Origin of the sequence: Micromonospora solifontis (assembly GCF_003725545.1) — a bacterium.
GTDB lineage: Bacteria > Actinomycetota > Actinomycetes > Mycobacteriales > Micromonosporaceae > Micromonospora > Micromonospora solifontis.
The window spans coordinates 1-57,671 of the sequence record NZ_RJLN01000024.1; the positions used below are offsets into that span (position 1 = coordinate 1).

45 protein-coding genes and 1 pseudogene (1 of these 46 running past the window's edge) are annotated in these 57,671 nt (G+C 74.5%); 25 read left to right on the top strand and 21 right to left on the bottom strand.

The genetic code is table 11. From position 1 onward, the window contains the following. The 5 genes from EFE23_RS11060 to EFE23_RS11080 all read left to right on the top strand — a co-directional run. Nucleotides 1-2,653, top strand: a 2,653-nt coding sequence (locus EFE23_RS11060; protein ID WP_233600946.1) for an ATP-binding protein, incomplete at its 5' end; no start/stop codon positions are given. A gap of 1 nt (nucleotide 2,654) precedes the next feature. Next, a complete protein-coding gene (locus EFE23_RS11065; RefSeq protein WP_123240811.1) occupies nucleotides 2,655-4,583 on the top strand; it encodes an MraY family glycosyltransferase in 1,929 nt (642 codons plus the stop codon). 6 nt (nucleotides 4,584-4,589) lie between these two features. Then, nucleotides 4,590-5,141 carry a hypothetical protein gene (locus EFE23_RS11070; RefSeq protein ID WP_123240812.1) on the top strand — a complete coding sequence of 184 codons (552 nt, stop codon included), beginning with the start codon at nucleotides 4,590-4,592 and terminating at the stop codon, nucleotides 5,139-5,141. Next, a complete protein-coding gene (locus EFE23_RS11075) occupies nucleotides 5,138-6,307 on the top strand; it encodes a M23 family metallopeptidase (RefSeq protein ID WP_123240813.1) in 1,170 nt (389 codons plus the stop codon). Before EFE23_RS11070 ends, EFE23_RS11075 begins: the two co-directional genes overlap by 4 nt. 13 nt (nucleotides 6,308-6,320) lie before the next feature. Next, complete coding sequence (locus tag EFE23_RS11080; protein WP_123240814.1) at nucleotides 6,321-6,920, top strand: hypothetical protein; 600 nt, start codon at nucleotides 6,321-6,323, stop codon at nucleotides 6,918-6,920. Between the two features lie 7 nt (nucleotides 6,921-6,927). Here the strand turns inward: EFE23_RS11080 and EFE23_RS11085 are convergent, their stop codons facing one another. After that, nucleotides 6,928-7,485, bottom strand: a complete 558-nt coding sequence (locus EFE23_RS11085) for a hypothetical protein (RefSeq protein ID WP_123240815.1) — start codon at nucleotides 7,483-7,485, stop codon at nucleotides 6,928-6,930. 197 nt (nucleotides 7,486-7,682) lie between these two features. After that, nucleotides 7,683-11,378, bottom strand: a complete 3,696-nt coding sequence (locus EFE23_RS11090; RefSeq protein WP_123240816.1) for a S8 family serine peptidase — start codon at nucleotides 11,376-11,378, stop codon at nucleotides 7,683-7,685. A gap of 142 nt (nucleotides 11,379-11,520) precedes the next feature. Between EFE23_RS11090 and EFE23_RS11095 the strand changes: the two genes are divergently transcribed. The 3 genes from EFE23_RS11095 (at nucleotide 11,521) to EFE23_RS11105 (ending at nucleotide 15,881) form a co-directional block, all read left to right on the top strand. Further along, nucleotides 11,521-12,519, top strand: coding sequence for a TrmB family transcriptional regulator (locus EFE23_RS11095; RefSeq protein ID WP_123240817.1), 999 nt, complete (start codon nucleotides 11,521-11,523; stop codon nucleotides 12,517-12,519). A gap of 93 nt (nucleotides 12,520-12,612) precedes the next feature. After that, a complete protein-coding gene (locus EFE23_RS11100; protein WP_199737013.1) occupies nucleotides 12,613-15,183 on the top strand; it encodes an FtsK/SpoIIIE domain-containing protein in 2,571 nt (856 codons plus the stop codon). 44 nt (nucleotides 15,184-15,227) lie between these two features. Further along, a complete protein-coding gene (locus tag EFE23_RS11105) occupies nucleotides 15,228-15,881 on the top strand; it encodes a hypothetical protein (protein WP_204334780.1) in 654 nt (217 codons plus the stop codon). 30 nt (nucleotides 15,882-15,911) lie between these two features. Here the strand turns inward: EFE23_RS11105 and folE are convergent, their stop codons facing one another. From folE to EFE23_RS28010, 4 genes are all read right to left on the bottom strand, one after another. Beyond that, complete coding sequence (gene folE, locus EFE23_RS11110; RefSeq protein ID WP_123240819.1) at nucleotides 15,912-16,574, bottom strand: GTP cyclohydrolase I FolE; 663 nt, start codon at nucleotides 16,572-16,574, stop codon at nucleotides 15,912-15,914. Nucleotides 16,575-16,612: 38 nt separating this feature from the next. Further along, the gene (gene ftsH, locus EFE23_RS11115; protein WP_123240820.1) at nucleotides 16,613-18,625 is read right to left on the bottom strand and encodes an ATP-dependent zinc metalloprotease FtsH; all 2,013 of its coding nucleotides are present in this window, start codon (nucleotides 18,623-18,625) and stop codon (nucleotides 16,613-16,615) included. Nucleotides 18,626-18,999: 374 nt separating this feature from the next. Further along, nucleotides 19,000-19,575 (bottom strand): hypoxanthine phosphoribosyltransferase, encoded by a 576-nt coding sequence (gene hpt / locus EFE23_RS11120; protein ID WP_091070183.1) that lies wholly within the window; start codon nucleotides 19,573-19,575, stop codon nucleotides 19,000-19,002. Nucleotides 19,576-19,674: 99 nt separating this feature from the next. Next, the gene (locus EFE23_RS28010) at nucleotides 19,675-19,863 is read right to left on the bottom strand and encodes a hypothetical protein (RefSeq protein WP_148058430.1); all 189 of its coding nucleotides are present in this window, start codon (nucleotides 19,861-19,863) and stop codon (nucleotides 19,675-19,677) included. A 99-nt stretch (nucleotides 19,864-19,962) separates the two neighbouring features. Between EFE23_RS28010 and EFE23_RS11125 the strand changes: the two genes are divergently transcribed. Beyond that, entirely contained in the window at nucleotides 19,963-20,922 is a 960-nt protein-coding gene (locus EFE23_RS11125; protein ID WP_123240821.1) for a GlxA family transcriptional regulator, read from the top strand. A 156-nt stretch (nucleotides 20,923-21,078) separates the two neighbouring features. Here the strand turns inward: EFE23_RS11125 and tilS are convergent, their stop codons facing one another. The 3 genes from tilS to dacB are packed head-to-tail and all read right to left on the bottom strand — an operon-like array spanning nucleotide 21,079 to nucleotide 24,604. Beyond that, complete coding sequence (gene tilS / locus EFE23_RS11130; protein WP_123240822.1) at nucleotides 21,079-22,059, bottom strand: tRNA lysidine(34) synthetase TilS; 981 nt, start codon at nucleotides 22,057-22,059, stop codon at nucleotides 21,079-21,081. A gap of 4 nt (nucleotides 22,060-22,063) precedes the next feature. Further along, a complete protein-coding gene (locus tag EFE23_RS11135) occupies nucleotides 22,064-23,131 on the bottom strand; it encodes a zinc-dependent metalloprotease (protein WP_123240859.1) in 1,068 nt (355 codons plus the stop codon). Between the two features lie 57 nt (nucleotides 23,132-23,188). Continuing rightward, nucleotides 23,189-24,604 (bottom strand): D-alanyl-D-alanine carboxypeptidase/D-alanyl-D-alanine endopeptidase, encoded by a 1,416-nt coding sequence (dacB, locus tag EFE23_RS11140; RefSeq protein WP_309226201.1) that lies wholly within the window; start codon nucleotides 24,602-24,604, stop codon nucleotides 23,189-23,191. Between the two features lie 479 nt (nucleotides 24,605-25,083). On the opposite strand from dacB, the gene EFE23_RS11145 reads away from it, so the two are divergent. After that, the gene (locus tag EFE23_RS11145; RefSeq protein ID WP_123240824.1) at nucleotides 25,084-25,590 is read left to right on the top strand and encodes an inorganic diphosphatase; all 507 of its coding nucleotides are present in this window, start codon (nucleotides 25,084-25,086) and stop codon (nucleotides 25,588-25,590) included. Between the two features lie 58 nt (nucleotides 25,591-25,648). On the opposite strand, the gene eccD is transcribed toward EFE23_RS11145, so the two are convergent. Beyond that, entirely contained in the window at nucleotides 25,649-27,049 is a 1,401-nt protein-coding gene (gene eccD, locus EFE23_RS11150; RefSeq protein WP_123240825.1) for a type VII secretion integral membrane protein EccD, read from the bottom strand. Between the two features lie 100 nt (nucleotides 27,050-27,149). Between eccD and eccCa the strand changes: the two genes are divergently transcribed. From eccCa to EFE23_RS11170, 4 genes are all read left to right on the top strand, one after another. Further along, nucleotides 27,150-31,103, top strand: coding sequence for a type VII secretion protein EccCa (gene eccCa / locus EFE23_RS11155; protein WP_123240826.1), 3,954 nt, complete (start codon nucleotides 27,150-27,152; stop codon nucleotides 31,101-31,103). 87 nt (nucleotides 31,104-31,190) lie between these two features. Then, on the top strand, nucleotides 31,191-32,501 hold the full coding sequence (gene mycP, locus EFE23_RS11160) for a type VII secretion-associated serine protease mycosin (protein WP_123240827.1): 1,311 nt from the start codon (nucleotides 31,191-31,193) through the stop codon (nucleotides 32,499-32,501). 44 nt (nucleotides 32,502-32,545) lie between these two features. After that, nucleotides 32,546-33,331 carry a phosphatase PAP2 family protein gene (locus EFE23_RS11165; protein WP_123240828.1) on the top strand — a complete coding sequence of 262 codons (786 nt, stop codon included), beginning with the start codon at nucleotides 32,546-32,548 and terminating at the stop codon, nucleotides 33,329-33,331. Nucleotides 33,332-33,361: 30 nt separating this feature from the next. Beyond that, nucleotides 33,362-34,084, top strand: a complete 723-nt coding sequence (locus EFE23_RS11170; protein WP_123240829.1) for a phosphatase PAP2 family protein — start codon at nucleotides 33,362-33,364, stop codon at nucleotides 34,082-34,084. Between the two features lie 55 nt (nucleotides 34,085-34,139). On the opposite strand, the gene EFE23_RS11175 is transcribed toward EFE23_RS11170, so the two are convergent. The 6 genes from EFE23_RS11175 to EFE23_RS11200 all read right to left on the bottom strand — a co-directional run bounded on the left by EFE23_RS11175 (nucleotide 34,140) and on the right by EFE23_RS11200 (nucleotide 39,456). Continuing rightward, a complete protein-coding gene (locus tag EFE23_RS11175; protein WP_123240830.1) occupies nucleotides 34,140-35,318 on the bottom strand; it encodes a MarP family serine protease in 1,179 nt (392 codons plus the stop codon). Between the two features lie 87 nt (nucleotides 35,319-35,405). Beyond that, a complete protein-coding gene (locus EFE23_RS11180) occupies nucleotides 35,406-36,098 on the bottom strand; it encodes an NUDIX hydrolase (protein WP_123240831.1) in 693 nt (230 codons plus the stop codon). Further along, nucleotides 36,095-36,706 carry a TlpA family protein disulfide reductase gene (locus EFE23_RS11185; RefSeq protein WP_123240832.1) on the bottom strand — a complete coding sequence of 204 codons (612 nt, stop codon included), beginning with the start codon at nucleotides 36,704-36,706 and terminating at the stop codon, nucleotides 36,095-36,097. Before EFE23_RS11185 ends, EFE23_RS11180 begins: the two co-directional genes overlap by 4 nt. Next, entirely contained in the window at nucleotides 36,703-37,482 is a 780-nt protein-coding gene (nth, locus tag EFE23_RS11190; protein ID WP_123240833.1) for an endonuclease III, read from the bottom strand. Before nth ends, EFE23_RS11185 begins: the two co-directional genes overlap by 4 nt. 61 nt (nucleotides 37,483-37,543) lie before the next feature. Continuing rightward, nucleotides 37,544-38,713, bottom strand: a complete 1,170-nt coding sequence (locus tag EFE23_RS11195; protein ID WP_123240834.1) for a CapA family protein — start codon at nucleotides 38,711-38,713, stop codon at nucleotides 37,544-37,546. A gap of 80 nt (nucleotides 38,714-38,793) precedes the next feature. Further along, a complete protein-coding gene (locus EFE23_RS11200; protein WP_123240835.1) occupies nucleotides 38,794-39,456 on the bottom strand; it encodes an adenosylcobinamide amidohydrolase in 663 nt (220 codons plus the stop codon). Between the two features lie 131 nt (nucleotides 39,457-39,587). On the opposite strand from EFE23_RS11200, the gene EFE23_RS11205 reads away from it, so the two are divergent. The 10 genes from EFE23_RS11205 (at nucleotide 39,588) to EFE23_RS11250 (ending at nucleotide 51,582) form a co-directional block, all read left to right on the top strand. Then, nucleotides 39,588-40,265 (top strand): Crp/Fnr family transcriptional regulator, encoded by a 678-nt coding sequence (locus EFE23_RS11205; RefSeq protein WP_007073398.1) that lies wholly within the window; start codon nucleotides 39,588-39,590, stop codon nucleotides 40,263-40,265. Nucleotides 40,266-40,395: 130 nt separating this feature from the next. Then, nucleotides 40,396-41,139, top strand: coding sequence for a metallophosphoesterase family protein (locus EFE23_RS11210; RefSeq protein ID WP_123240836.1), 744 nt, complete (start codon nucleotides 40,396-40,398; stop codon nucleotides 41,137-41,139). A 164-nt stretch (nucleotides 41,140-41,303) separates the two neighbouring features. Continuing rightward, a complete protein-coding gene (locus tag EFE23_RS11215) occupies nucleotides 41,304-41,945 on the top strand; it encodes a TetR/AcrR family transcriptional regulator (RefSeq protein WP_123240837.1) in 642 nt (213 codons plus the stop codon). 15 nt (nucleotides 41,946-41,960) lie between these two features. Continuing rightward, nucleotides 41,961-42,809: a TIGR03084 family metal-binding protein gene (locus tag EFE23_RS11220; protein ID WP_123240838.1), complete on the top strand. Its 849-nt coding sequence runs from the start codon at nucleotides 41,961-41,963 to the stop codon at nucleotides 42,807-42,809. A 62-nt stretch (nucleotides 42,810-42,871) separates the two neighbouring features. Beyond that, a complete protein-coding gene (locus EFE23_RS11225) occupies nucleotides 42,872-44,503 on the top strand; it encodes an acyclic terpene utilization AtuA family protein (RefSeq protein ID WP_373683996.1) in 1,632 nt (543 codons plus the stop codon). After that, the gene (locus EFE23_RS11230; protein WP_123240840.1) at nucleotides 44,500-45,639 is read left to right on the top strand and encodes an acyl-CoA dehydrogenase family protein; all 1,140 of its coding nucleotides are present in this window, start codon (nucleotides 44,500-44,502) and stop codon (nucleotides 45,637-45,639) included. The genes EFE23_RS11225 and EFE23_RS11230 overlap by 4 nt, the downstream gene beginning before the upstream one ends. After that, complete coding sequence (locus EFE23_RS11235; RefSeq protein WP_123240841.1) at nucleotides 45,636-47,237, top strand: acyl-CoA carboxylase subunit beta; 1,602 nt, start codon at nucleotides 45,636-45,638, stop codon at nucleotides 47,235-47,237. Before EFE23_RS11230 ends, EFE23_RS11235 begins: the two co-directional genes overlap by 4 nt. Before the next feature lie 68 nt (nucleotides 47,238-47,305). Beyond that, nucleotides 47,306-49,336 (top strand): acetyl/propionyl/methylcrotonyl-CoA carboxylase subunit alpha, encoded by a 2,031-nt coding sequence (locus EFE23_RS11240; protein ID WP_123240842.1) that lies wholly within the window; start codon nucleotides 47,306-47,308, stop codon nucleotides 49,334-49,336. Continuing rightward, on the top strand, nucleotides 49,333-50,496 hold the full coding sequence (locus EFE23_RS11245; protein WP_123240843.1) for an acyl-CoA dehydrogenase family protein: 1,164 nt from the start codon (nucleotides 49,333-49,335) through the stop codon (nucleotides 50,494-50,496). The genes EFE23_RS11240 and EFE23_RS11245 overlap by 4 nt, the downstream gene beginning before the upstream one ends. Before the next feature lie 96 nt (nucleotides 50,497-50,592). Continuing rightward, entirely contained in the window at nucleotides 50,593-51,582 is a 990-nt protein-coding gene (locus tag EFE23_RS11250) for a hypothetical protein (protein WP_148058431.1), read from the top strand. Between the two features lie 55 nt (nucleotides 51,583-51,637). Here EFE23_RS11250 and EFE23_RS11255 read toward each other — a convergent pair whose 3' ends face one another. Then, the gene (locus EFE23_RS11255) at nucleotides 51,638-53,419 is read right to left on the bottom strand and encodes an alpha/beta hydrolase (RefSeq protein WP_123240845.1); all 1,782 of its coding nucleotides are present in this window, start codon (nucleotides 53,417-53,419) and stop codon (nucleotides 51,638-51,640) included. A gap of 246 nt (nucleotides 53,420-53,665) precedes the next feature. On the opposite strand from EFE23_RS11255, the gene EFE23_RS11260 reads away from it, so the two are divergent. Next, on the top strand, nucleotides 53,666-54,049 hold the full coding sequence (locus tag EFE23_RS11260) for a hypothetical protein (RefSeq protein ID WP_123240846.1): 384 nt from the start codon (nucleotides 53,666-53,668) through the stop codon (nucleotides 54,047-54,049). On the opposite strand, the gene EFE23_RS29745 is transcribed toward EFE23_RS11260, so the two are convergent. The 4 genes and pseudogenes from EFE23_RS29745 to EFE23_RS11275 all read right to left on the bottom strand — a co-directional run. After that, nucleotides 54,036-54,482 (bottom strand): hypothetical protein, encoded by a 447-nt coding sequence (locus EFE23_RS29745; RefSeq protein ID WP_239559243.1) that lies wholly within the window; start codon nucleotides 54,480-54,482, stop codon nucleotides 54,036-54,038. The genes EFE23_RS11260 and EFE23_RS29745 overlap by 14 nt on opposite strands. Nucleotides 54,483-54,651: 169 nt before the next feature. Beyond that, nucleotides 54,652-55,462: pseudogene (locus EFE23_RS29750) on the bottom strand (serine/threonine-protein kinase); the annotation flags it as partial. Between the two features lie 30 nt (nucleotides 55,463-55,492). Continuing rightward, a complete protein-coding gene (locus EFE23_RS11270; RefSeq protein ID WP_123240847.1) occupies nucleotides 55,493-55,963 on the bottom strand; it encodes a hypothetical protein in 471 nt (156 codons plus the stop codon). A gap of 227 nt (nucleotides 55,964-56,190) precedes the next feature. Then, nucleotides 56,191-57,671: the 3' end of an adenylate/guanylate cyclase domain-containing protein gene (locus EFE23_RS11275; protein ID WP_123240848.1), read on the bottom strand. Its footprint extends 2,101 nt past the window's final position; 1,481 of the gene's 3,582 nt are visible here — the last part of the coding sequence; its start codon lies beyond the right edge, outside the window; its stop codon occupies nucleotides 56,191-56,193.

The window sequence follows — 57,671 nt, forward strand, 5'->3', positions numbered from 1 at the left end:
GGTGGCCACCACGCCCGGCCGCGACGTGACCCCGCCCCGGCAGCGGGCCCCGGAGCGGGCCGGGCGGCCCGTCAAGCCGGCCCGCCCCCCGAAGATCAAGTTCGGTGACCGCGACCCCGCCGTCGAGCTGGCGATCACCGAGATCGCCGGTCACCTGACCTTCACCCCCAACACCGTCACCGCCTGGTACTGGCTGCCCGAGGTGCGCTGGGCGTTCCGCCCGGACGCCGAACGGGAGGCGCTGCTCTCCGCCATCTCCGAGCAGTACGCCGGCCTGGCCGGCTTCCGGCTGCACCTGCGGCGGACCACCCGGCCGTTCCCGGCCGACGAGTGGGCCCGCACCGTCGACGCGCACACCGCCGCGCCGCTCCCCGACGTGCCCGACACGCCCGGCTGGGCCGACCACCTGGTGGCCGCCCAGCGGCACCTGATGGCGGTCAACCACGCCGAGGGGCAGACCTACCTGGGGGTCACCTTCGCCCGCCGCTCGCTCGGCGACTCGCTCACCGAGCGGCTGCTGCGCGCGTTCGGCCGGGGCACCGCCGACGGCGAGCGCCGCAGGCTGGGCCGCACCGTCGAGCAGTTCGACGAGGTGCTCGGCGCGTTCGGCATGCGCGGCCGCCGGGTCACCGCCCAGGAGCTGGAGTGGTTGCTCTACCGCTCGGTCGCGCTCTGCATGGCGCCGCCGGGCGCCCTCTCGCCGGTCACCGACGGCCGGTGGGAGCGCGGTGACCTGCTCGCCCTCACCGAGCAGGTGGAGCGCTACCGCACCCCGTACGGCTCGACGGTGAAGCTGGTCAACCGGATGACCGGCGAGGAACGGCACGTGGCCGTGCTCGCGGTGGGCCGGATGGAGCCGCTGGAGATCCCCGAGCGGCACGAGCCCTGGCTGCACTTCCACGAGCGGCTGCCGTGGCCGATGGAGCTCTCCACCCGGGTGGACATCCTCGGCCCGGGCGACTCCTTCCGTAATCTGGAGCACCGGCTCCGGATGATCCGGTCCCAGCAGCTCGACTACGCCGAGCACGGCATCGACGCCCCGCCCGAGCTGGAGCGGCTCGCCAAGCGGGCCCTGGTGATCGGCGACGAGATGACCACCGGCCTGCCGGTCGACTCGGCGCGCGCGCACGGCTGGCACCGGATCGCGGTGGGCGGCCGGACCCGCGAGGAGTGCCTGGAGCGGGCCCGCCGGCTCATCCAGCTCTACTCGCGAGAGCTGCGGATCTCGCTGCAGCACCCGAAGAACCAGGACTGGTTGGCCCGCGAGTTCATCCCCGGTGAGCCGATCGCCAACACCGGATACGTCCGGCGGATGCCGGTCAACCTGCTCGCCGCGGCGCTGCCGCAGGCCGCGTCCACCGTCGGCGACCGGCGCGGCGACCTGATCGGCCGGACCGCCGGCACCTGCCGCCGGCCGGTCTTCCTCGACCTGCACTTCCCGATGGAGGTACGCGAGCGCTCCGGCCTCGCCGTCTTCGTCGCCGAGCCGGGCGGTGGCAAGTCCACCCTGCTCGGCGCGCTCGGCTACCTCGCCGCCCGGCGCGGCGTGCAGGTGACCCTGCTCGACCCGTCCGGCCCGCTGGCCCGGCTCTGCGCGATGCCCGAGCTGGCTCCGTACTCACGGGTGCTCAACCTGACCGGCTCCGAGCAGGGCACCCTGGCCCCGTACGCGCTGATCCCGACGCCGCTGCGCAGCGAGTTCGGCACCGGTGCGGCCGGCGACCGGGAGTTCGAGATCGCGGTCTCCAACGCCCGCGCCGAGCGGCGCATGCTGGTGCAGGACATCTGCATGATGCTGGTGCCACCGCAGGTGGCCCGGGAGGCGTCCACCGCCACCCTGTTCCGGCACGCCGTACGCCAGGTGCCGGCGGAGGAGACGTCCACCCTGGACGACGTGGTGACGACCCTGCAAGGGCTGGACGACGACGCCGGCCGGGAGCTGGCGCACCTGCTGCTGGACACCGCCGAGATGCCGCTCGCCATGCTCTTCTTCGGCCGGCCGCCGGAGGGGCTGCTCGGCGCCGACGCGGCACTCACCGTGATCACCATGGCCGGGCTCCGGCTTCCCGACCTCAAGATCGAGCGCGAGTACTGGTCGGCCGAGGAGGCCCTGGCCCTGCCGATGCTGCACACCGCGCACCGGCTCGCCGTACGTCGCTGCTACGGCGGCTCGATGTCCTCCCGGAAGCTGGTCGGCCTGGACGAGGCGCACTTCATGGAAGGCTGGCGCTCCGGCCGGTCGTTCCTGGTCCGACTCGCCCGCGACTCCCGCAAGTGGAACCTCGCCGCCCTGGTCGCCTCGCAGAACCCGAAGGACATCCTCGGCCTCGACGTGCAGAACCTGGTCTCCACCGTCTTCGTCGGCCGGATCGCCGAGGACTCCGAGATCGCCTCCGAGGCGCTGCGGCTGCTCCGGGTGCCGGTCAACGACGGGTACGAGGCCACCCTCGCCTCGCTGTCCCAGGCCGACAGCGGTTCCGCCGCCCGGCTCGGCTTCCGTGAGTTCGTCATGCGCGACGTCGACGGGCGCGTGCAGAAGGTCCGGGTCGACGTGTCGTACGTCGACGGGCTGCTGGAGCACCTGGACACCACCCCCGCCGCGGTCGCCCGGGCCGCCGGGCAACTGCCGACCCTGGCTGATCTGGAGGCGTGACATGGCGCGGGCCCGGGCACGGATCGCGGCGCTCCTCCTCGCGCTCGGCGTACTCGCCGGGGCCACCATCGGCTGGCCGCTGGTCGGAGCGACACCCGCGTACGCCGCCGAACCCACGCCAGCACCGGCCGAGCTCTGCAGCACCAAGCAGTGGCAGGCCGACTTCCGCGCCTGCGTCGCCAAGTTGCAGGCGGTGACCGATGATCAGGTCACCTGCCGTAACGCACCCGTCCCCAGCGCGCCGGACTCGGGGCTCGCCGGCTGGTTCGCCTCCCGGCCGGACTCCGCCAAGCTCCCCGGCCCCAAGGGCCTCTACAGCGACTACGGCTACGCCGGATACAGCTACACCACGTACGACATCGACACCGGCTGCGCCACCTCCGTGCTCCATCCCGACTACCGGTTCACGACGATGGTCGCCAACGGCGAGTTCATGTTCGCCAACGCGGTCATCGGGGCGTCGAACGCGCTGCGCGAACGGGCCTGGGATCCCCGGTCGATGTGGAGCTGGGCGGACCCGCTGGTGGAGCAGGCCACCAAGGCCGTCTACCAGAAGGTGTTCAGCGTCTTCGGCATCATCACACTCTGCGTGGTCGGTCTCTACCTGCTCTGGCGGTCACGCCAGTCGGACATGAGCAACGCCATGACCACGGCCGGCTGGGCGGTGCTGGTGATGGTGGCGGTGACCGCCCTGGCCGCCTGGCCGGTGAAGTCGGCCAGCATCGCCGACAACACCTTGATCACCTCACTCGGCGTCGTGCACGACGCGGTCGGTCCGGCGTCCAAGGACATACCGTCGGACAAGTGCGTCCTACCGAACCCGGACGCGTGCGTGGACAAGCGTCCCCCGGCGGTGCGGGCCAGCGACACCGCCACCGAGACCATGCTCTACCGGAACTGGCTGCGCGGCGTGCTCGGCTCGGCCGACAGCGAGACCGCCAAGAAGTACGGTCCGGCGCTATACGACGCCAGGTCGCTGAGCTGGGACGAAGCGGAGTCGATCCGCGCCAACCCGAAGACTCGGGACGTCGTGATCAAGGGTAAGCAGCAGCAGTGGGCCCGGGTTGCCGAGCAGATCAAGACCGAGGATCCCGAGGCGTACGAATACCTCCAGGGCAAGCGCGACATGGACCGGATCGGGGCGGGTTTCATCGCGGTGCTCGCCTCGCTGCTCTTCGCGATGTTCGACCTGACCGCGTCGCTGCTGGTGCTGCTCGGCTTCCTGATCTTCCGGTGGGCGGTGATCGCCGCGCCGATCCTCGGCACCGTCGGCCTGATGCGACCGGCGAGCGCCGGCCTGCGCCGGCTGGCGAACGCCGTCGTCGCGGCGGTCTTCAACATCGCCATCTTCGGCACCGGCGCGGCCGTCTATCTGTTCGCGGTCGACCTCATCATGAACACGCCCACGCTGCCCGGCTGGCTCCAGGTGGTCCTGGTCTGGCTCTGCGGCGTGGTGGGCTGGCTGCTGCTCCGCCCGTACCGGCGGATCACCCAGCTCGGCGGCAAGGACAGCAGCGAGGCGGTCAGCTCGGCCGGGTCGTGGCACCGCCGGTTCTTCCGGGACATGCGGGTGGCCGCCCGACTGGATGTGGTCGAGCCGGGCGGCACCGCCGAACCGGCGGTCGGCCGTCGGCGCGGCGTCTCGCTCGACCAGCGCAGCCTGCGGCCCGAGGCGCGGCACGAGGACCCGTCGCACGTCGCCGCGATCGAACGCCGGCGACCGGACGGGCGGGAAGGGTCCGACGGAGCCCCGGCGCCCGAGCGGTCGGACGGGCGTCGCGCCACCGCGCCCCGGCCCCGCCGGGAGCCGGCCTGGACGGAGCCGGACGTGCCCGAGGAGGCGCCCTCCTTCGCCGTCTACCGGCCGGACTCGGCCGACCGGGCTCAGCCGGCCCGGCCGGCTCCCCGCGTGCGGTCCGAGGCCCGGTGAGTCCCGATGCGTCGCGCGCTGGAATTCCTGGTCACCCGGGTTCCGCGGTCCCGGCTCGGAGTCGCCCTGGTGATCGCCGTCCTGATCTTCGGCGTGATCGGGGCGGCCCGGCTGGTCTCCGGGCCGGTCGATCCGACCGCCGGCCTCAGCAACCGACCCCGGGAACCGATCAGCACGGTCGACCCGGAGGCCGGTGACGACGGACTGCTGTCCAGCCCGACCTCGGCTGCCTCGCCGAGGACGCGTCCCGGCGAGCCGACCCCGGAACAGACGGCCGCCCGGTTCACCACCGCCTGGTTGAGCGGCCCGGGCAGCAGCGGGGCGGACTGGCTGGCCCGGCTGAAGCCCTTCTCCACCCCGGCACTCACCGAGAAGCTGGACGGCGCGGACCCGGAGCGGGTCCCCGCGCGGCGGGTGAACGGTCAGGTGACGCTGCGACCCCGGACGGAGTCCTTCGTGGAGGCCCTGATTCCCCTCGACAACGGTCAGCTCCGGCTCGACCTGGTGGCCCCGGACGGCCGGTGGCTGGTGGACGCGGTTGACTGGGAGCGGCAGTGAACGCCCCGCCGGACAGCACGCCGCGCCGGAAGCTGCGGCTCGGCGTCCTGGCCACCGCTCTCACCGCGGTGCTGGCGCTGCTCTGCTGCGTCGGTGGCGCGGGGGCCTTCTTCCTCACCGAGCTGGGCAACGAGGAGAAGGACGGGGCGGCCCTCGACAGTGGCTGCAACCTCGGCCGGCGGGTGAACATCACCGGGGAGATGCCCCGCTTCGCGGAGTACGGCGAGGGACAGCTGCGTAACGCCGCGGTCATCATCAAGGTGGGCCAGGACCGGAAGGTGCCGGCCCGGGGCTGGGTCATCGCGCTGGCCACCGCCATGCAGGAGTCCGCACTGCGGAACCTCGCCAACAGCACGGTGCCGGCCTCGCTCGGGCTGCCGCACGAGGGGGTCGGCTCGGACCACGACTCGCTGGGCCTCTTCCAGCAGCGGCCGGGCTGGGGCAGCGTCGAGGAGCGGATGACGCCCTCGTACGCGGCCGGGAAGTTCTACGACAAGATGATCAAGGTGCCGGACTGGGAACAGCGGCCGCTGACCGTGGTGGCTCAGCGGGTCCAGGTCAGCGCCTTCCCCGACGCGTACGCGAAGCACGAGGAGCTGGCCGGGCGGATCGTCGACGCGCTCGCCGGCGGCGCGGCCCGTACCGTGCAGATCGCCGGCAGGGCGGTCTGCGACGCCGCCCGGGGGGCCAGGATCGCCGCCTCGGGCTGGACCGCTCCGCTGGCCGGCGGGATCGTCTCCGGCTTCCGCACCGCCGAACGCCCCAGTCACAACGGCGTCGACCTCGCCGCGGGCAAGCGCACCCCGATCCACGCCGCCTCGGCGGGACGGGTGCTGGTGGCCCGCTGCGACCCCGACCACTCCGGCCGGCGCGACTGCGACCGCGACGGCTGGCCGGGCAAGGGTGGCTGCGGCTGGTTCGTGGACATCCTGCACGCCGGCGGCTACATCACCCGGTACTGCCACATGATCGAGCGGCCGCACGTGGTGCCAGGGCAGATGGTGACGGCCGGCCAGGTGATCGGCCTCTCCGGGACCAGCGGGAACTCCTCCGGACCGCACCTGCACTTCGAGGTGCACGTGGACAGCGACCGGTCCAGCCGGGGCGCGATCAACCCGGTGCAGTTCATGCGGGAACGCGGCGCGGCGATCTCCGGTTCCGAGTGAGGCCCGCCGACCCATGAGCAACCCGCTGCCCGACCCCTTCGCGGACCAACCCGACTGGGCGCCGCTCCCGCCGCGACCGATCGAGGTCGTCCCCGCCACCGGCCGGGTCGAGCTGCGTGGCCGGCGGGTGCTGGTCGGCCTGCCCGGGCTCGGCTGGCGCGGTGACCTGCGCGCCGACGAGCGCGTGGTGCAGGGCAGCCGCACCTACGTGCCGGTCATCCCGGAACACGAGTGGTACCGGGCCGAGTCGGAGCAGGTCGAGGTCTTCGCTCCGCTGATGCCGGTGGAGCGCGTCTGGGTGGAGACCATCGGCCAGCACCGGCCGTCGGGCCGGCCACCCGAGGCGGGTATCCGGCTGGTCTCCCTCGACGCGCCGGCGCGTCGCCCGCCCACCCCGGTCTTCGAGGCGGACTCCGTCACCGGCCGGCGCGTGGTGCAGATGACCGGTACGACCGAGCAGCGAGACCTCCGCGCGGTGACCGAGACCTACTCCGGCGCGGACGGGGACATCTGCGTCCGGGTGGCCCCGGAGCTGGAGTGGTACCGATGGGCCTGGCGTGGACAGGCACCGAGCACCCTGGAGGTGCCGGTCCACCTGCTCTGGCTCGAATGACACGATCTCAGCCAGCGGGCTGGGCTTTGCAAACCCCCCAACCGTCGCCCCGTCGCGTTTCGAACCGCCAGCCCTGCCGATCACTCTGCGAGATCCCATCGATGAATGCCGCAATAACGAGATCGACCTCGACTACGGCGTCCTCTCCTGACTGTTGAACGTTCAGCGGGCCCCAGCTCACCGAGATGGTCGTGTCAAACTTCTTCTCACGCGCCGCGAGGTCATCACGAAGTGCTCGCAGGCCATTCAGATCAGTCGTGCCCTCGCAGGTCAGTTGCTTCGCCTTCGTGTCGTCGCGCTCCACGAGGAATGCCTGGATGTAACTGGCCACCACGACGTCCGGACTGCTGCGGTCGGGGGCGGTCGCCCGGTCGTACAGGACGAAACCGACCACCGCGCCGGTGCCGCAGAGCAGCGCCACCACCCCGGCGACGATCGCCAGAACCGTCCGCAGCCGCCGGCGCGGACGCTCGGGCGCCGGAGCCGGCGCGGGGGGCGCCAACTGCTCGGGCGGGGTCCGCTGGGCCGGTACGCGGGAGACCTGGGAACCGGCGGGGGGCTGCACTGATTCCACCTCCTGAGGCTATCGGCTGCGGCCCGCGTACCCAATGCCTCGGATCTGGCGGATCGTGGCCATAGTTCGTCCTCCGCGCCACCGGCGGCGCTCTGTCCGGGTGAAGGTCGTGGCGAACCGCCGGAACGGACGCCGCCCGGCACGGCCCTGGTCGGGTCCGTGCCGGGCGTTCGTGCCGCGCCCGGCGGTCAGGCCAGCCGGTACGCCCGGATGATCTCCTGCGCCACGGTGTTGCCGGCGTCGTCCCGGGCGGTCGCCTTCAGTGAGACGAACCCGGTGCTGGACGGGTACCGGAGGGTGGCTTTCCAGCTGCCGCCACCGGCCGCCGTGAGGCTCACCGGCTGCCAGGTCGCCCCGTCGTCGTAGGAGACGCTGAGCGTGGCCCCGGTGACCGGGCCGGCGCCCGCCGCCCCGTCCACGTGGGACGCGGCGAGGCCGATCTTCTGCTGGCTGCCGGCCCGCACCGCCCCGGTCAGGTCGGTGTCGATCCGGTAGTCGAGCTGCAGGAGCGGCAGCAGCGCCCGGTCGGCCGGCCGCGCCGAGTGGAAGGCCCAGACCGTCCGGGTACGGGTGGAGGTCACCCACGGGTCGGCGGGCCGGGTGGTGTCCTGCTCGAAGCGGTACTCGGCGGTGCCGTCCGTCGGCGGCACCTCCTCCTGGACGGCCTGGTACGGCTGCTCCCGGCCGACCAGCGTCCCGTTCTGGTAGAGCCGGGACGTCACGGTGCTCACCCCGTCGTCGACCGAGCCGGTGATGCCGCCGTCACCACCGGCCGGCGGCACGTTGACGGCGAAGAAGTCGCCGTCCCGGTACGGGTACCAGTAGCCGGGGCCGAGTCGCGGCCGGGTGACCGGGCTGAACCAGCTGCGGGTGACGTGCTCGCCGGGCCGGTACGTGACCTGGTCGTGCCGCTGCTCCCAGCCGGGCATGAGCTGGACCTCCTGGTACCAGCTGGTGCCGTCCCGGGTGGACAGGTAGTCGACCCGGGTCGACGGCGCGGCGACCGGCTGGTAGATGCCCAGGCACGGCGGCCAGTGGTAGGACCGGCAGTCGGCCCGCAGGTCGAAGGCGAGCGACGGGCTGCCGGCGTGGAAGCTCTGGTCCACCCGGGCCAGTTCCTTCTCGGTCGGCGCGTACGTCGGGTCGGCCGGCACCTCGCCGGGCCACGCCCGGACCAGGTCGTAGGTGTACGGGCTGAAGGCGACGGCGTTGCCACGCAGGCGCAGGGTGCCGGCACGGGCAGCGGGGAGGACCCGCTCGCCCTCGGCCCGGGTGAGCGACACCACCGGCAGGTCGGTGCCGCCGGCGAAGGTGTAGTACGGGCCGGGCCGGTCGTTGACCAGCACGAGCAGGGCGGCCCCGGCCGCCTCGGCGGCGGCGGCGACCTCACCGGGGAACACCGTGTCGTCCCGGGTCACCAGGACGGCCTTGCCCTTGACGTCGCGGCCCTGGAAGTCGGCGGCGGTGCCGCTGCCGACGTACGTCGCGGCGAGGTCGACCTTGCCGTCGAGCCGGGCCGAACCGGCCTGGTAGCGCGGGTCGAGCGGGACGGCGGACGGGGTGTGGCCGGCCAGCGTGAGGTGGTCCACCTCCCGGCTCCACCGGGCGGCGAACTCGTAGCTGCCGCCGGTGACCTGCCCGGTCGGCGCGACGTAGACGTCGTCCACGTCCGGCGGGACGGTGTAGACGTTGGTGAAGGCGGCGTACGGGCCGCCGATGCCGGAGTCCCGGAAGTACTGCACCCGCCGGTAGCTGTCCTCGCTCGGCCGGGGCGTGGTCACGGTCACCTTGTGCGCCTGCCGGGCGTCCAGCTCCACGGACCGGTCGGCGTCGAGCTTCAGGCTCGGCGTGCCCAGCAGGGCGACACCCACCGAGTCGGGTCCGTCGCCGGCCACCGTCAGCCAGGTGGTGACGTTGTACTCGCCCGGCGGCAGGCGCAGCGGCCCGACGGTCCCGGTCTCCGGGTCGAGGGCCACCGTGCGGACGAAGAAGTCGCCGTACCGGTAGACGGTCACGTAGCCGCCGGCCGGCTTGCCGTCGCGGCCCACGGCATGCACCTTCAGGTCGTACCGTTCGTCCTCCTTGACCAGGCCCAGGGCGGTGTGCGCGCGAACCTTGCCGGTGCCGTCGGTGGCGACCAGCGCGCCGGTGTACCGGCCGGTGCCGGCGACGTCGTCCGGGTCGGCGGTGACGGTGGCGGTCGCGGTGCCGCCGGCGGGCACGGTGACCCGTCCCGGGGAGACCGCGCCGAGGCCGGCCGGCTTGCCGTCCGGCCCGGTCAGGGCCAGCGCCAGGACGAGGGTGACGGCCTCGGTGCCGCTGTTGGCGTACGTGACGGTGCGGCTGACCGGCTGGTCGCCGTCGTGCGGCCAGGTGAAGAAGCCGAGGTCGGCGGAGCCGGTGGCCTGGATGTCACCGAGGGCGGCCGGCACGTCCAGCCGGCCGGCGCCCACCTGGTACGGGGTGGTGTCGGCGAGCTGCTTCGACGCCGACATGAGGGCGTCCTTGAGCCGGGCCGCCGGCCAGTCCGGGTGCTTGGCGGCGACGATGGCGGCGGCGCCGGCCACGTGCGGGGTGGCCATCGAGGTGCCGCTCATCTCGACATAGCTGCCCGTGCCCGGGCTCTGGGTGGCGCGGGCGGCCAGGATCTGCACGCCGGGCGCGGAGATGTCCGGCTTCAGGCCGTTGTCCCCGTACCGGGGGCCCTGGCTGGAAAAATCGGCGCGGACGTCCGCGCCGTCCACGGCGGCGACGGTCAGCGCCGCGTCGGCCGCGGCAGGGCTGCCGATGGTCGACTCGTCGTAGCTGTTGCCGGCGGCGATCACGAAGAGGGTGCCGGTCTCGGCGGTGAGCCGCTCGACCGCCTGCGCCATCGGGTCGGTCCCGTCGCTCGGCTCCGGGGAGCCGAGGCTCATGTTGACCACCTTGGCGTGGTGCGCGGCCCACTCCATGCCGGCGATGATCCAGGAGTCCTGGCCGAAGCCGCCGTCGTCGAGCACCTTGCCGACCACGAGGTCGGCGCCCGGGGCGACGCCCTTCTCGGCGCCACCCGACGCGGCCCCGCTGCCGGCCACTGTGGAGGCCACGTGGGTGCCGTGCCCGTCCCGGTCGACGGTGTCCACGCCGGGTACGAAGGAGACCGCCTCCTTGACCTTCCCGGCGAGGTCGGGGTGGGTGGCGTCGACGCCGGTGTCCAGGACGGCCACCGTGGTGCCCTTGCCGTCGTACCCGGCGGACCACGCCTGCGGCGCGCCCACCTGGGCGACGCTGTCGGCGAGGTCCACCCGCACCCGGCCGTCGAGCCAGAGCTTGCCGACGCCACCGGCGAACCGGGTGGACCCGCCGGCCGGGGCCAGGGCCCGCCAGAAGGACGCCGCGTCCTTCTTCGCGGTGCTGAGCGCCATGCCGTTGATGCTGCGCAGGTCACGGACCTTGCGGGCCTTGGCGGGCGCGGTCCGGGCGGCGGCCCGGGCGGTGCCGCCGCCCGGGTACGTGGCGATCAGCGGCAGCTCGCTGGCGTGCGTGTCGTCGAAGCCGTCCTCGATCAGGTCGGTGACGTTGAACAGCTCCCGGTCGAGCCGGTTCGCGGCGAGGTGCGGCAGCGCCTCGTCGGGGATCACGTACAGGTCCTGGCCGACCATCTCGGTGTGCACGCCGCCGGTGGAGCCGTTGCTCCGGTCGACGGTGACCACGTCCGGTCCGCTGGCCGGGTGGGTCACCCGGACGACGTCACCGGTGACGAGGGTGACGGTGTCGCTGGTCTCGGCGGCGCCGGGGGCGGCCGGCGGCGACGGCTGGCTGCCGGCGACGGCCGGGGTTCCAGGCGCGGCCGCGAGCGCCGCCGCGACGGTGACGGCGAGCAGCCGACGGGTACTTCGTGGCATCGAATGACCTCTCCCTGAAGACCGTGGATGCGCTGACCCTCCGACGCCGCCATCGGGTCGGGCAACGGATCGGCCACGGCGGCTTCCTTCCTTGACGCAAAACCGCCACACTTGATCAGCATCAAGGCGGCGGAGGCGTGACATGGTGCTGGATGTGCTGGGGCTGAGCAGCGAGGAGTCCACGGCGTACCGGGCTCTGGTGTCGATGGCGTCGGCCGCGCCCGCCGAATTGGCCAGCCAGGTCGGCGGCGACGAGGGCGAGGCGGCCCGGCTCCTGGGGGTGCTGGAACGCAAAGGGCTGGCCGCGCGCAGCGTCGGTGACATCGCCCGGTTCGTGGCCTCCCCGCCGGCCACCGCGTTCGGCGCGCTGCTGCTGCAACGGCAGAACGAGCTGCGCCTTGCCGAACTGGAGCTGGGCTCGCTGACCGAGCTGTACCGCGCGGCCAGCGCCGGCCGGGGCGTCGCCGAGGTGGTCGACGTGATCATCGGGGCGGCGGCGCTGCGGCAGCGGCTGGAACAGCTCCAGCTCGGTGCCCGGTCCGAGGTGATGACCTTCGTCAAGGCGCCCGTGGCGATCATCAGCGGCGCGGAGAACACCGCGGAGGACGCCGCGGTGGCCCGGGGGGTGCGCTACCGGGTGCTGCTGGAGCGGACGATGCTCGACGAGGACGTCGACATCGACGGCATCGTCGCCGCCCGCGCGGCCGGCGAGGAGATCCGGATCGCGGAGAGCCTGCCGCTGAAGCTGTTCATCGTGGACCGGGAGATCGCCATCGTCCCGCTGATCAGCTCGACGGACGTGGCCACCACCGGGGCGCTGCTGGTGCACCAGAGCGGCCTGCTGGACGCCCTCGTCGCGCTCTTCGAGCTGGAGTGGACGGCGGCCACCGAGGTCACCGTCTCGGCGGACGGCTTTCCCGACACCGGCGTGGACGACCTGGACGTGCAGATCCTGACCCTGCTGCTCACCGGGTTGACCGATCAGGCGGTGGCCGGTCACCTGCGGACGTCGCTGCGGACCGTGCAACGCCGGGTCCGCCGGCTGATGGACCTGGCCCGGGTGCAGACCCGGATGCAACTCGGCTACCAGGCGGCCCGGCTCGGATGGCTGCCGGGTGAGCCGGCTCACCGCCGCGGGTAAAGACCGGCGCAGCGCCGACCGACATCCCCGAGGTCGGGCCCCGGCTGGGATACCGTCACAGCTCGGGAGGGCAGGTCGGCCTCGGGGAGAGAGGTGGACGCGATGGCGAGTCCGAAGGCGCGAGCCGGTCGGGCCGCCGTCCTGCACCGCCGCGCGGAGGCGGCCGCGCGGGCCGCCGCCGGCATCCTCGACGAGATCCGGCCCGCCCCCGCCGACCACCACCGGCAGTACGAGTTGGCCGAGCGGCTGCGTACGGCGGCGGCCCTGGCCGCGCCCGGTTGGGCGGGCGCCGCGCTGGACGGCCTGGCCGTGACCAGCCCACCCGGCGACGGCCCGCCGCCCCTGGTCCGGGTCGGCACCGCCGCCCCGCTGGACGACGCCCGGTTCCCCGCGCTGGTGCCCTTGCTCGGCAGCGGGCACCTGACCGTCGACACCGACGCCGCCGACCCCCGGGTGGCCGGACTGCTCCGGGCCCTCCTGCTGCGCCTGTTCGCCGCCACCCCGGCCGGGGCCCTGCTGGCCCGGGCGGTCGACGGCACCGGGGCGGGCACCTTCGCGGGCTTCGCGCCGCTGGCCGACGCGGGCCTGCTGCCGCCGCCCGCGACCGACCTGGCCGGGCTGCGGGCCGTCCTGACCGAGGCGGAGGGGTGGGTGGCCGCGGGCAGCGCCCGGCAGCGGCCACTGCGACAACTCCAGCCCGGTGCGGCCGACGCCGCGCCGCGAGCCGGCGGTGTCGACCGCACGCTGCTCGTGGTGGTGGCCGCCCTGCCGGACGGCACCGCCCGGTCCGACCTGGACCGGATCGAGGACCTGGCCGCCCGGGGGCACCGGGCCGGGCTGCACCTGGTGGTGGCGGGGTGGCCGGGCGACGTGTCGCTGCCGCAGGCCACCGCCGTCGCGGCGCGCACCGCGTACGCGCTGGTCGGTGATCCGCCCGGCGACGCCCTCGGCAGTCCCGGGGCGGAGCCACCGGGCGGCTTGAACTCCCCGGTCTTCTTCGACGAGGACCCGCCGGCCGAGCTGGTCACCGGGGTCTGCCGCCGGCTGGCCCGGCAGATCGAGGACGGCTCCCGGCTCACCCTGACCGACCTGCTGCCGCCCGGCGACCTGTGGTCGGAGAGTTCCGCCGACGGGCTCGCCACGACGGTCGGCGACGCCGCCGGCCGGCCGGTCAGCCTCGGCTTCACCGAACTGACCCCGCACTGGCTGGTCAGTGGCCGTTCCGGGGCGGGCCGCTCGGCGTTCCTCACCGACGTGCTGTTCGGGTTGGCCACCCGGTACGGCCCCGATGAGCTGGTGGTCCACCTCGCCGACCCGGCCGACGGCGAGTCCTTCGTCGAGTTCCTCCAGACCGAGCGGGACCGCTCCTGGGTGCCGCAGGTCCGGACCGCCGGGATCGCCGCCGACCGCGAGTACGTGGCGGACCTGCTCGGCGAGCTGGAGGCGGAGCTGCGCCGCCGCGAGGAGGCGGGCCGGCGGGCCGGCGGCCAGCGGTACGCGGAGCTGCGCCAGCACCAGCTGCTGCCCCGGATCGTCTGCGTGATCGACAACTTCCCGCTGCTGCTGCGCGAGCGGGACCGGCTCGCCACCGACCTGCTGGCCCGGCTGGACGGGCTGGCCCGCACCGCCCGGGCGTACGGGATCCACCTGGTCCTGGCCGGCGAGGGTGACCTCGGCATCGGCGGCCCGCGCGACCCGCTGCTCGGCCAGTTCCCGGTCCGGGTGGCGTTGCCCGGCGGCGCGGCGGTGCTGGAGCCGACGAACGACGCGGCGGCCGGGTTGCCGGTGGGCAGCGCGGTGGTGAACACCGCCGGCGGGCTGGGCGGGCCGCGCGGGGCGACCCGCGGCCACGAGCGGATGATCCGGTTCCCGGACCCGCACGACGACCCGGACCTCCTCGCCGAGCTGCGGCACCGCCTCTGGTCGGCCCGTCCGGAGGGGGCCGCCGCGCCGGTGGTCTTCGCCGGGTACGCGCGACCGCTGCTCGCCAACGACCCGCGCCACCGGGCCGCGCTGGCCGGTCGGGCGCACACCCCGGCCGCCCTGCTCGGCCGGGCGGTGGACGTGCACCGATCCACGGTGGCCGTACCGCTCGGCCCGGCGGCCGGCCGGAACCTGGCGGTGCTGGGCCGGGACGACGAGGCGGAACGCCTGCTGGTCACGGCGGCCCGGAGCACGGCGGTGCAGCACGGGCCGACCCGGTTCGTGCTGGCGCCGCTGGCCAACGGCTCGGCCGGGCCGGCGGCGGCGCTCGCCACCGAGCTGGCCGAGCGGCACGAGGTGGAGACGGTGGACGTGGCCGGGCTGCGCGGCGCCCTGGCCACGGACGAGCCGGGCTACCTGGTGGTGTTCGGGCTGGACGTGCCGGACGCCACGGAACTGCCGCCCGAGCTGTTGCGGGCGCTGCTGCTGGAGGGCCCGCCGGCCGGGCGGCACCTGCTCGGCTGGTGGCGGTCGGTCGCACCGCTGGCCGGCCTGCTCGGCCCCGACGGCGAGGTGGACAAGCTGACCGCCGTGGTGGTGACGGACGTCCCGGGCGGCCGGCTGGAGCAGCTCTTCGACCGGCCCGTGACCTGGCGGCCGCGACCCGGCCGGGCGGTGCTCTGGGACGGCCCGGGCGAGCAGGGCACCGTCCTGGTGCCGTTCGGGGAGGAGGCGGCGTGAGTGAGACCGGCACGGCCGTGCCCGCGCCCCGCGCGGGCGGGTCCATGGGCGGCGCCGACCCGGTGGAGACGGCCTGGGCCGACTACGTCGCGGCCGCCCGGCAGCTCGACGGGGTACGCCGGGCCGCGGCGACCGCGGCGACCGAGCAGGCCCGGTCGGTGGCGGCGGCCCGGGAGGAGCTGACCGTCGTGCGGGAGTGGCTCGCCCCGCAGCAGTCCCGGCTGCGGGAGCTGGGCGTACCGGCGATCTCGCTGGTGCCGACGCCGCCCGAGGTGACCGAGTCGGCGCGGTCGATGGCGGGCGGGCCGGCGGCCGTGCTGGCGGCCCTGCGCGCCGCCCGGGGCTGGGCGGAGTCGGCGGACGACACGCTCGCCGCCCGGGGTCTGCCCCGGCTGGCCCGCTGGCCGGCCCGCCCCCGCAACCTGCTGGTGTACGGGCCGGTGGCGCTGCTGGTCCCGCTGGTCCAACTGCTGCTCTTCGCCGTCACCGGCACGGGTCCGGTGAGCATCGCGGCGCTGGTGGTGGGGCTGCCGATGCCGGCGGTCGCGTTCATGGTGGGCTGGCTGGCGGTGGGGCGGCTGTTCCGGCCCCGCCCGGCGGACCGGGTGGACCGGACGCCCCGCTTCGGCGCGCTGGTCTGCCTGGTCCCGGCGGTGCTGGCCACCGCCGGCCTGGTCCTGGCGATGTTCCCGGGCTGAGTGCGCGGCGGCCGGGCCCTTCCCCACCCCTCAGCGCGGGATGATCAGGGACATCGCCTCGGCCCGCGACTTGGCGTCGTGCTGGAAGGTGCCCCGGACCGCGGAGGTGATCGTCTTCGCGCCGGACTTCTGGATGCCGCGCATCGCCATGCACATGTGCTCGCACTCGAGCACCACCACGACGCCGCGCGGGGCCAGCCTGCTCATCAGCAGGTCGGCGATCTGCGAGGTGAGCCGTTCCTGCACCTGCGGCCGGCGGGCGAAGACCTCGACCAGCCGGGCCAGCTTGGACAGCCCGGTGATCCGGCCGTCCGGCCCGGGGATGTAGCCGATGTGCGCGCTGCCCCGGAACGGCAGCAGGTGGTGCTCGCAGAGACTGGTCACGTCGATGTCCCGGACCAGCACCAGTTCCTCGTGGTTGGCCTCGAAGGTGGTGCTGAGCACCTGCGCCGGGTCGACCCGCAGGCCGGCGAAGAGCTCGGCGTACGCGCGGGCGACCCGGGCCGGGGTCTGCTGGAGGCCGTCCCGGTCCGGGTCCTCACCGACGGCGATGAGGATCTCCCGCACCGCCTTCTCGATCCGGGCCAGGTCGACGGTCTCCTCCACCGGGCGCCCGGTCAGCCTGCCGCTGATCAGGCGCGCGGCGACGAAGTCGAGGCCGTCCTCGTCGGGCTCGGTCGCGGAGACGGCCAGCTCCCGGTCGGGGAAGCTGGCCGTCGGGTCCGTGCTGCTCAGTGGGTACCGTCCGAGTTGTTCGAGGGGGCGGCCCCGCCGACCGAGGCGCCGTCGGCCTGGGCCTGCGCCTTCAGGGCCTCCTTCTCGGCGGGGGTGAGCACGGGCGGCTCGGTGGACGGCTGGCGCTTGCCGAAGCCGTGGTACGGGGCCATCGGCGGGCGCTTCGCCACCCGGGCGCAGATCCGGGCCATGTCGGCGGTGGAGAGGGTCTCCTTCTCCATCAGCTCGAGCACGATGTTGTCCAGGACGTCCCGGTATTCCACCAGGATCTCCCAGGCCTCGTCGTGGGCCAGTTCGATCAGCGCCCGCATCTCGCCGTCGATCTCGGCGGCCACCGCGTCCGAGTAGTCCCGCTCGTGGCCCATGTTGCGACCGAGGAACGGCTCGTCACCGCTGGTGCCGTACTTGATCGCACCGAGCTTGGAGCTCATGCCGTACTGGGTGATCATCGCGCGGGCCAGCCCGGTGGCCTTCTCGATGTCGTTGCCGGCGCCGGTGGTCGGCTCGTGGAAGACGAGCTCCTCGGCGGCCCGGCCACCCAGCGCGTACGCCAGGGTGTCGATCATCTCGGCGCGGGTCTGGGTGTACTTGTCCTCGGTCGGCAGGACCAGGGTGTGGCCCAGCGACCGGCCGCGGGACAGGATCGTCACCTTGTGCACCGGCGCGGCGTGCGGCAGCGCCCAGGCGACCAGTGCGTGTCCACCCTCGTGGTACGCGGTGATCTTCTTCTCCTGGTCGCTCATCACCCGGGTCCGGCGCTGCGGACCGGCGATCACCCGGTCGATCGACTCCTCCAGGGAGTCGTTGGTGATCGCCCGCTGGTCCTTGCGGGCGGTGAGCAGCGCTGCCTCGTTGATCACGTTGGCCAGGTCGGCGCCGCTGAAGCCCGGGGTACGCCGGGCGACCGAGTCGAGGTCGACGTCGGGCGTGAACGGCTTGCCCTTGGCGTGCACCCGCAGGATGGCCTTGCGGCCCTCCATGTCGGGGGCGTCGACCGGGATCTGCCGGTCGAACCGGCCCGGCCGCAGCAGCGCCGGGTCGAGGATGTCCGGCCGGTTGGTGGCGGCGATCAGGATGACGCCGCCCTTGGTGTCGAAGCCGTCCATCTCGACCAGGAGCTGGTTGAGGGTCTGCTCCCGCTCGTCGTGGCCGCCGCCCATGCCGGCGCCACGGTGCCGGCCGACGGCGTCGATCTCGTCGACGAAGACGATCGCCGGCGCGTTCGACTTGGCCTGCTCGAAGAGGTCGCGGACCCGGCTGGCGCCGACACCGACGAACATCTCGACGAAGTCCGAGCCGGAGATGGAGTAGAAGGGCACCCCGGCCTCGCCGGCGACGGCGCGGGCGAGCAGGGTCTTACCGGTGCCGGGCGGGCCGAAGAGCAGCACGCCCTTCGGGATCTTGGCGCCCAGCGCCTGGTACTTCGCCGGGTTCTGCAGGAAGTCCTTGATCTCGTGCAGTTCCTCGACGGCCTCGTCCGCCCCGGCCACGTCCGCGAAGGTGGTCTTCGGCGTGTCCTTGGTGATCATCTTGGCCTTGGACTTGCCGAAGTTGAGCACCCGCGAGCCGCCGCCCTGCATCTGCGACATGAAGAACAGCAGCAGGAGCACCAGCAGCGCGATCGGGAGAAGGTTGACCAGCAGGCTCACCCAGATGCTGTCCGACGACACCTTGGTGTCGACCGGGCCGCTGATCCGGTTGGCCCCCTTGGCCTCCTGGACCTGGTTCCAGACCTGGCCGCCGACCTCGTAGGGGAACTGCGCCTCGATCTTGTCGGTGGTGGTGTCGTCGAACTTGGCCTTGTCCTTCAGGTCGAGCTGGAGCGTCTGCTCCTTGTCCTGGAAGACGACCTTCTCGATGCCACCCTTGTTCAGCTGGTCGAGCGCAACGGAAGTGTCCACCCGGTGGTAGCTGGGACCAGCGGTGAACAGCTGACTGAGCACAACGGCGCCGAGGATGACCAGGATGATCCAGACCACCGGTCGGCGGAAGAAACGCGTACGTTCCATGCTGTCGTCGGGCGCCGAGACGCCCGCATCCTCCTGATCGACGTCCTGACCGTCTGAATGGTGTCGCCGCCTCGGGCGGCGGCCGCAGCCGCCGTGCGGGCCGGCCCCGACCCCGGGACGCGCCTACTGCCGCGCCGCGGTCATTCGACGGTACACCGTTCGTGCCAGATGTGAGCTTGCGAGCCCGGCACTTACGCGTACGGCGAACCGAGGTTTGAGCCGGCGTGCCGGGAGCTCCCCACCCGACCCGCCCGACCGCCCGGTCACGCGGACGAGGGGTCGGGCGTGGAGAGTGCCTCCACGTCACCGGCCTCTACCGTAGTCCGAAAGGCTGAGAGTCCGCTGAACGTCCGCTTGACGCGGCCCCCGACCGATCAGGCGCGGGCGTAGACCTCGGGCTTGAGGACGCCGACGTAGGGCAGCTCGCGGTAGCGCTCGCCGAAGTCGAGGCCGTACCCGACGACGAACTCGGTCGGGATGTCGAAGCCGACGTACTTCACCGGGACCTGCACCTTCACCGCGTCCGGCTTGCGGAACAGGGCGACCACCTCGACGCTGGCCGCGGAGCGCGACTCCAGGTAGCGCAGCAGCCAGGAGAGGGTGAGGCCGGAGTCGACGATGTCCTCGACGACCACCACGTGCCGGCCGGCGATGTCCCGGTCCAGGTCCTTCAGGATACGGACGACGCCCGAGGAGGTGGTGCCCTGGCCGTACGAGGAGACGGCCATGAACTCGAGTTCGGCGGGCGGGCCCTGCCGGCCCAGCGCCCGGGCGAAGTCGGCCATGAACATGACCGCACCCTTGAGCACGCAGACGAGCAGGAGTCCGTCCTCGACGTGCGCGTAGTCCGCCGAGACCTGCTTGGCCAGTTCCGCGGTCTTCTCGCGGATCTGCGCCTCGGAAATGATCACGTGGTCGATGTCGGCGTCGTACCAGGAGCCGTCAGCCATGCTCCTAGCCTGCCGTACGCCCGCCGGCCTCCGTCGGCGGGGCCGCCCCTTTTGGCGCGGTCCCGCCGGGGATTTTCGGCGCGCAAGGAGCAAATCACCTCAGCAGGTACGAGAGCGCCAACGATGCCCGTCATCGGTCGGCTTCCAGTCGGCCGAGTCCCGGCTGTCGGCGGTCAGCCCGAGGCCGCTCGCGGCACCCAGGAGCAGCAGGAGGAGGACAAGCAGCAGGACGATCATGGCGGCGCTCGCTTTCACATGGTTGATGTCGGTTTCGCCGCCGGTGCGCACCGGACTGAACCCAGTCTGCGGGCCGCCGCCCGGACCGAACAGTGGCAGGAATGCCGGCGGGCATCGATTTCCTGCCACCTCTGGGGTTACCCTCGTCACATGCTCAGAGCCGTGGCCGTGGTGGCGCTGGACGACGTCGCCGCGTTCGAACTCGGCGTGCTCGCCGAGGTCTTCGGCACCGACCGCACCGCCGACGGCTTCCCCGGCTACCGGTTCGACGTCTGCACCGCCGACGGCGGCCCGATCCGCAGCCGTTCCGGTTTCCTGCTCACCCCGACCGCCGACCTGGCCCCGATCGAGGACGCCGACCTGGTGGCCGTGCCGGCACACGCCGACGGGACGCCGGTGCCCGAACCGGTGCTGGCGGCGCTGCGCCGGGCCGCCGAGCGGGGTGCCTGGCTGCTCAGCGTCTGCGCCGGCGCGTTCGTCCTCGGCGAGGCGGGGCTGCTCGACGGGCGGGAGTGCACCACCCACTGGCGGCACGTCGACGAGCTGCAACAGCGGTTCCCGGCCGCCCGGGTGCGGTGCAACTCGCTCTACGTCCAGGACGGCCGGTTGCTCACCAGCGCCGGCACCGCCGCCGGGATCGACGCCTGCCTGCACCTGGTCCGCCAGGAGCACGGCTCGGCCGTCGCCACCCGGCTGGCCCGGCGGATGGTCGTGCCACCGCACCGCGACGGCGGCCAGTCCCAGTACGTCGAGGCGCCGATCGCCAAGGCGCCGGAGGCGCCCACCCTGGAGCCGGTGCTGGAGTGGTTGATGGGCCACCTGGACCGGACGGTGACCGTGGACGAGCTGGCCGCCCGGGCCGGGATGGCCCCGCGGACCTTCGCCCGCCGGTTCCGCGCCGAGACCGGCACCACCCCGCACGACTGGCTGACCAACCAGCGGGTGCTGCTGGCCCGGCGGCTGCTGGAGGAGACCCGGCTGAGCGTGGAGAGCGTCGCCGACCGGGCCGGCTTCGGTGACGCGGCCGCGCTGCGGCACCACTTCACCCGCCGGCTGGGCACCACCCCGCTCGCCTACCGGAGCACCTTCCGGGAGCGGGTCGAGACCTGATCACCAGCCGGCCATCACCCCGTCGACACCGGCCGCCGCCCGGACCCGGCCGTCGACCCTCGACTTGCCGCGAACCGCGCTATCCAGCGCGACCATTACCCCGGTTCGCCGCATCCCGAGTCGATCAAGTGGCCAGGCAGCGGGGCCGGGCGCGGGTCAGGTGGTCAGGCGGCCGGCGCGGCGGGCGACCGGGATGCCGCCGGGCAGGTGGACCGGTCCCTGGCCGTGCCAGGCGGTGACCAGGGCGTCCAGGGCGGCGACGTGCCGGTGGGACAGGGCGGCCGGCGAGGCGCCCAGCTCCCGCGCCCAGGCGTGCAGCACCCGGGTGCGTACCGCCGTGGGGAGGGCGGCCAGCGCGGACACCGACAACCCGCCCTCGACGGTGCGGGCGTCGGCGAGCGCGGCGGCGGCCAGGGCGTCGAGGGCGGCGGTGTCGGCGGCGAGCAGCCGGGCGGTCCGGGCCAGGTTGTCCACCACGCCGGGGCCCAGCGCGTCCACCAGCGCCGGCAGCAGGTCGGCGCGCACCCGGGAGCGGGCGTACGCGGGGTCGGCGTTGTGCGGGTCCTCCCACGGGGTGAGGCCGAGCGCGGCGCACGCCTTGCGGGTGTCCTCCCGGCCGACGTCGAGCAGCGGGCGCAGCAGCGGCACCCCGGCCCACTCCCGCCGCTCCGGCATGCCGGCCAACCCGCGCGGGCCGCCGCCCCGGGCGAGCGCGAGCAGCACGGTCTCGGCCTGGTCGTCCCGGGTGTGGCCGAGCAGCACCGCGGCGGCGTCGTGCCGGCGGGCGGCGGCGAGCAGCGCCTCGTACCGGGCCTCCCGGGCGGCCGCCTCCGGGCCACCGGGCCGCCCGGCGACCCGTACCCGCACCGCCTCCACCGGGTCCAACCCCAGCTCGCGGGCCCAGGCGGCGACCACGGCCGCGCGTTCGGCGGAACCGGGTTGCAGACCATGGTCGACGGTCACCAGGCCGGCGCGCCGGCCGAGCCGGGGCGCCACGAAGGCGGTGGCCGCCGCCAGCGCCAGCGAATCGGCGCCACCGGAGCAGGCCACCAGCACCGGACCGGCGCCGGGCAGGCCGGTCAACGCCCGGCGTACGGCGGACCGGACGGCGGCGACCGGCGGAGCGAGCGCGGCCACGGGCTCAGCCGGCGGTCGGCGTGGCCCCGGTCGGCCCGTGCACCCGGGCCACCCAGGCGTCCGGGTCGCCCAGCTCCTCGAGCCGGGGCAGGGTCAGCGGGGAGGAGAAGATCCGGTTGAAGCCGGCCATGCCGACCCGGTCGACCACGCCGTGCACGAACTTGCGACCCTCGGCGTACTGCCGCATCTTGACCTCGATGCCGAGCAGCCGGCGGATCGCCTTCTCCAGCGGATTGCCGGCCTCGCGGCGCCGGTTGAACGACGCCCGGATCGACTCGACGCTCGGGATCACCTGCGGTCCGACGCCGTCCATGACGAACTCGGCGTGCCCCTCCAGCAGCGTCATCAGCGCGGTGAGCCGGTCGAGCACCGCCCGCTGGGCCGGGGTCTGCACGATGTCCAGCACGCTGGCCCGGCTCTCCGGGTCCCGCACCGCATCGGAGAGGGTGGCCACGCCCCGGCGCAGCCGTTCGAGCAGGTGCTCGCCGGCCTGTGCGGCGTCCACGAACGCCTGCACCTCGCCGAGGAAGTACGCGCGCATCCACGGCACGGCGGTGAACTGCGTCCGGTGGGTCACCTCGTGCAGGCAGACCCAGAGCCGGAAGTCCCGGGGGTCGGCGCCCAGCTTGCGTTCCACCTCGACGATGTTCGGCGCGACCAGCAGCAGCTGACCGGGGTCGCCGGCGAAGACCTCGTACTGGCCGAGCACCCGGCCGGAGAGGTACGCCAGGACGGTGCCGGCCTGCACCCCGGTGAGCCGGGACCCGACCGCCTCGGTCAGCGGCCCGGGCCGCTTGTCACCGGAGAGACGGCTCACCAGCGGGCTGATCACCTCGCGCAGCCCGGCGATGTTCGCCGCCGCCCAGTCCCGCCGGTCCACCACCCGTACCGGCGGATGGGCGACCTGGGACCGCAGGCCGGTGTAGTCGGCGACGTGCCCGGCCGCCTCCTCGGTCAGCCGTCGCAGCTCGCCGACCACGTCGGTGGCCTCGGCGTACGACACCCGGGGGCCCGACTTGCCCAACGCCCCCGCGGTGGCGGCGGCCAGATCCCAGTCCACGAACTGCGCCATGAACCCACCGTACCCGCGCCGCGACACCCGAACCGGGGATCGACGGCTGTCGCAGCCTCAGCGGCAGCCGCAGCCGGCCAGCGCGGAGCTGATCCGATCGAGGGCCTCGCGCGTCGCGTCGAGGGTGCCCGCCGGGGCCCGGTCGGTCAGCACGGCGAAGGTGAGCAGCCGGCCGTCGGCCGTGGTGACCAGGCCGGCGATGGCGTTGACCCCGGTCAGCGTCCCGGTCTTGGCCCGCACCACGCCGGCCCCGGCCCGGGTGGCCGACTCCTGGTAGCGGTCGCCGAGGGTGCCGGACCAGCCGCCGACCGGCAGGCCGCCGAAGATCGCCGCCAGCTCCGGGTGGCTGCCGTTGCCGGCGAGGGTGATCAGGTCGGTGAGCAGGGACGGGCTGATCCGGTTGGTCCGGGACAACCCGCTGCCGTCGGCCAGGTCGATCTCGCCGGCCGGCAGGCCCAGCTCGCCGAGCACCTCGTCGGTGGCGGCCGCGCCGCCCGCGAAGGAGGCGGGCTTGCCCTTGGCGAGCGCCACCTGCCGGGCCAGGTACTCGGCGATCACGTTGTCACTGTCGCTGATCATGATGTCGACCAGCCGGACCATCGGCAGCGACTCGACCCGGCCCAGCTCGGCGCCGGGCGCCGGCGCCGCCCCGCCGGAGGCCGTGGGCGCGCTGCCCCGCTTCACCCCGGCGGCGTCGCCGGAAAGCCCGAGCAGCTTCGCGAACTGCCGGCCGGCGGTCAGGTCCGGCTGGGGCACCCGCTCGGCGGCGCCGTGGGCGTCGTCGAACGTCTTCCGGGCCGCCTCCGGGTCGCGGCGGGCGCCGTCGGTGGTCAGCGCGGTGATCGCCGCACCGAAGCCGCCGGTGGGGATGTCGTCGTCCCAGCCCGGGCCGTACACCTGCCCGCTGAACAGGGACGAGTCGACGATGACCTTGGTCGGCGCCTGGCCGCCGAGCGCCGTGCGCACCTGCCCGGCGAGGTCGTCCAGCCGGGCCGCGCCCGGGTAGAAGCCGTTCTTGTCCACGGCGAGGGTCGGGTCACCGCCGCCGACCAGCACCACCTCGCCCGGGTTCGGGCCGGCCACCGCCCGGGTGGGGATCCGGTACGCCGGCCCCCGGGCGGCCAGCACGGCCACCCCGGTGGCCAGCTTGGTCACCGAGGCGGGAACGGTCGGGGTGTCCTGCCCACGGCCGTAGAGCGCCGTGCCGGTGGCCACGTCGGCCACCGAGACGTTCACCCGCTCGCCGAGCGCGGCGGCGCCGATCAGGGGTTCGAGCGCGGCCCGGACCCCGTCGGGGGTCGGCGTCGCGGCGTTGGGGTCCGCGCCGGCGAGCACCTCCGCCGGGGCGGGCTCGGCGGTCCGGCCGCCGGCGGTCGGCGCGGCGCTCCCGCCGAGCCAGCCGGCCAGCGGTCCGGGGCGGAGCACGGCCAGCCCGGCACCGGCCACCACGATCACCAGCACGGCGGCCAGCACCCCGAGCAGCCGACCGCGGCTGCGGCGGGGGTACGGCGGCGGGGGTGGGGCGGCACCGGCCGGTGGGACCGGCGGGCTCACCGGGATTCCGGCGGATGTGTCGGCCCCCGGCCAGCTCACCGGGGCGGGCGGGACGGCGGCGTACGGGTCGGCCCGCCCCGCCGGGTCGGTGCCGTATCCCGGCGGCTGGGCGCGGCCGACGTGGTCGCTGCCCGGGTTCGTTCCGGGCACCCGGACCCGGCCGGCGGCACCGCCGGCGGTGGGACCTCCGGACTTCCGCCCGTCAACCCCCTCGGGGCGGTAGTGTGAATCTTCCCTCCCCACGACCCCCTCCTCCCCCGCTCCAGAGCGCCCTGGGTGACACTACTTCGGTCCGAACACTATGCGGCGGCCGGAGCCGGCGGGGGTCGTTCACCCGCGCGGGGGGCGGCGCCACTGGTTTCCGTTAGCCAGCGTGGGCAAACGAGGGAGCGTGGAAGATGGATTTCGACGTCACGGTTGAGATCCCGAAGGGTCACCGCAACAAGTACGAGGTGGACCACGCGACCGGCCGGATCCGGCTGGACCGCACCCTCTTCACCTCCACGCAGTACCCGGCGGACTACGGCTTCATCGAGGGCACCCTGGGCGAGGACGGCGACCCGCTGGACGCCCTGGTGCTGGTCCCCGAGCCCACCTTCCCCGGCTGCCTGATCCGCTGCCGCACCATCGGCATGTTCCGGATGACCGACGAGAAGGGCGGCGACGACAAGGTCCTCTGCGTCCCCTACGAGGACCCGCGCCAGGAGCACCTGCGGGACATCCACCACCTGGGCGAGTTCGACCGGCTGGAGATCCAGCACTTCTTCGAGGTGTACAAGGACCTCGAGCCGGGGAAGTCGGTCGAGGGCGCGACCTGGGTGGGCCGCACCGAGGCCGAGGCCGAGATCGTCGCCTCGTTCCGGCGGGCCAAGGAGGCCGAGGAGCGCGGCGAGACGCTGCACTGACCTGATGCGCCGACGGGCCCGGGTCGCTCGGCCGAGCGACCCGGGCCCGCGCGCATGCTCAGCCGAGCAACCCGCGGGCCCGGTCGTAGAGGTCCAGCACCGCGCAGGCCACCGGGACCACCGAGACCACCAGCGCGGTGTCGGCCAGGTCGGCCAGCCGGCCGAGGTACGGGGAGACCGGTCGCCGGGCGTAGGTGACGCCGGCCGCCACGGCGGTCAGGGCCAGCAGCAGCCCGCCGGCGGCCAGCACGAGCCCGCCGGTCGGGCCGACGGCCCCGGCGAGGACCGCGCCGAGCAGGGCGTACCCGGTCAGGCCGGCGGCCACCGGGGGCACCCGGTGGCGGACCGCCACGAAGAGCCGGGAGCGCAGCAGCAGCACGGCGCAGCCGACCGCCGCCAGCAGCCGACCGGCCGGCCCGCCGGTGCCGGCCAGCACCGCCGTGGCGGCCACCGCCAGCACGGCATGCCCGAGCAGCAGCCCGCTCAGCACCTCCTCGGTCCGGGCCACCGCCGCGTGCACCCGACCCTTGTCCGGCAGGTCGCGCCCGGCGGGCGCACCGGTGGGGGTGGCGGCGGGCAGGGTGATCGGCGGCAGCGGCACCTTGCCCAGCCGGATGGCCAGCAGCGGCAGCCCACCGAGCGCGAAGACCAGCACGCAGAGCAGCACCGCCGCGGTGCCGGCCGGGTCGAGGAGAAGCCCGCCGAGGGCGGCCGTCGCGCCCGTGAGGCCGGCGGTCGCGCCGGCCACGAAGACCCGGCCGCGGCTCGCCACACCGAGCAGCCCGAGCACCGAGACCAGCAGCAGCGCCACCGAACCGGCGAGCAACTCGGGTGCGCCGACCCAGCGCAGCGGGGCGAGCGGGCCGACCGGGTCGCCGGTGCCGACCGCCAGCGCACCGGCCGCGGCGGCCCAGGGCAGGGCGTACCCGCCGAGGGTGGTGCCGGTCGGGCCGTCGCCGTACGCCCGGGAGGCGGCGGTGCCGGCGAGCACGAGCAGCAGCGCCACCCCGGCCGCGACGGGCCACCCGACCCGCGCCCCGGGGCCGGCGGCCAGTACGGCGAGGAGCCCCACGGCCAGCGGCACGCCCGCCCCGACCAGGGTTGCCGTCCGGGTGGCCGCGGGCGACCAGGCGGCGCCCCGGCGGCGGGCCCCGTCGGCGATCGCCTCGACCACGTCGTCGTACTCCAGCTCGGGCCACTCCGCCCGGGCCGGCACGAGGTGCAGCACCTCGCCGTCGCGGACCCCCTGGGGGAGCAGCGCCTGCGCGGTGGCCAGCACCACGCCGTCGGTACGGCGCAGCACCCAGCCGCCGTGCCGTTCCCCGTCGTCGGCCAGCCCCTCCCCGGCGTGCCGGAGCACCTCGGGCAGCAGCTCGGCCAGCGGAACCTGTTCCGGCAGGGCCACGTCCAGCCGCCGCTGGGGAGCGCTGATGGTGACCCGCGCCAGCCCGGTTGTCATCGAGGTTTCTCCATATCGAGCGGGACGGGTGACTGACGGATGACAGGACTTTACCTACCATGAGCCAGGCTCGGGTTACCGAGAGCCACGGGGAGGCGGAATGTCCACTGTCGTCATCAAGCGGCCGCCGCGCCGCCCGGCGCCGGAGATCCCGGCCGGTGAGCTGCCCGTCGAGGCGCCGCCGGAGATCCCCGCGCTCGCCGGGGGGCGCTGGCAGCAGGCGCTGATGGTGCTGCCGATGCTGGGCGGCACGGTGGCGATGGCGATGATGTTCGGCCGGGGCGGCGGGACCTACTCGTACGTGGTGGGCGGGATGTTCGGCCTCTCGTCGGTGGCGATGCTGGTCACGTCCTGGGGCGGCGCCGGCCCACGCAGGTCCGAGATGATGGCCGCCCGCCGGGAGTACCTGCGCCACCTGGCCGCGCTGCGCCGCCGGGTCCGGGAGACCGCCGGGGCGCAGCGGGCCGGGCTCTACTACCGGCACCCCGACCCGGGCCGGCTCTGGTCGACCGTGGACAGCCACCGGGTCTGGGAACGCCGGCCGGGCGACCCCGACTTCGCCGTGGTCCGGGTCGGGGTCGGCCCGCAGACCCTGGCCACTCCGCTGATCCCACCGGTCACCCGGCCGCTGGAGGAGCTGGAGCCGATGACCGCGGGAGCGCTGCGGCGCTTCCTCGACGCGTACTCCGTGGTGCCGGACCTGCCGGTGGCCCTCTCCCTGCGCAGCTTCGCCCGGGTCTTCGTCCGTGGTCCGGCCGGCGGTCCGGCCGCCGGCTCCCCGGCCGCGCAGGGGCTGGCCCGGGCCGTGCTCACCCAGCTCGCCGTCTTCCACGCCCCCGACGAGCTGCTGATCGCCGTCTGCGCCGGCCCGGAGCGGCGGGCGGCCTGGGAGTGGGTGAAGTGGCTCCCGCACGCCCACCACCCGAGCCGCACCGACGCGCTCGGACCGGTCCGGCTGGTCACCAGCTCCGCCGTCGAGCTGGAACGGCTCCTCGACGACGTGCTGGCCAGCCGGTCCCGGTTCAGCCCGGCCGGCCCGGCCACCGACGGGCCGCACGTGCTGGTGCTGCTCGACGGCGGCGACCTGACCGGGGCGACCGACCTGGCCGGGGACGGTGGCATCGACGCGGTCACCGTGCTCGACCTGGACACCCCGCCGCCCCGCCTGCTCGACCGGTACGCCCTCCTGCTCGACCTGGCCGACGGCCGCCTCCACTCGCACTCCGCCGAGGGGCACGCCGAGGTCGGCACCGCCGACACGCTGGAACCCGCCGACGCCGAGGCGGTCGCCCGCCGGCTCGCGCCGCTCCGGCTCGCCGGCCCGGTACGCGGACCGGACGCCCCGCCCGGCGCCGAGCCGGGCCTGCCCGAGCTCCTCGGCATCGGCGATCCGGAGAGCTTCACCGCCGAGCAGGGCTGGGCGCCCCGGGCGGCCCGGGACCTGCTGCGGGTGCCGATCGGGGTGGGTGCCGACGGCGGCGCGATCGAGCTGGACCTGAAGGAGTCGGCGCAGGACGGCATGGGCCCGCACGGCCTGCTCATCGGGGCCACCGGCTCCGGCAAGTCGGAACTGCTCCGCACCCTGGTGCTCGGGCTGGCCGCCACGCACAGCTCGGAGCAGCTCAACTTCGTGCTGGTCGATTTCAAGGGCGGCGCCACCTTCGCGTCGTTCGAGCGGCTGCCGCACACCGCGGCGGTGATCACCAACCTGGCCGACGCGCTGCCCCTGGTCGACCGGATGGTCGACGCGATCAACGGCGAGCTGACCCGCCGGCAGGAGCTGCTCCGCCGGGCCGGCAACTTCGCCAGCCTGCGCGACTACGAGCGGGCCCGGGCCGCCGGCACCCCGCTCGCCCCGCTGCCGTCGCTGCTGCTGGTCTGCGACGAGTTCTCCGAGCTGCTGTCCGCCAAGCCGGACTTCATCGACCTGTTCGTCCAGATCGGCCGGTTGGGCCGGTCGCTCGGGGTCCATCTGCTGCTGGCGAGCCAGCGGTTGGAAGAGGGGCGGCTACGGGGGCTCGATACCCACCTGTCGTACCGGATCGGGTTGCGCACCTTCTCGGCGCTGGAGTCCCGGACGGTGCTCGGGGTGCCCGACGCGCACGAGCTGCCCCGCACCCCCGGGCACGGCTACCTGCGCTCGGGCACCGACCCGCTGGTCCGGTTCAAGGCCGCGTACGTCTCCGGTCCGGTCCGCCGCCACGGCGCGACGGCGGGTGCGGCCGGCGGCGGCGTCCCGCGGCTGCTCACCTTCTCCACCCACCTGCTGCCGGTGCCCGAGCCGGCCGCCCCGGCCGCGCTCCCGGCCGAGGAGGCCGGCGCCGAGAGCCTGCTCGAGCTGGTCGTGTCGCGGCTGGCGGGGCAGGGCCCGCCGGCGCACCAGGTCTGGCTGCCGCCGCTGGACGCCTCCCCCGCCCTCGACGAACTGCTCGGTCCGGTGGGCGTCGACCCGGGACGCGGCCTGACCGTGGCGAACCCGGAGCTGCACGGTGCCCTCCAGGTGCCGGTGGCGATGGTGGACAAGCCGCTGGAGCAACGCCGGGACCTGTTCTGGCTCTCCCTGGACGGGGCGGCCGGGCACGTGGCAGTGGTGGGGACCACCCGCAGCGGGCGGTCCAGCCTGCTGCGCACGATCGTCTGCGCGCTGGCGCTCACCCACACCCCGGCCGAGGCACAGGTCTACTGCCTCGACTTCGGCGGTGGGCAGCTCGCCCCGTTGCGCGACCTGCCGCACGTCGGCGGGGTGGCCGGGCGCACCGACGACGCCGCCGTCCGCCGGACCGTCGGGGAGATCGTCGGCCTGCTCGCCGAGCGGGAGCGGCGGTTCGCCGAGGCGGGGGTGGAGTCGGTGGCCGCCTGGCGCCGGCGGCGGGCCGCCGCGCTGGCCGGCGGGCAGCCGGGCACCGACCCGTTCGGCGACGTGTTCCTGGTGGTCGACGGCTGGAACATCCTGCGCGGCGACTACGACGACCTGGAGCCCCTGGTCACCGAGCTGGCCACCCGGGGGCTGGCCTACGGCGTGCACGTGGTGGCCAGCGCGCTGCGCTGGTCGGACTTCCGCCCGGCGATCCGCGACCTCTTCGGCTCCCGGGTGGAGCTGCGCCTCGGTGACCCGTCGGACACCGTGGTGAGCAAGCGGCAGTTCGCGGCGGCCGTGCCGGAGGGGCGGCCGGGGCGTGGCATCACCGCCGGCGGGCTGCACTTCCTCGCCGCCACGCCCACCGTCGCCACCCTCGGCGGCGAGACGACCGACCTGGTGAAGGCGGTCGCCGGGGCCTGGACCGGACCGACCGCGCCCCCGGTACGGCTGCTCCCGCCCGTGCTGGCGTACGCCGAGCTGGACCGGAGCGCGACCGGCGGGCTGGCCTTCGCGATCGGGGTGGCCGAGGCGGACCTGCGTCCGGTGGTGCTGGACTTCGCGGTCGAACCCAACTTCGTGGTCTTCGGCGACGCCGAGTGCGGCAAGTCGTCGTTCCTGCGGGCGCTGGCCACCTCGATCGTCGAGCGGTTCACTCCGGAGCAGGCCCGGGTGATGCTGGTGGACTACCGGCGCAGCCTGATGGGCACCATCGAGACGCCGCACCTGATCGGGTACGGCACGGCCGCGCCGCACACCGCGGAACTACTGGAGTCGGCGGCCGGCTACCTGCAGGGGCGGCTGCCCGGGCCGGAGGTCACTCCGGCGGAGCTGCGCAGCCGGTCGTGGTGGACCGGGCCGGAACTGTTCGTGCTGGTGGACGACTACGACCTGGTGGCCGGCGGGCCGACCAACCCGCTGCGCGCGCTGGAGGAGCACCTGCCGCACGCCCGGGACGTCGGGCTGCACCTGGTGCTGGCCCGCCGCGCCGCCGGCTCGGGCCGGACCTCGTTCGAGCCGATCATCCAGCGGCTACGGGAACTCGCCACGCCGGGCCTGGTGATGTCCGGCGGACCGGAGGAGGGCGCGCTCGTCGGGCAGGTGCGGGCCGGACCGCTGCCGCCGGGCCGGGGCCGCCTGGTCACCCGGCGCGAGGGTGTCCGGCTGGTGCAACTGGCCTACCTGCCGCCGGGGTGAGTGGTGTCACCGAGTTGCACCGGGCGGCGGGCCGGAACCGGTAATCTCCGAGCAGCATGGTCTTGTCGCGATGAATGGCTGGGAAATGTGACCAGGGATCGGCAGGGGGCTCCGACGGCGGTCCGACGTTTCGTCGGGCGGGCGCTGGTCGGTGCGGCGGCCACCCTGGCCACCGTGGCCGGTCCGGTGGCGCCCGCCGCGCACGCCGCCACCGTGGTCCGGGAGCCGGCCTGGGTGGCACCGGTCGAGTCCCCGGCCCGGGTCGACCAGGTCCGGGCGGAGCAGTGGCAGCTCGACCAGTTGAACGCGCGGGCCGCCTGGCGGTCGTCGACCGGGCGCGGCGTGGTGGTCGCGGTGGTCGACTCCGGGGTGGACGGTTCCCATCCGGACCTGGCCGGGCAGGTGCTCCCCGGCATCGATCTGGTCACCCCCGGCGGCTCCGACCGCCCGGACCCGGTGGGGCATGGCACCACCGTCGCTGGCCTGATCGCCGGGCGCAACGACGACGACCGTGGGGCGGTCGGCCTCGCGCCGGACGCCAAGATCCTCCCGGTCCGGGTGCTCGACGACGAGAACCGGTACGACGACGCGTTGATCGTCGCCAAGGGGGTGCGCTGGGCGGTCGACAACGGCGCACGCGTGATCAACCTGTCCCTCGGCGGCAGCGGGGACAGCCCCGCCCTGGCGGCCGCCCTCGACTACGCCTTCGCCCGGGACGTGGTGGTGGTCGCCTGCACCGGCAACCTGGCCACCTCGACCAGCCGCAAGGTCTGGTACCCGGCCCGCGAGCCCGGCGTGATCGCCGTCGCCGGGCTGGAGCGCAACGGCAAGGACCTCTGGTCCGGCTCGATCACCGGGCACGAGACGACTCTCACCGCCCCGGCGACCGCGCTCTACGGCGCCCGCCCCGACGGGTACTGGCGGGTGCAGGGGACGAGCTTCGCCGCACCGCTGGTCGCGGCGACGGCCGCGCTGATCCGGTCCCGGTATCCGAAGATGGCCGCCGGTGACGTCGTCAACCGGTTGATCAGCACCGCCAAGGACCTCGGCCCCACCGGCCGGGACGACCGGTTCGGCTACGGGCTGGTGGACCCGGTGGCCGCCCTCACCACCGACGTGCCGTCGGTGGGGGCCAACCCGCTCGACGACAACGACTCCCCCGGCGTGGTCGGCTTCGGCCCGGCCCCGGGCGCCGACCGGGCGGCCTCGGCCGCCGCCGGGCAGGGCGGCGACCCGTTCTACGCCGCGCCCCGGCAGCCGGCGAAGTGGTCGGCCCGGGCGGCCGGCGAGCCGACCGACCCGGCGCCGGAGCGGCTCTGGACCGGCCTGGCCCTCTTCGTCGCCCTGGTCACCGGTGCGGCGCTGGTGATCCGCCGGTTCCGCCAGGCCCGTCGGTGACCCGACCGGTCTGACCGGCCCCTCCGCTGGGTAGTGGACGACGTATGAACAGCGTGGGCTTCGAGCGGCGGCCGTCCTGGCGGGCCGCGCGGCTGGATCCGGACCGTTCGCTGGGGCTGCGCCTGACCCTGGCCGCCGTCGCGGCGTTCCTGGTGCTGGTGCCGTTCGCCCTGCTGGCGCTCCTGGTGCTGGGGGCGTGGCCGCCGCTGTTCCGGCTCGACGCCGCGATCACCGACGCGCTCCACGGGTACGCGCTGGACCACCCCGCCTGGGTACGGGTGATGAGCCTGTGGACCGACGTCTTCGCCCCCGGCCCGCTGCGGGTGGCCGCCGCCGTGGTGGTGGGCTGGCTGTTCCTCCGCCGGGCCCCGCGGGTGGCGCTCTGGGTGGCCACCACGATGACCGTGGGCGGGCTGCTCGGCGGGCTGCTCAAGCTGCTGGTCGGGCGGCACCGCCCGGACCTGCTCGACCCGGTGGCCCAGGCGGCCGGATACTCCTTCCCGTCCGGGCACGCGCTGAACGCCGCCCTGGCCGCCGGCGTGCTGCTGCTGGTCTTCCTGCCGTACGCCCGGGACCGGCGCGGGCTGCGGTGGGGGTTGTGGACGGCGGCGGTGCTGCTCGCCGTGGTGACCGGGCTCAGCCGGATCGCGCTGGGCGTGCACTGGACCAGCGACGTGGTCGGCGGCTGGTTGCTCGGCGCGGCGGTGGTCGCCGCCACGGCCGCCGCCTTCACCACCTGGCGGACCCGGATCGGCCGGCCGGTCCGGACCACCCGGGAAGGGGTGGAGCCGGAGTTGGCCGAGCCGGGCCCGAACGGACCGCACGCGTAGTTCGAGCCCGACCGGGGTAAAGGGCGGCCCATGTCCGATGTCGTGGTCCAGGTCGCCAGGCGGATCCTGCTGCCGATGGCCCTGCTCTTCTCCGTCATGGTCGCGCTGGGCCTCCTGGTCACCCGGGTGCTCGCGAAGTCCTGGCCGTTCACCGTCGAGGACACGGTGAACCGGGAACTCGCCGCCGACCGGACGCCGGGGTGGAACGACGTGTCGCTGGTGTTCAGCACGCTGGCCAGCACCCAGCTGATCGTGGTGGTGACCGTGCTGGTCGCCCTGGTGCTGCGGCTGGTGCTGCACCGCTGGCGGGAGCCGCTCTTCCTCTGTGCGGCGGTGAGCGCGCAGGCGCTGATCTTCCTCTTCACCACCATGGTCATCGACCGGCAGCGCCCGGCCGTGGAACACATGGACAGCTCCCCGCCGACGTCCAGCTTCCCGTCCGGGCACACCTCGGCGGCGACCGCGCTCTACGTCGGCATCGCCGTGCTGCTGGCGCTGCGGGCGCGGAGCACACCCGCCAGGATCGCCTGGTGGAGCCTGCTGGTCGTGGTGCCGGTCGGGGTGGCGCTCACCCGGATGTACCGGGGCATGCACCACCCCAGCGACGTGGTGGCGTCCTTCCTCAACGGCGGCACCTGCGTCGCGATCATGGCCCGTGCGGTGCTCGACCGGACCCGCACCTGGGACCGGGCCAAGCTGCCGGTCGGCCGCTCCGGCGACGACGTGGCCCCGGCCGCCGCGTCCGCCGGCTGACGCCGCCCCGCCGGCGGGGGACGACCGCCGTTCCGGTCGGCCGCCGCCGCCGGGCTCAGGTGCAGTCGCCGGTGCCGACCCCCCGGGTACGCTCCGCGCCGGCCAGCGCCACCGGCCGGGCCTCGGCGGAGGTCACCGCGAAGCCGGTGTTCGGGTCGTCCGCCGCCGCCGCGAAGATCACGCCGAGCACCAGCCCGTTCGAGGAGACCAGCGGGCCGCCCGAGTTGCCGCTGCGGACCAGCGCCCGGATCGTGTAGATCTCCCGGGTCACGTCGCCGGACGAGTAGATGTCCGGGCCGGTGATCCGGTCGACGTCCCGGATCCGGGCCGGACGCGCGTCGTACGGGCCGTCGAGGGGGAAGCCCAGCACGATGGCGTCCGCCCCGCTGCCGGCCTGGCCGGCGGCGAAGCGCAGGGACGGGCCGGGCAGCCCCGGCACGTGCAGCACGGCCAGGTCCCGCTCCGGGTCGTAGACGACCACCTCGCCGTCGTACCGCTCGCCGCGCAGCTCGACCGCCACCGAGCGGGTGCCGGCCACCACGTGCGCGTTGGTCATAACCCGGTCGTCCGCGTAGACGAAGCCGGAGCCCTCGATCCGGCGGGCGCAGCTCGGCGCGGAGCCCAGCACCTTGACCACCGACCGCTGGCTGGTCTGCACCACCTGGGAGCCGGCCAGCGCCGGGTCGGGCGGGGACACCTGGCGGGCCCGGGTCGGGGCGAGATCGCCGAAGACGTCCGGGAAGCCGTTGGTGTCGACCGTGTCCCGCAGCGCCGTGGAGAGCTCCTGCGCCTTGTCCGGCAGGACCCGGTCGACCACGGTGAGCAGGGCGCTGTTGCGGACCGAGGAGGCCAGCCAGGGCAGCGACGAGGAGCCCAGCGGCACCGCCACCAGCCACGCCACCAGCATCACCGCGAAGACCGAGACGAGTGCGCCGCCGACGTCGTCGAGTCGTTTGGCCAGCTCGTTGGTGATCGTCTGGCGCAGGTGCGAGCCCAGCCAGCCGGCCAGCGCCTGGCCGAGCACGGCGAGGCCGAAGACCGCGACGAGCGAGATCAGCACCCGGGTGCCGCTGTCGGCGAACTGCCGGGCGATCAGCGGGCCGACCTGGAGGCCGAGGAGCGCGCCCAGGAAGAACCCGGAGAACGACAGCGCCCCGATGACGAAGCCCTGACGGTATCCGCTGATCGCGAACACGAGCATGAGCAGGAGCAGGACGAGATCCACGGCGGACACGCGTCCAGGGTACGGGCACCGCGCCCGGAAGACCCTGAGCGCTCGCTGAACGTGACGCTCAGGTACGCGCCGGTGAGCTGCCCCGGCTCAGCGGACCGGGGTCTCGTCGACCGCGTCGGTGCCGGCCGAGGGCGCCGGGGTGGCGCCGGTCGGGGGCAGCTCCACCACCCGGGAACGGGGCCACGGGCGGGCCCAGCCGCCCATCTCCAGCAGCGTGTTCAGCACCCCGGCGGTGAATCCCCAGACCAGCATGCCGCGGACCGAGAAGGCCGGGCCGATCCAGCCGCTCGGGTGGCGGACCCGCATCCGGTTCTCCGGGTCGACCAGTTCGGCCACGGGCAGCCGGGCCACGTGCGCCACCTCGGCCGGCTCCCGGGGGTGCACCGGGTGCGGCGCGTGCCACCAGCCGAGCACCGGGGTGACCACGAAGTCGCTCACCGGGATCCAGAGCTTCGGCAGCTCGGCCAGCACGGTGACGCTGCCCGGGTCGAGACCGACCTCCTCGTTCGCCTCGCGCAGCGCGGTGGCGCTGGCGTCGGCGTCCTCCGGGTCGGCCGCGCCGCCGGGGAAGGCCGGCTGCCCGGCGTGGTTGCGCAGGGTGGCGGCGCGCTGGAGGACCAGCACATCCGGACCGGCGGCCGGCTCCTCGCCGAGCAGCACCAGCACGGCGCTCTCCCGGCCCCCGCTCTCCGGGGTGGTGAGCCGGGTGAAGTCCTCGGCCCGGGCGGTGCCGAGCCGGCCGAGCAGCGGGTCCAGCCAGCCCGGCGGCTGCCTGGTCATGTGGCGACCTCCACGCCGAGATGCTGGCGGACCAATTCGGTCAGCCGGGCGTCGTCCAGCGCGCCGGTCGAGTCGGTGTGCCGGATCCGGCCGTCGGCGCCCACGAAGACGGTCAGCGGGAACGCGTTCCGCTCCAGCGCCCGCTCGAAGGCGTCGCCCTGGTCGACCAGCATCGGGAAGCGGACGCCGAAGTCCTCGCCGATCGACTGCGCGCCGCCGCGGCTGTCCCGGCTGTTCACCCCGATGACCTGGAACCGCCCGGCGGCCCGCTCGCTGAGCCGCTGGAAGGCGGGCAGCTCCTTGCGGCAGGGCGGGCACCAGGACGCCCACACGTTGATCACCGCCGGGCCCTTGACATCGCGCAGCGCCACCGGCGTCCCGCCGGTGAAGCAGGAGAGGGTCAGCTCGGGCAGCGGGTCGCCCGGCTTACCGGCCGGCGTGGCGGCGGCCGAGGCCGGTGCGGCGGTCAGCGTGGCGCAGTCGGCGAACGGCGAGGGCCGCTCGGCACGGGTGGCCGGGGCCGGGCCGGCCGCCTCCCCACCGGTGCCGGTGCAGCCGGCCAGCGCCAGCAGCACCGGGACGAGCAGGTACGCGAGTCGACGGTTCACGGCACGTCCGCCGCTGCCGCCTGCTGCGGGACCAGGTCGGGGTCGATGCCGACGGCGGCGGCGAGGTCCCGGGCGCGCGGGCCCTTGAGCAGCTTGACCGCCGCCACCGGGTCGGTCGGCCCGGTGCCGTACGACGGGCAGAGCTTGACCAGCGTGCAGGCGCCGCAGGCCGGTTTGCGGGCGTGGCAGACCCGCCGCCCGTGGAAGATGATCCGGTGCGACAGCATCGTCCAGTCGCGCTTCGGGTACAGCGCGCCGATGGCGTGCTCGATCTTGACCGGGTCGGTCTCGTCGGTCAGCCGCCACCGCTGCACCAGCCGCTGGAAGTGGGTGTCGACGGTGATGCCGGGGACGCCGAAGGCGTTGCCGAGGATCACGTTGGCGGTCTTGCGGCCGATGCCCGGCAGGGTGACCAGGTCGGCCAGCTTCCCGGGGACCTCGCCGCCGTACCGCTCGCACAGCTCACGGCCCAGGTTGATCAGAGAGCTGGTCTTGTTGCGGTAGAACCCGGTCGGCCGGATCAGCTCCTCCAGCTCGGCGCGGTCCGCGCCGGCGTAGTCGGCGGCCGTGCGGTAGCGGGCGAAGAGCTTCGGGGTGACCTCGTTGACCTTCTTGTCGGTGCACTGCGCGGAGAGGATGGTGGCGACCGCCAGCTCCAGCGCGTTGGAGTGGTCGAGTTCACAGTGCGCGTCGGGGTGCGTCTCGGTCAGCGCCCGGCCGATCCGCCGGGCCCGGCGGGTGCGACCGAGGTCGGTCTCGGGGGTACGCGTGGTCACGCCGGCCAGCCTACGTCGCACGGCCGACGTCCCGGCGCGTCCACGCCCGGCGGAGGCCGGGTCAGGCGCCGGCGTCGGACGGCGGGCTGATCCGGCCGGCCTCGTCGAGCCGGGCCCCGGACTTCGGGAAGTCGCTGCGGGTCACGTCGCGGACCAGGCCCAGGCCGCGGTGCTGCCGGTCGATCGACGGGCGGCCGACGGAGTTCATCGCGGTGGAGGTGAAGGTGCCGCCGGCGAAACTGCCGTCCGCCTTGAGCGAGACCTTGAGCACCCCGCCCCAGCCGAGCCGACCGGAGGGGTTCAGCGACCGCCCGCCGCCGGCGAAGTTGCCCAGGCTGTACGCGATCAGCCGGCCCTTGTAGAACTCCATGCCGCGCAGCACGTGCGGACCGTGCCCGACGACCAGGTCGGCGCCGGCGTCCACCACGGCGTGGGAGAACTTGATCGGGTCACCCCGGTTCTCGCCGAAGAACAGCTCGGTGCCCGGCTTCACCCGGCTCTTGTCGGCACCCTCGGCGCCCATGTGCACCTGCACCACGACCACGTCGCCCATGGTGGCCGCCTTCGCCACCACCCGCTTCGCCGACTCGATGTCGACCAGGCTGTTGGACCAGACGTACGACGAGAAGCCGGCCACCGCCACCTTGACGCCCTCGACCTCGACCACGGTGATCTGGTCCGGCGCGCCGGTGTGCTTGAGCCCGTGCTCCTCCAGCGCGTGCTGGGTGTTCTCGTAGCCCTTCGGGCCGTAGTCGTAGCCGTGGTTGTTGGCCTGGTTGAGCAGCTCGAACCCGGCGTCCTTGAGGTGCGCCGCGTAGTCCGGCGGGGCCCGGAACTGGAAGCAGTTCTTCGGGCTCGGCCCGCACTTGCCGGTGCCGGTGTCCTCGGTGAGCGGCTCCTCCAGGTTGCCCATCACCAGGTCCGCCTTGAGCGCGGCCTTGACGTCGTCGAAGAAGCCCTCGCCGTCGTCGGCCGGAAGCCGGGACGGGGCGTTGCCCATGATCACGTCACCGGTGGCGGCCAGCGAGATCGCCTTCCCGGTCTCGCCCACCGGCTCGGCCGGCTGCTCGCCCTCGGCCGGGCCGCCGCTCGCCGCCGCGCCCGGCTGCCAGGCCGGCGCGTCCTCGGCCTGCGCGGCGCAGCCGGCGGCGAGGAGGGCGGCGAGCAGGGCGGCGAGGGCGGCTGCCGGCCGGCGCCACGGGCGGGACACGGAAAGGGCGGGAGCATACATCGCCCGCGACGCTACCGTGCGGAAACGTCGCCGACGACGTCCGATCGGCCGGAAAACTTGTTCGGGTCGTGGGTGACCGCTCAGCCTGGCCGCCGGTCGGACCACGGCACGACCGTGCCCGCGCCGCCGGCCAGGACGGCCGCGTGCACCGCCCGCGCCAACGGCGCACCCCAGGTCGACCGGGGACCGCCGTACGGGGCCGGGTCGCCGTCGGCCGGGCAGAGCACGGTGACCGCGTCCGTCGGGGTGCCGGTGGCCGGCAGCCCCAGCTCCCAGATCGCCTGCGCCTTCGCCTCGGTGGCCGTGGCCACCGCGTTGACCAGGGCCGCCTCGCCGAGCCGCACCGGGACGTACCCGACGATGTTGACCGTGCCCACCCGCTGGACCGGGGTGGCGGGCGCGGGCGCGGCCGCCCAGACCGGGGTGCCGAGCCCGACGGTCGCCCAGACCCGGACGCCGCCGTCCGCGCGGGCCACCACCTCGGTCACGTCGACCCCGGTCAGCAGGCCCACGCCGGGTCCGTCCAGGCCCAGCCCGTCGGCCAGCTCGGCCAGGTGGTCGGTCGGGTCGTCCCGGTCGTACGACATGGGCACGGTCGCGTTGACCACCCACCGGCGTACGCCGATCCCGCCGCCCAACGGGGCGGAGCTGACCGCCAGCAGCGGCTCCCCGGTACGCCAGACCAGTAGTGGGACGTTCCACCCGTTCTCGCGCCGGGTGGTCAGGTACGGCTCGCTCAGCACACCCCGCAGCCTATGATCTACCGGGGTGCACCTCTGATTCCTGCTCACGTGCGCCTAGACTGGCGGCGCGCGAGGGATCAGCGGACGGCGGACCCGGCCGACCGGACGGCACGCGCAGGCGGAGGGGCGCGATGGACGAGGTACTGGCCCGCAGCGGGATCTTCCAGGGTGTCGACCCGGAGGCTGCCGAGGCGCTCGCCAAGGAGATGGAGACGATCGAGGTCCGCAAGGGCGAGGTCGTGTTCAACGAGGGCGAGCCCGGCGACAGTCTCTACATCCTCCTGTCCGGCAAGATCAAGGTGGGTCGCCGCGCGGCGGACGGCCGGCAGAACCTGATCGCCGTGATGGGCCCGTCGGACATGGTCGGCGAGCTGTCGCTCTTCGACCCCGGCCCGCGTACCGCGACGGCCACCGCGGTGACCGACACCCGCCTGGTCCGGCTGCGCAAGCAGGCGCTGCGGCCCTGGCTGAACAACCGGCCCGAGATCGCCGAGCAGCTGCTGCGGGTGCTGGCCCGCCGCCTGCGCCGGACCAACGACTCGCTGGCCGACCTGATCTTCACCGACGTGCCGGGGCGGGTCGCCAAGAACCTGCTCCAGATGGCCGGCCGGTTCGGCACCCGCGACGGCGGCGTGCTGCGGGTGACCCACGACCTGACCCAGGAGGAGATCGCACAGCTCGTGGGCGCCTCCCGGGAGACGGTCAACAAGGCGCTCGCCGACTTCGCCTCGCGCGGCTGGCTGCGGCTGGACGGCAAGAGCATCATCATCCTGGACCCGGAGCGCCTGGCCCGCCGCGCGCGGGTCTGACCCGGCTCCACCGCACCGTCCCGGCCCGGACCGCGCATCGCGCGATCCGGGCCGGTCTTGTGTCAGCGGCCGCTCTCTGCCCGGCGCAGAATCCCTGGACTCGGGCGCCGGCTCCGGTGAGGGTGGGGCGATGTTCGAACGTGTCGCCATCCTCTCCGACATCCACGGCGCGCTGCCGGCGCTGGAGGCCGTCCTGGCCGAGCCCGACGTGGCCGCCGCCGACCTGATCGTGCTCACCGGTGACATCGCGGACGGCCCGCAACCGGTCGAGGTGCTGGACCGGCTCGCCGCGCTCGGTGACCGCGCGCTCTGGGTCGGCGGCAACGGCGAACGGGAGCTGGTGGCGGCCCACGCCGGCCACCCGGCCTCGTACGACGTCTCCAACTGGGCCGCCGCCCAGTTGCGGGAGGATCAGGTCGCCCGGCTGGCCGCGCTGCCGCCGACCGCCACGCTCTCCGTCGCCGGCCTCGGCGAGGTGCTTTGCTGCCACGCGACGCCCCGGGACGACGAGGAGATGGTGCTGGTCGACTCGCGGCTCGACCGCTGGGCGGAGGTCTTCGCCGGCCTGCCGGCCGAGGTGGGCACCGTGGTCTGCGGCCACACCCACATGCCGTTCACCCGGCTCGTCGACCGCCGCCTGGTGGTCAACCCGGGCAGCGTCGGCATGCCGTACGGCGGGGACGGGGCCTGGTGGGCGCTGCTCGGCCCGGGCGTGCAGCTGCGCCGGACCCGGTACGACGTGGACGCCGCCTGCGCCCGGGTGGCCGCCGAGTCGGGCTTCCCGGACGCCGCCGCCTGGGCCGACGAGTACCTGCGGTCGCGGAACAGTGACGCCGACGCCCTCGCCGTCTTCGGGCCCCGCGACGGGCGCTGACCGGCAGCCGTCGCCGGAGGCGGGCCGCGCTCGATCCGGGAAACAGTGGCCTTCACGTCCCTCCGACACCACTCGAATCAGGATCGAGCGCGATCTTCGCGGCCGCCGCCGAGCGCGAAAAAGTCAAGCTTGACTGTTTGTTTCGGCGGCGGCACGCTGTCCCCGTGCCCCCCGCATCGACCCGCGTCCCGCAACAGGAACGCAGCCGCGCCACCCAGGCCCGGCTGCTGGAGGCGACCGTCGAGTGCCTGGTCGAGCACGGCTGGTCCGGCACCACCACCACCGTGGTGGCGGCCCGGGCCGGCGTCTCCCGCGGCGCCCAGCTGCACCACTACCCGACCAAGGCGGCGCTGGTCACCGCCGCCGTCACCCACCTCACCGAGCGCCGGGCGGTCGAGCTGCGCACCGAGGCCGCCGCCCTGCCGGCCGGTCCCCGCCGGCTGGACCGGGTGGTCGACCTCCTCGCCGCCGCGTTCACCGGTCCGCTCTTCGTCGCGGCCCTGGAGCTGTGGGTGGCCGCCCGCACCGACGCCGAGCTGCGCGACGCCCTGGTGCCGCTGGAGGCCCGGGTCGGCCGGGAGATGCACCGGTTGACCGTCGAGTTGCTCGGCGTCGACGAGCGCCGCCCCGGCGTACGCGAGGCGGTGCAGGCCACCCTCGACCTGCTCCGCGGTCTCGGGGTGGCCAACCTGCTCAGCGACGACTCCGCCCGGCGTACCGCCCTGCTGCACACCTGGAAGCGCCAGCTCGCCACCCTGCTCACGCCCGACGACGGGCCGACGCCCGGGAGCGCGCGGCCGCACTGACCCTCCGGAGGCACCATGGTCGACCTGACAGCCCTGCTCGCGGAGCTGACCGCCGAGTCCGAGCAGCTCGACGCCCTCGTCGCGCCGCTGCCGCCGGACGGGTGGGCCCGGCCGACGCCCGCCCCGGGCTGGACGGTCGCCCACCAGATCGCCCACCTGGCCTGGACCGATCACGTGGCCCACCTGGCCGCGACCGACGCCGACGCCTTCTACGCCTCGGTCCTGTCCGCACCCGACCCGTCCCGGCTGGTCGACGACGGCGCCGAGGCGTTCCTCGCCCCGCCCGCCGACCTGCTGGCCCGCTGGCGGGCCGGCCGCGCGGCGCTCACCGTGGCCCTCGCCGCCGCGCCGGCCGGCGAGAAGCTGCCCTGGTACGGCACCCGGATGTCGCCCGCCTCGATGGCCACCGCCCGGCTGATGGAGACCTGGGCGCACGGCGAGGACGTGGCCGACGCGCTGGGCGTCCGGCGCACCCCGACCAGCCGGCTGCGGCACGTCGCGCACCTGGGCTTCCGTACCCTCGGGCACGGCTTCGCCGCGCACGGCCGCGCGCTGCCGACCACGCCGGTCCGGGTCGAGCTGACCGTGCCGGCGAGCGCGAGGAGTGAGCTTGCGAGCCCCGCAGTCGGGAGCGAAGACGGCACCGACGGGGACACCTGGGCCTTCGGCCCGGCGGACGCCGCCGACCGGGTCACCGGTCCGGCGCTCGACTTCTGCCTGCTGGTGACCCAGCGCCGGCACCGCGCCGACCTGGCCCTGGTGGCCACCGGTCCGGTCGCCGACGAGTGGCTCGACGTGGCGCAGGCGTTCGCCGGGCCGCCCGGTGCCAAGCGGGCACCGACCGGCAGCGGGGTGACCGCGTGACCGCGCTGCGGGTCGGCAACGCCTCCGGGTTCTACGGCGACCGGCTCAGCGCCTGGCGGGAGATGCTCGACGGCGGCGAGCTGGACGTGCTGACCGGCGACTACCTGGCCGAGCTGACCATGCTGATCCTCGGCCGGGACCGGCTGCGCGACCCGTCCCTGGGCTACGCGAAGACCTTCCTCCGGCAGCTGGAGGGCTGCCTCGGCACCGCGCTGGACCGCGGGGTCAGGCTGGTCACCAACGCCGGCGGCCTCAACCCGGCCGGGCTGGCCGCCGCGATCGGCGCGCTCGCCGACCGGCTCGGCCTCACCGTGCGGATCGGGTACGTCGAAGGCGACGCCCTCGCCCGGCCGGACGCGCTGACCGCGAACGCGTACCTGGGGGCGTTCGGGATCGCCGCCTGCCTCGACGCGGGGGCGGACGTGGTGGTCACCGGCCGGGTCACCGACGCCTCGCTGGCGGTCGGCCCGGCCATCGCCCGGTTCGGCTGGGGCCGGGACGACCTGGACGCGCTGGCCGGGGCGACCGTCGCCGGGCACCTGATCGAGTGCGGCGCGCAGGTGACCGGGGGCAACTTCAGCTTCTTCACCGAGCTGCCGGACGGCGGTCACCGCCCCGGCTTCCCGATCGCCGAGATCCACCCGGACGGCTCGTTGGTGCTCACCAAGCACCCCGGCACCGGCGGCGCGGTCACCGTCGAGACGGTCACCGCCCAACTGTTGTACGAGGTGGACGGGCCGGCCTACCTGGGGCCGGACGTGGTGACCCGGCTGGACACGGTGACCCTGGCCCAGGACGGGCCGGACCGGGTCCGCGTCTCCGGGGTCCGGGGCACCCCACCCCCCGACACGCTCAAGGTGGGCGTCAACAACCTCGGTGGCTTCCGCAACTCGATGACGTTCGTGCTCTGCGGGCTGGACATCCCGGCCAAGGCGGGGCTGGTGCGGGGCCAGTTGGCGGAGGCGGTCGGCAAGGAGGGGCTGGAGTTCACCCTGGCCCGGACCGACCACCCGGACGCCGCGGACACCGAGGCGGCGAGCGCGCTGCTGCACGTACACCTGCGGGACGGCGACAAGGCGCGGGCCGGGCGGGCCTTCTCGGCGGCGGCGGTGGAACTGGCGCTGGCCTCGTACCCGGGCTGCACGCTGACCACCCTGCCCGGTGACGCGACGCCGTTCGGGGTGTTCACCGCCGACGCCGTGCCGCAGGACGCGGTGGCGCACGTGGCGGTGCGGCCCGACGGGGTACGGGTGCCGATCGCCCCGCCGGCCCGGACGGCCCCCACGCCGCCGCAGCAGCCCGGGACGACGCCCGGCCCCACGCCGGTCGCCGGGCGGTCGGGGCCGACCCGGCGGGCGCCCCTCGGGGAGCTGGTCGGCGCCCGGTCCGGGGACAAGGGCGGGGACGCCAACCTCGGCGTCTGGGCCCGCACCGACGCGACCTGGGCCTGGCTGCGCGGCTGGCTGACCGTCGAACGGTTGGCCGCACTGCTGCCGGAGACCGCCCCGCTGGCCGTCGAGCGGTACGAGCTGCCGAACCTGCGCGCGGTCAACTTCGTCCTCCGGGGGCTGCTCGGGCCCGGCGTGGCCGGCTCCACCCGGTTCGACCCGCAGGCCAAGGCGCTCGGCGAGCTGCTCCGCTCGCGCGTGGTCGACCTGCCGGCGGACCTGCCCGCCGGGGAGGTGCGGTCATGACCATCGTGGACACCCCCGAGCGGCGTCAGCTCCGCGAGCTGACCCGGGCCTTCGTCACCAAGGAGGTCCTGCCGTACCTGGCCGACTGGGAGCGGGCCGGGGAGGTGCCCCGGTCGCTGCACCAGACCGCCGCGAAGATCGGGCTGCTCGGCGTCGGCTTCGCCGAGGAGGTCGGCGGCAGCGGCGGCGATCTGCTGGACTCGATCGTGGTCACCGAGGAGATCATCCGCTCCGGTGGCTCGTCCGGGCTGGTCGCGGCGCTGTTCACGCACGGCATCGCGCTCCCGCACATGGTCGCCAGCGGGAACGCGGACCTGATCGACCGGTACGTCCGGCCGACCCTGGCCGGGACGATGATCGGCGCGCTGGCCATCACCGAGCCGGACGGCGGGTCCGACGTGGCGGGCATCCGCACCTTCGCCCGCCGCGACGGCGACCACTACGTGGTGAACGGGTCGAAGACGTACATCACCAGCGGGCTCCGGGCGGACTTCGTGACCACCGCCGTCTGCACCGTCCTGCCGGGCTCCGGCGAGCTCAGCCTGCTGGTGATCGAGAAGGGCACCCCCGGCTTCACCGTGGGCCGGCGGCTGGAGAAGCTGGGCTGGCACTGTTCGGACACCGCCGAGCTGTCCTTCACCGACGTCCGGGTGCCGGTGGCGAACCGGATCGGGCCCGAGGACACCGGCTTCCTGGCGATCATGCAGCAGTTCGCCAGCGAGCGGCTCTCCCTGGCCACCCAGGCGTACGCGACCGCGCAGCGCTGCGTGGAACTGGCCGTGACGTGGTGCCGGGACCGGTCCACGTTCGGCCGGCCGCTGGCCAGCCGGCAGCTGATCCGGCACCGGCTGGCCGAGATGCACACCCGGGCCGAGGCGGCCCGCGCGTACGTGCACGACGTGGCCGAGCGGGTGGCCGCGGGGCAGCCGGTGGTGACCGAGGTGGCGATGGCGAAGAACGTGGCGGTGGCCGCCTGCGACTGGGTGGTCGACCAGGCGCTGCAACTGCACGGCGGCTTCGGCTACCTGCGCGACGCCGAGGTGGAGCGGCACTACCGGGACGCCCGCATCCTCGGCATCGGCGGCGGCACCACCGAGATCATGAACGAGATCATCGCGAAGGGCATCGGGCTATGACCACCCTCGACAGCGCGCTCGACCCGGCCTCGCCGGCCTACCGGGCCAACCGGGAGGCGCTGCTGGAGCGCCTCGCCGAACTGGAGGCCGCGCTCGACCAGGCCCGGGCCGGCGGCGGCGAGAAGTACGTGACCCGGCACCACGGGCGCGGCAAGCTGCTCCCCCGGGAGCGCATCGAGCTGCTGCTCGACCCGGACAGCCCGTTCCTGGAGCTGTCCCCGGTGGCCGCGTACGGCACCGACTTCCCGGTCGGGGCCAGCACGGTGACCGGCATCGGCGTGGTCGAGGGCGTGGAGTGCCTGATCGTGGCCAACGATCCGACGGTACGCGGCGGCGCGGTGAACCCGTGGGCGCTGGCGAAGACCCGGCGGGCCGGCGAGATCGCCCTGGCCAACCGGCTGCCGATGGTCAACCTGGTCGAGTCGGCCGGCGCGGACCTGCCCACCCAGGCGGAGATCTTCATCCCGGGCGGCCGGGTGTTCCGCGACCTGACCCGGCTCTCCGCGGCGAAGATCCCCACGGTCAGCGTGGTCTTCGGCAACGCCACCGCCGGTGGGGCGTACGTGCCGGGGATGTCCGACTTCACCATCATGATCCGGGACCGGTCGCAGGTCTACCTGGCCGGGCCGCCGCTGGTGAAGATGGCCACCGGCGAGGTCACCGACGACGAGTCGCTGGGCGGGGCGGCCATGCACGCCACCCGGTCCGGCCTGGCCGACTTCCTGGCCGAGGACGAGCGGGACGGCATCCGGCTGGCCCGGCAGTGCGTACGCCGGCTGAACTGGCGCAAGCAGGGACCGCCGCCGCGCAACCCGGTCCCGCAGCCGCCGAAGTACGACCCGGAGGAGCTGCTCGGCATCGCCAGCGCCGACCTCAAGGTGCCGTTCGATCCGCGCGAGGTCCTCGCCCGGGTGCTGGACGGCAGCGAGTTCGACGAGTTCAAGCCGGCCTACGGCACCGCGCTGGTGACCGGCTGGGGTGAGCTGCACGGCTATCCGGTCGGCGTGCTGGCCAACGCCCGGGGCGTGCTGTTCAGCGAGGAGGCGCAGAAGGCGGCCCAGTTCATCCAGCTCGCCAACGCCGCCGACACCCCGCTGGTGTTCCTGCAGAACACCACCGGCTACATGGTCGGCACCGAGTACGAGCAGCGCGGCATCATCAAGCACGGCGCCCTGATGATCAACGCGGTGTCGAACTCGAAGGTGCCGCACCTCACGGTCAACCTGGGCGCCTCCTACGGCGCCGGCAACTACGGCATGTGCGGCCGGGCGTACGAGCCGAGGTTCCTGTTCACCTGGCCGAACGCCAAGTCGGCGGTGATGGGGCCGGCGCAGCTCGCCGGGGTGCTGTCGATCGTGGCCCGGCAGGCCGCCGCCGCCCGGGGACGCGAGTACGACGAGGACTCGGACGCCGCGATGCGGATGATGGTCGAGCAGCAGATCGAGTCCCAGTCGGGGGCGCTCTTCCTCTCCGGCCGGCTCTACGACGACGGGGTGATCGACCCCCGGGACACCCGTACCGTCCTCGGGCTCTGCCTGTCGGCGATCCACAACGGACCGGTGAGGGGCGCCGACGGCTTCGGCGTCTTCCGGATGTGACCGGTGAGCGCGAGGAACGCAGCGAAGCGGAGTCCCGCAGTCGCGAACGAAAGGCAGGCTCAGCGCAGATGATTCGGAAACTGCTGGTCGCCAACCGGGGTGAGATCGCCCGCCGGGTGTTCGCCACCTGCCGGACGCTCGGCGTGGCGACCGTCGCCGTGCACTCCGACGCGGACGCCGGCGCGCCGTTCGTCGCCGAGGCCGATCAGGCCGTCCGGCTGCCCGGGAACACGCCGGCCGAGACGTACCTGCGGGTCGGGAAGATCCTGGACGCGGCCCGCCGGGCGGGTGCGGACGCCGTCCACCCGGGCTACGGCTTTCTCGCGGAGAACGCCGAGTTCGCCGCCGCGGTGACCGATGCGGGGTTGACCTGGGTCGGGCCGCCGGCCAAGGCGATCGCCGCGATGGGCGACAAGATGGCGGCCAAGGCGCTGCTCGCCGACGCCGGCGTGCCGATGCTGCCGACCTGGACCGGCGACGACCAGGTGACCGACTTCCCGGTGCTGGTCAAGGCCAGCGCCGGTGGCGGCGGGCGGGGCATGCGGGTGGTCCGGGACCGCGCCGGGCTCGCCGAGGCCGTCGCCTCCGCCCGCCGCGAGGCGGCCGCGGCGTTCGGCGACGGCACGGTCTTCATCGAGCGGTACGTGGAGCGCGGCCGGCACGTCGAGGTGCAGATCTTCGGCGACACCCACGGCACCGTGATGGCCCTCGGCGAGCGGGACTGCTCGATCCAGCGCCGGCACCAGAAGATCGTCGAGGAGGCCCCGGCGGTCCTTCCGCCCGGGCTCCGGGAACGGCTGCACGCCGCGGCGGTGGCCGCCGGCCGGGCGGTCGACTACGTCGGCGCGGGGACTGTCGAGTTCCTGCTCGCGCCGGACGGTGACTTCTTCTTCCTGGAGATGAACACCCGCCTGCAGGTCGAGCACCCGGTCACCGAGGCGGTCACCGGGCTGGACCTGGTCCGGCTGCAACTGCTGGTCGCCGAGGGTGAGCCGCTGCCACTGGCCGCCACCCCGCCGGCCGACGGACACGCGATCGAGGTACGCCTCTGCGCGGAGGATCCCGCCCAGGGCTTCCGGCCGGCGACCGGGACCCTGCACCGGTTCGCGCTCCCGGGGGTGGCCGGCGAGTTCACCCCGCTTCGCGGGCTCCGACTGGACTCCGGGGTGGCCGACGGCTCGGCGGTGAGCGTGCACTACGACTCGATGCTGGCCAAGGTGGTCGCCTGGGCGCCCACCCGGGCCGAGGCGGCCCGCGCCCTGGCCGGCGCGCTGGCCCGGGCCGAGTTGCACGGCGTCGCCACCAACCGGGACCTGCTGGTCCGGGTGCTCCGCAGCCCGGCGTTCGGCGCCGTGGAGCTCGACACCGGCTTCCTGGAGCGGCACGAGGAGGTCTTCGCCCCGCTGCTCCCCGCCGACCAGCTTCCCGTGGCGGCCCTGGCCGCCGCGCTGGCGGGTGCCGCCCGGCGCCGGGAAGCTGCCCCGGTGCTCGCCGGGCTGCCCTCGGGCTGGCGGAACGTGCCCGCGTTCCCGCAGGTCACCCGCTTTACCGGGCCGGACGGCGGCGAGCTCACGGTCCGGTACCGGCTGAGCCGCACGGGCGAGCTCGCCGAATGGTCCCTGTCGCCGGCCGCCGCGTCGACCGGCCCGGACGGAACGGCACCGGGCGGGGACGCCGCGGCCGGCGACCCGACGCCGGTCGTGACCCTGGTCGAGGCGACCCCGGACCGGGTGATCCTCGACGTCGACGGGGTGCGGCGGGTGTTCCGCGTACACCGGGTGGGGTCGGCGGTCTTCGTGGACGGCCCGGACGGGGCGGCGAGCCTCACCGAGCTGCCGCGTTTCCCGCTGCCCACCGCGGAGCTGGCGGCCGGGTCGCTGCTCGCGCCACTGCCGGGCGCGGTGACCCGGGTGCACGTCGAGGTCGGCCAGCGGGTCACCGCCGGCGACCTGCTGCTGACCCTGGAAGCGATGAAGCTCGAACATCCCGTGCTCGCCCCGACCGACGGCGTGGTGGCCGAGCTGCCGGTGCCGGCCGGCGGCCAGGTCGAGACCGGGGCGGTGCTGGCCGTGGTCGACCCCGAGGAGGACCCCCGATGAACTTCGACCTCACCCCCGAGCAGGACCAGCTCCGCGACGCCGTCCGGACGCTGGGCCGCAAGTACGGCCACGACTACTTCGTCCGGAAGGCCAAGGCCGGGGAGCACACCACCGAGCTGTGGCACGAGGCCGGCCGGCTCGGCTACCTGGGCGTCAACATCCCCACCGAGTACGGCGGCGGGGGCGGCGGCATCACCGAGCTCGCCCTCGTCTGCGAGGAGCTGGCCGCCGCCGGCTGCCCGCTGCTGCTGCTCGTGGTCTCCCCCGCCATCGCCGCCACCGTGATCAACAAGCACGGTACGGAGGAGCAGCGCAAGCGGCACCTGCCCGGCCTCGCCGACGGTTCGCAGAAGATCGTGTTCGCGATCACCGAGCCGGAGGCCGGCTCGAACTTCCACCGGCTCGGCACGGTGGCCCGCCGGGACGGCGACGACTGGCTGCTCTCCGGCCGTAAGTGCTACATCTCCGGCGTCGACGAGGCCGGCCATGTGCTGGTGGTGGCCCGGACCGAGGATTCGGCCACCGGCAAGCTGAAGCCCGCGCTGTTCATCGTGCCGACCGACGCGCCCGGCCTGGAGAAGTCCAAGCTGGACATGGAGATCCTGTCCCCGGAGAACCAGTTCCTGCTCTACCTGGACGACGTCCGGCTGCCGGCCGACGCGCTGGTCGGTGAGTCGCTGGACGCCGGGCTGCCGGCACTCTTCGCCGGGCTGAACCCGGAACGCATCACCGTCGCCGCGATGGGCGCCGGCACCGGCCGGTACGCCATCGAGCGGGCCAGCGGGTACACCGCCACCCGGAAGGTGTGGGGCGGGAAGAGCATCGGCTCCCACCAGGGCGTCGCCCACCCGCTGGCGCACGCCGCGGTGCAGGTGGAGCTGGCCCGACTGATGATCCACAAGGCGGCCACCCTCTACGACGCCGGCCGCGACCTGGAGGCCGGGGTCGCCGGCAACATGGCCAAGTACGCGGCCGGCGAGGCCGCCGCGCTGGCCGTGGACACCGCGGTGCAGGCGCTCGGCGGGGCCGGCATGACCACCGAGTACGGGGTGGCCACGCTGCTCGGCGCGGTCCGCGCCGGCCGGATCGCCCCGGTCAGCCGGGAGATGATCCTCAACTTCGTCGCCCAGCACGTCCTCGGCCAGGACAAGTCGTACTGACCCCGGTGGCTGCGGCGAGGGTGGCCGAATCGACACCGTGTGTCGCCGCCGTCGTGCTGTCAGGATCGGACCCGACTGTTCACACAGGAGGGTGCGATGGATAGAAGAGCGCTTCTCAGAGGGATCGCCGGAGCGGCGGTCGCGGTGCCGGCGGCCGGCCTGCTCGGCGCGTCGCCGGCCCAGGCGGCGACGTACTACGTGATGGCGACCGAGCAGGCCAGCGGGCGGATCCTGCGCTTCAACCCGGCCGCCTGGAGCGGCGGCACGACGCTGTGGCAGGCCCCGAGCCGCACCGGCACCTGGACGAACCTGTCGGACGTCAAGCGCCGGAGCACCGCCAAGTGGGGCAACGTCATGCTGGTCACCTCGTCCGGCGCCGGTGACTACCTGGGCCGGGCCGCGATGATCGACGAGAGCAGGATCAGCTCCTCGCACACCGGCGGGATCGTCTGGCAGGCCACGGTCGACGGCAACCCGCACTCGATCGAGCGGATCGGCGGCCGGGGGGCGATCGTGGTGGCCACCTCGAAGGGGGCGACCGGCTCGTCCACCGGCGGCGGCCTGCACCTCTTCGTGCCCGCCAGCAACGGCGGCACGCCGAGCACCCACCGGGCGCAGTTCATCAGCTTCCCGGGCGCGCACGGGGTGATCTACAACCAGAACGGCTTCGTCATCGCGGTCGGCAGTGGCGAGGTCCGGCTGTACGGGATCACCGGCGACGGCTCGGCCACCCGGTTGAAGTACCGCACCAAGCTCACCTTCAGCGACGGCGCGGGCAAGGCGAAGACCGGCCACGACATCCTGCCCGACCACAAGGGTGGCGGCTACTTCTTCACCTCGTCCTACAACGTGCGCTCGCTGAACCTGGTGTACGCCGGCAACAGCTGGCAGTTCACCTCCAGCCTGGTGAGCACCGCCGACCACGTGAAGGCGTACACCCGGCTGCCGAACGGGGTGCGGACCTGGATCGTCCCGGGTGCCGGCGAGGGCGAGTGGAGCAAGACCATCCACTTCAGCTCCGGCAACCACAGCAAGAGCGGTGCCCGCTTCTACCGGGTGCGCTACTACACCACCGCGTTCGCCTGACCGTGGGCCCGGGGTACGGCGGGCGCCCGATCACCCGCCGTACCCCGGGGGTCCGTCAGCGGACGGTCAGCGTGCCGACCGCCGGCAGCGGCGCGACCACCGGCGGGAGCCGCTTCGGCTCGCCCCGGTCGGGCCGGCCGGCCCGGGCCAGCGCGCTCTTCGAGGTGGTCGCCCGGACCCCCTCCGGCGCCTCGACGAACGGCTGGTCGTCACCGGTGCAGACGGCGCCCTTGGCGGGCAACGTCCCGGTGAGCAGGTACCTGTCGACCGCGCCGGTCACGCAGGCCGAGGTGCCGTACGCGGTGTGCCCCCAGCTGTCGCTGCTGAGCAGCCGGCTGTTCGGCAGCAGCGCCGCCGAGCCGACCGCGGCCTGGTAGTTCGTCGCCGGGTCCCAGTAGTTGCCGACCACCAGCACCGGCGCCCCGGTACGCCGGTCGAACGGGCCGGTCCAGGCGTCCTCGTCCCGCACCGTCCAGGTCCGACGGGCGCAGGGCGCGGTGCCCCACGCCCAGGCCCGGCCGAAGTACGGGGCCCGCTCGTCCTCAGCGGCGGCGAGCGCCGGCCAGTCGGCCGCGTCCTTCGGGTGGTACGCGTCGGTGCAGTCCACCGTCAGGAAGGTCTCCAGCCCGTTGTCGTACGGGAAGTCGTACCCGTGCTGCTGGCGGGCCTTCGTGGCGCGCCGCGCCACGGCGAGGCGGGCGTGCGCCCGGGCGGGCGTGGCGGCGGCCGGGTCGGTCAGCACCAGGAGCTGGCTGGTCAGGTCGACGATGTCCACCCAGCCGGACGGGCCGTAGAGCGCGCCGAGGGTGGCGCCGACGAAGTCGGCGTAGCTGACCGTGAAGGTGCCCAGGTCCGGGTCGTCGATCACCACCGGGTGCTGGCGCAGCCGCCGCGCCACCGTGTCGTACGCGGCGACCGGGTCGCCGGAGGCCAGCGCGCACTTCTCCGGGCCGGCCTTCGCGCACCGCACCAGGATCTCGTGCAGGGCCCGGTACGCGCCGTCGGCGCTGCGCAGCCGGGTCTCCTGGAGCTGGTCGCGGGCCTTGCCCCGGCCGACCCAGGCGTTCGGGTTGAGTACGCCGTCGACCACCAGCGCCCGGAGCCGGTCCGGGAACATGTTGGCGTAGTACTGGCCCAGCGCGGTGCCGTAGCTGAAGCCCAGGTAGGTGAGTTTCCGGTCGCCGACCGCGCGGCGCAGCACGTCCATGTCGCGGGCCACCTCGGCGGTGGACGCCGCGCCGGTCAGCGGCTTGCCGGTGGTCGAGCAGGCCCGCCCGACCGCCCGCGACGAGGCGACGAACGCCTTCTCCTCGGCCTTCGTCCACGGGAAGGCCACGTTCAGCCCGGCGTACGCCCGGGTCTGGTCCTTCACGGACGCGAAGCACTTGACGTTGTCGCTGGCCGCCACGCCGCGCGGGTCGACGCCGACGATGTCGAAGCGGTCGAGCAGGTCGTCGCCGAGGAAGTACGGCGCGGCGAGCGCGATGCCGGTGCCGGAGCCGCCCGGGCCGCCCGGGTTGAGGAAGAGACTGCCGATCTTGTGCTGCTGGTCGCGGGCCTTGACCCGCAACAGGGCGACCTCGGTGGTGGCGCCGTGCGGCTTGTCGTAGTCCAGCGGTAGGTCGACGGTGGCGCACTCGGCGTAGTCGTAGCAGGCGTACCAGTCGAGCTTCGGGGTCGGCACCCGGTCGACCCGGCGCGCCTCGACGGCGGTCGTCACATCCGAGGTGGACGGACGCCCCCAGGCGAGGGCGGGCGCGGCGGGTGCGACCGCCGATCCGGCGAGGACGATGCCGGCGATCCCTGTTGCGGTGAGGGACCGGATTGCACGTGGCATGTGGCTGCCTTCCGGTGGGGAACGGGGTCTGTCGAGGAGCCCTCGACCTTCGCCACTCTAGGAAGCAGCGGCTACCCGACCGGCCCCGCAAACGTGGATCGAAGCGACAAATTCCCGATTGATGTAACGAAATTGTCTTGATCGACGCTTTTCGCGCCCTGGTCAGGCCACATCGAACCGTACGGCCGGGCCGCCCCGCGCGGATCGGCTGGTTGACAGGAGGACCGCCTGGGCGATCCTGTACGGGTGAGCGTGTTCCCCAGGCCCGATGCGCGGGCGAGAGCCGCCCTCGCGGCGCTGGCGGCGGTGGCGGCGCTGGTGACGCTGCTGGCGTGGCGACCGCCCGGCGTGCTGTCGGTGGCCCTGGCCCTGCTCTGCGTCCTGCTCGGCATGATCGCCGGGGTCACGGTGAGCGCCGCCCGGGCGGCCGCCGTCGACACCCCGGCCGTGGGCTGGGCCGGACCCGACGGGTACGAAGTGGACGCCGACACGCTGGAGTCGTTCGATCCGCACGTGCCCCGGGATCCCGGCGCGGCGGGCGGGCCCGCGGTCGACGCCGACACCCTGGAGGCGCTCGATCCGCGCGAGGTCCAGAGCCGGCGGGTGGCCGAGGGGCTCAGCGACCGGTGAGGGTCGGCACGGCGAGCGCGTTGACGCCCCGCCCGGCCAGGCAGCGGTAGGTGCGGTCGGCGGCGGCCGCCGCCGGCGGCAGCACCTCCAGGTTCCAGCCGGCCGCCTGCCGGATGCCGCTGACCAGGCGGAACGTGCTGACATTGCAGACCTGCTGGACGGCGGCGTCGGCGACCACCGCGGCATGCCCGGCCCCGGCCAGGGCCGCCGGCAGCTCGCCCTCGGCGTAGGTCTCCCAGGTGTGCCGGCCGTCGCACGACACGCGCGCCGCCTCCACCCGGTCCCGGCGCAGCCGCACCGGGCCGAAACACTCCAGCTCGGCCGCGCACCGGGCGCCCGCCGGCAGGCGTACGCCGCCGGCCGCGCAGCCGGGCGGCACCTTGGCCGCGGTCGGGTCGACCAGCGCGCTGGCCACCGGGGTCGGGGACACCACCGGCGGCCGGACACCGGCACGGTCGGGTGCTCCGCCTCCGCGGGCGGCCGCGGGCCCGGCTGCCCGGTCCGGCCCAGGGTGTACGGCCCGCCGGTGGTCGGGCCACCGCTGACCGGCGCACCGGAGACCGGGGCGCCACTGACCGGGTTGACGCCGCCGAGCGGAAGCGTGGCGAGCATTGCGCGCAGCTCCACGGCGGACGGTCGCTCGTCCGGGTCGTTCGCCATACCGAGCCGGAGCACGTCGACCAGCTCCTCCGGCACCCCGGGCAGGCCGGGGATCGGCTGGTTGAACATCTCCAGCACGGTGACCAGGCTCGGATTGCGCTCGGACTGCCAGCGTGGGGGCCGGCCGTGCATCACCGCGTAGAGGGTGGCGCAGAGCGCGTACACGTCGACGGCCGGCGAGGGCGGGCTGTGGCTGAACATCTCCGGCGGCGCGTACGCCGGGGTGAGCACCTCCAGGGTGACCGAGGCGTCCCGCACCTCGGCCAGCACCGCCAGGCCGAAGTCGGCCAGCACCGCCGGGTTGAAGTGCGAGTAGAGGATGTTGGCCGGCTTGACGTCGCGGTGCAGGACCCCGGCCGCGTGCGAGTGGGCCAGCGCGTCGGCGATCTTCACGCCCAGGTCGCGGGTCTCCAGCGGACCCAGCGGCGAGGTCCGCATCCGCTCGGCGTACGAGCCGTCGCAGAGCTCCATGATCAGGTAGGGGTGCTGATCGACGGTGACCCCCACGTCGAAGAGGTCCACCACGTGCGGGTGGGAGGACATCTTCCCGGCCGCCCGCGCCTCGCGGAGGAACCGGGCCTGGTCGCGCTCGCTGTCCAGGGTGCGGTTCTCCACCTTGACCGCGACCTCACGCCCCACCGAGATCTGGGTGGCCCGGTAGACGGTGGCGTAGCCACCCCGGGCGAAGACCTCCAGGTCGGTCAGACCGGGCACGATGGGCAGCCGGAGGGCGCCGGGCGGGGTCTCGGTCACGGCTCGAAAATACCCAACGATCCGCGTCGCTCAGGACACCGCATCGGTCGCCGGCACCGGGCCGGACCCGACGGCCCGCTCCCCGGCCGCCCCGGCGGCACCCGCCCGGCGGGCGTCCCACCACAGGCCGACGGCGGTCGCGACCGCGCCCAACCCCTCCCAGGCGGCCACCCCGAAGAACCGGGCGGGGGCCACGTCGGAGAGCACCGTGATGGTGAAGACGGTGAACGTCACCAGCCGGAACCAGACCGTGAACCGGTAGAAGACCCGCCACTCGGTGGCGGCGGCGAGCAGGTAGTAGACCCCCATGTTGAACGAGGCCATCGAGGACGCGGTGAGAAACGTCCCGGTGTAGTCACCCGCGGCCCGTTCGGCCGGCACCTCGAAACCGAGCATGCGCAGCTGTGCCTCCGGCCAGATCAGCCCGAGCGCGCCCAGCAGCACCGCCAGGGCCCCGAAGACCGCGATCGTCCAGCCGGCGCCGGAGCGCGGCAGCCTCATCCGTCCTCCCCACCCCCGACCGCCGCCGTGCGGCGGTCTCCTCGACCCCACACGCTAACCGCCACCCCCGACGCGCACATCCCCGGAACCGCCAAACCTGCGCCCCCAGCCACGCCCCACCGCCCCGCGGCGCCACGCATCGTGCGCACCGATGCACGGAAAGAGTGCTCACCGACGCGCGGATGGGCACTCTTTCCGTGCATCGGTGCGAATGACCGGGGGTGCGGTCAGGCGGTCGTCAGGCGCACGCGCAGGGCCTCGGCGACGGCCCGTTCGCTGCGCTGCTCGGTGCCGTACGCCAGGCGGACGGCCTCCTCGGCGCTGGTCAGCGCCTCGGCCCGGCGACCGCAGGCGTCCAGCGTCTCGGCCAGCACCATGGCCGCGATCACCTTGCTCCGGACGTCCTCGGCCGGCGCGCGCATCGCCCGCTGCGCCCAGTCCAGGGCCTGCTCGCGCTGCCCGTGGGCGAGCAGCGCCGAGGCGTACCGGGCCATGGTCTGCCGGCGGGAGAAGAGCAGCGACGGGGTGTTGGCGGCGGCGGTGGCCACCGGGGCGAGCAGCCCCACCGCGGTGGCCGAGTCGCCGGCGGCGAGCCGGGCCATGGCGAGCAGCACCCGGGGCGCCACCTGGGCGGGGGCCTGCGGGTTGTGGGGCTCCACGGTGGTCAGCACCGCCCGGGCGTCCCGCTCGGCGGACTCGTGGTCGCCCATGTCCAGCGCCACGAAGCCGCGCAGCGTGCCGGCCATCCCGGTGAGCAGCGGGTGGGTGGTCTGGTCGGCGTACCCGAGGGCGTCGGTGAGCAGGTCGGCGGCGTGCTCCGGCTCGCCCAGCCCGCGCGCCACCACCCCGCGCACGACCAGCGCGAAGCCCTGCCCCCAGTCGTCGCCGACCTCGGCGAACTCCCGGTACGCGCGGCGCGCCCCGCGGTCCGCCTCGGCCAGCTCGCCCAGTTCGGCGGTGGCGTACGCCTCGACCGCGCGGAGCGTGCCGACCGCCCACGCCTCGCCGACCCGCTCGCCGAACGGCAGGAAGACCTGCGCCAGTCGGCACGCCTCCCGGAGCCGGCCGGCGAGCAGCCGGGCGAACGCCGTGGTGCCGCGCAGCCAGGCCCGCCCGTACGGGTCCTTCAGCTCGGCGAAGAGCCGGGCGGCCCGGCCGAGCACCGCGTCGGTGCCCGCGAAGTCCCCCCGGGTGGTGGTCACCCAGGCCAGGTTCTGCAACGACCAGGCCTGCCCGCGCGGGTCCTTCGCGGAGAGGCTGACCTGATATGAGGCGGCGAGCCGGCTGCTCGCCTGACCCAACCGGCCGGCGATGAAGTCGGCCATGCCGAGCCGGCGCATCGCCGAGGCCCGCATCGTCGGCAGCTCGGCCGCGGTGGCCACCTGCAACGCCTCCTGCCAGGCGCGCTCCGCCCGGTCGGCGTCGCCGAGGGTCTGGTGGGCCTGCCCGGCCAGCAGCAGCGCACTGACCCGGATGGCCGCCGCGTCCCCGGCGTTGGCGGCGATCTTCTCGGCGAAGGCGAGCGCGTCGGCCGGCCGGCCGATCTGGAGCAGCGCCCGCGCGTGCACCACCCGGTCGGCCAGCGGCAGCCCGTCCCGGGCCAGCTCACCGGCGCGTTCGGCGTACTCGACGGCGAGGGCCGGCTCACCGGAGCGCAGCGCCCGCCGGGCGGCCCGGCCGAGCGCGGCGACGCCGAGCGGGGCCACCG

Bases quoted from the DNA above. Each gene is read 5' to 3' on its own strand.
- EFE23_RS11065 (WP_123240811.1), top strand. From the start codon at position 2,655: ATGGCGCGGGCCCGGGCACGGATCGCGGCGCTCCTCCTCGCGCTCGGC.
- EFE23_RS11070 (WP_123240812.1), top strand. From the start codon at position 4,590: ATGCGTCGCGCGCTGGAATTCCTGGTCACCCGGGTTCCGCGGTCCCGG.
- EFE23_RS11080 (WP_123240814.1), top strand. From the start codon at position 6,321: ATGAGCAACCCGCTGCCCGACCCCTTCGCGGACCAACCCGACTGGGCG.
- EFE23_RS11090 (WP_123240816.1), bottom strand. From the start codon at position 11,378: ATGCCACGAAGTACCCGTCGGCTGCTCGCCGTCACCGTCGCGGCGGCG.
- EFE23_RS11095 (WP_123240817.1), top strand. From the start codon at position 11,521: ATGGTGCTGGATGTGCTGGGGCTGAGCAGCGAGGAGTCCACGGCGTAC.
- EFE23_RS11105 (WP_204334780.1), top strand. From the start codon at position 15,228: ATGGGCGGCGCCGACCCGGTGGAGACGGCCTGGGCCGACTACGTCGCG.
- ftsH (WP_123240820.1), bottom strand. From the start codon at position 18,625: ATGGAACGTACGCGTTTCTTCCGCCGACCGGTGGTCTGGATCATCCTG.
- hpt (WP_091070183.1), bottom strand. From the start codon at position 19,575: ATGGCTGACGGCTCCTGGTACGACGCCGACATCGACCACGTGATCATT.
- EFE23_RS11125 (WP_123240821.1), top strand. From the start codon at position 19,963: ATGCTCAGAGCCGTGGCCGTGGTGGCGCTGGACGACGTCGCCGCGTTC.
- EFE23_RS11135 (WP_123240859.1), bottom strand. From the start codon at position 23,131: ATGGCGCAGTTCGTGGACTGGGATCTGGCCGCCGCCACCGCGGGGGCG.
- EFE23_RS11145 (WP_123240824.1), top strand. From the start codon at position 25,084: ATGGATTTCGACGTCACGGTTGAGATCCCGAAGGGTCACCGCAACAAG.
- eccD (WP_123240825.1), bottom strand. From the start codon at position 27,049: ATGACAACCGGGCTGGCGCGGGTCACCATCAGCGCTCCCCAGCGGCGG.
- eccCa (WP_123240826.1), top strand. From the start codon at position 27,150: ATGTCCACTGTCGTCATCAAGCGGCCGCCGCGCCGCCCGGCGCCGGAG.
- EFE23_RS11165 (WP_123240828.1), top strand. From the start codon at position 32,546: ATGAACAGCGTGGGCTTCGAGCGGCGGCCGTCCTGGCGGGCCGCGCGG.
- EFE23_RS11170 (WP_123240829.1), top strand. From the start codon at position 33,362: ATGTCCGATGTCGTGGTCCAGGTCGCCAGGCGGATCCTGCTGCCGATG.
- EFE23_RS11180 (WP_123240831.1), bottom strand. From the start codon at position 36,098: ATGACCAGGCAGCCGCCGGGCTGGCTGGACCCGCTGCTCGGCCGGCTC.
- EFE23_RS11195 (WP_123240834.1), bottom strand. From the start codon at position 38,713: ATGTATGCTCCCGCCCTTTCCGTGTCCCGCCCGTGGCGCCGGCCGGCA.
- EFE23_RS11205 (WP_007073398.1), top strand. From the start codon at position 39,588: ATGGACGAGGTACTGGCCCGCAGCGGGATCTTCCAGGGTGTCGACCCG.
- EFE23_RS11210 (WP_123240836.1), top strand. From the start codon at position 40,396: ATGTTCGAACGTGTCGCCATCCTCTCCGACATCCACGGCGCGCTGCCG.
- EFE23_RS11220 (WP_123240838.1), top strand. From the start codon at position 41,961: ATGGTCGACCTGACAGCCCTGCTCGCGGAGCTGACCGCCGAGTCCGAG.
- EFE23_RS11225 (WP_373683996.1), top strand. From the start codon at position 42,872: ATGCTCGACGGCGGCGAGCTGGACGTGCTGACCGGCGACTACCTGGCC.
- EFE23_RS11230 (WP_123240840.1), top strand. From the start codon at position 44,500: ATGACCATCGTGGACACCCCCGAGCGGCGTCAGCTCCGCGAGCTGACC.
- EFE23_RS11235 (WP_123240841.1), top strand. From the start codon at position 45,636: ATGACCACCCTCGACAGCGCGCTCGACCCGGCCTCGCCGGCCTACCGG.
- EFE23_RS11240 (WP_123240842.1), top strand. From the start codon at position 47,306: ATGATTCGGAAACTGCTGGTCGCCAACCGGGGTGAGATCGCCCGCCGG.
- EFE23_RS11245 (WP_123240843.1), top strand. From the start codon at position 49,333: ATGAACTTCGACCTCACCCCCGAGCAGGACCAGCTCCGCGACGCCGTC.
- EFE23_RS11250 (WP_148058431.1), top strand. From the start codon at position 50,593: ATGGATAGAAGAGCGCTTCTCAGAGGGATCGCCGGAGCGGCGGTCGCG.
- EFE23_RS11255 (WP_123240845.1), bottom strand. From the start codon at position 53,419: ATGCCACGTGCAATCCGGTCCCTCACCGCAACAGGGATCGCCGGCATC.
- EFE23_RS11270 (WP_123240847.1), bottom strand. From the start codon at position 55,963: ATGAGGCTGCCGCGCTCCGGCGCCGGCTGGACGATCGCGGTCTTCGGG.